Raw genomic sequence first — 54,650 nt, 5'->3', positions numbered from 1 at the left:
AGACGGTGCGGCTGGTCCGCGCCGAGCTCGAGGCGCATGCGCCCCGCACGACGCTGATCGGCTTCGCCGGCAGCCCCTTCACCGTTGCCTGCTACATGGTCGAGGGCCATGGCAGCCGGGACTTCGCCGCGGCGCGGGGCATGGCCTATGCCGATCCGGCCCTGTTCGGCCGGCTGATCCGCACCCTGGTCGAGGCCAGCACGGAGTATCTCTGCGCCCAGGCCGAGGCGGGGGCGGAGGTGCTGATGCTGTTCGACAGCTGGGCCGGGCTGCTGCCGCCTAGCCAATTCCGCCGCTGGGTGATCGAGCCGACCGCGGCGCTGGTCCGGGCCGTCCGCAAGCGGCTGCCCTCGATCCCGATCATCGGCTTCCCCCGCCTCGCCGGGGTGATGCTGGCGGAATATGCGCAGCGGACCGGGGTGCAGTGCCTCGGCATCGATACCTCGATGGATCTCCGCCTGGCCGCCGCGGCGGTGCCGCCGGGGATCGCGCTCCAGGGCAATCTGGACCCGCTCTCCCTCATCGCGGGCGGGATGGCGCTGGAGGCGGAGGCGCGCTCCATCCTCGCCGCCATGCGGGGGCGGCCCTTCATCTTCAATCTCGGCCATGGGATCGAGAAGGTGACGCCGCCCGAGCATGTCGCGGCCCTGGTGCGGCTGGTCCGGACCGGCTAACCCCCTGCTTGACCCGCTGCGAAGCGGCCAAATCTGCCGACCGGATGCGGTCGGTGCGGGGAGTTGCGATGCAGCGGGTGGCGGTGGTGCTGTTCAACCTCGGCGGGCCGGATGCGCCCGAGAGCGTGCGGCCCTTCCTGGAAAATCTCTTCACCGATCCCGCCATCCTGCGGGTGCCGGGCTTCGTGCGGCCCTGGCTCGGCCGCTTCATTGCCCGCCGGCGGACCCGGGCAGCGACCGAGAATTACGCCATCCTCGGCGGCCGATCCCCGCTGCTGGAACTGACCGAGGCGCAGGCGAGCGCGTTGGAGGCGCAGCTGAATACCGGGGGCGGGGCGGAATACCGCTGCTTCGTCGCCATGCGCTACTGGCACCCGATGAGCGATGCGGTCGCCCGCGCGGTGCGCGACTGGGCGCCGGACCGGGTGCTGCTGCTGCCGCTCTATCCGCAATACTCCACCACCACCACGGGCAGCAGCGTCGCGGCCTGGGAGGAGGCGGCGGCCCGTGCCGGGCTCTCGGTCCCGACCACGACGCTCTGCTGCTACCATTCCGACCCGGCCTTCGCCGCCGCGACCGCGGCGACGGTGCGCGCCGCCTATGATGGCGCCCGAGCGGACCTGCCGCCCGAGGTACCGCTGCGCATCCTGTTTTCCGCCCATGGCCTGCCCGAGACCATCGTGAAGCGCGGCGACCCCTATCAGTGGCAGGTGGAGCAGACCGTGGCCTCGGTGGTCGAGGCGCTGGGCATCGAGGGCCTCGACCACAGCATCTGCTACCAGTCGCGCGTCACCCCGCAGAAATGGATCGGCCCCAGCACCGAGGCGGAGCTGGAGCGGGCCGCGCATGACAAGGTCGCGGTGCTGGTCTGCCCCATCGCCTTCGTCTCCGAGCACTCCGAGACGCTGGTCGAGCTCGATGTGGAATACCGCGAGGAGGCGGAGCGGCTGGGCGTGCCCGGCTATGTCCGGGTGCCGGCGCAGAACAGCGATCCGGGCTTCATCGGGGCCCTGCACGACCTGGTGCGGCGGACCGAGGCGGCGGGCCGGCCGCTCTGCAGCTATGCCGGCGGCCGGCAATGCCCGAAGCCCTTCGGGGATTGCCCGCATGCCAGGGCCACGGCCCGTATCCGGGAAGTCGCCTGATGCGCCCGGCCGCGGTGCTGTTCGATTGCGACGGGGTGCTGGCCGATAGCGAGGGGCTGGTGAACCGGCTGGTCGCCGAGGCGCTGACCGCCCGCGGCTGGCGGATGACCGGCGAGGAGGCGCGGGAGATCTTCCTCGGCATGGCCCTGCCCGCGATGCTGCCGGTGATCGAGGCGCGTTGCGGTCCATTGCCGGCGGATTGGGGCGCGGCGCTGTCGCGCCACATCACCCAGGCGTTGACGGCGGAGGTGGAGCCGGTGCCGGGCGCCGTCGCGGCGGTGCGGGCGGTGGCGGCGGCCGGGCTGCCGATGGCCGTCTGTTCGAATTCGACCCGGGGCGAGCTGCGGGCCAAGCTCCAGCGCCTCGACCTCGCCCGGTATTTCGGCCAGCATGTCTATACCTTTGAGGATGTGGCGCGGCCGAAGCCGGCCCCCGACATGTATCAGGCGGCGGCCGAGGCCTGCGGCGTGGCGCCGGCGGATTGCGTCGTGGTGGAGGACAGCCTGCTCGGCGCCCGGGCGGGGATCGCCGCCGGCTGCCGGGTGTTGGGCCTGGCACGGGAGACGGATGCGGCCGTGCTGGCCGCGGTGGGGGCCCGGCCCTTCGCCGGCATGGCGGAGCTGCCGGGCCTGCTCGGGATCGGGGAGTAGGCCATGAAGGGACGCGCCATGAGGGGACGCCCATGGATCGCCGCCGCGGCGGCGCTGCTGCTGGCCGCGGCGGGCGAGCCGCCCGAGGCGGAGCGGATGGTGCCCGGCGGCCGAGCCGGCTGGGTGACGGATCCGAAGAGCGGCTGCTGGCTCTGGGCCGGCGGGATCGAGCCGGGCGCAACCGACGTGGTGGCCGACTGGAACGGGCGCTGCCCCGAGGGCCCGGCCGAGGGTCCGGGCCGTGCCATCGTCACCTGGCAGAGCCGCGGCGAGACCCGGCGCATGGACTATCAGGGCGACATCGTCCGTGGGAAGAATGAGGGCCGCGGCAAGCTGACCATCACCGAAGGCAGCCGGGTGGTGAGCGAGGAGGAAGGCCTGTTCCAGGATGACCGGCTGGTGGAGGGGCGGATGGCCCTGCCGCGGGCCGGCCTGGAATTCGAGGGCAAGCTGCGCGCCGGCCATCCCCAGGGGCCGGGGCGGCTGAGCGTCCAGGGCCGCGTCTTCCAGGGCGATTGGGTGAATGGCTGCCTGCAGCAGGGGAATGGCTGGGTCGCCTTCACCCGGCCGGTCGAAAGTTGCGCCGGGCGCGATACCTGAGATGGCGATCGAGGCGCTGGCGCCGCTCTATCCCTGGACCAAGGCGCTGCACCTGATCGCGGTCATCGCCTGGATGGCCGGCATTTTCTACCTGCCGCGGCTGTTCGTGTACCACAGCGCTGTGGCACCGGGCGGGGCGCAATCCACCCTGTTCCAGACGATGGAGCGGCGGCTGCTGCGCGGCATCATGAACCCGGCGATGATCGCCACCTGGATCCTCGGCCTGACCCTGGTGCTGACGCCGGGCGTGGTGGACTGGCGGGCCGGCTGGTGGCACCTGAAGCTGCTCTCGGTGCTCGGCATGACCGGCTTCCACATGCATCTGGCAGGCGCCCGGCGCGCCTTCGCCGCCGAGGCGCGACCGCATTCCGAGCGCTACTGGCGCTTCATGAATGAGGTCCCGACCCTGTTGATGGTGGTGATTGTCGTGATGGTGATCGTGAAGCCCTTCTAGACCGCTTGACCTGGTGCTGCCGCCGCGCCATCTCCATGGTTGACGGCCAGCGTTCCGGTCCCTAGGGTCGGCCCGCTTCCTCGGGGCATCCGGTGCGTCCTGCATCCGGCGGCCTCACTCCCTCCTCTCCTTCCTTCGGGACAACGCCGGCCATTGGCCCCGGCCCCGCCATGGGTCCGTGTTCGTGGCACAGGCGGAAGGGCCGGTTGCATCCTGCGGCACCGCCGCGCAACCCGGCCTCTCAGGGACCGTCCCGTCCCCTCGCATCCGGACGCACCGCGCCATGCATCTTTCCGAACTCAAGGCCAAGAGCCCCGCCGAGCTTCTCTCCTTCGCCGAGGAGCTGCAGGTCGAGAACGCCTCCTCCCTGCGCAAGCAGGACATGATGTTCGCCATCCTCAAGCAGCTCGCCGAGAACGACCAGGCGATCTTCGGGGAAGGCACGCTCGAGATCCTGCCGGACGGCTTCGGCTTCCTCCGCAGCCCGCAGGCCAATTTCCTCCCCGGGCCGGACGACATCTACATCTCCCCCGCCCAGGTGCGCCGCTTCGGCCTTCGCACCGGCGATACGGTGGAAGGCCAGATCCGCGCGCCGAAGGATGGCGAGCGCTACTTCGCGCTCCTCAAGGTCAACGCCATCAATTTCGAGCCGCCGGAGGCGCTGCGCCACCGGATCAACTTCGACAACCTGACGCCGCTCTATCCGAACCGCCGGCTCAAGATGGAGAATCCGGAGGCGGAGGCGGTCGGCAAGGGTCCCACCAAGGACTATACCCACCGCGTCATCGACCTCATCGCGCCGATCGGCATGGGCCAGCGCGCGCTGATCGTGGCGCCGCCGCGCACCGGCAAGACGGTGATGCTGCAGAACATCGCCAAGAGCATCACCGCCAACCACCCCGAGGTCTTCCTGATGGTGCTGCTCATCGACGAGCGGCCCGAGGAAGTCACCGACATGGCCCGCACCGTGCGCGGCGAGGTCGTGGCCTCCACCTTCGACGAGCCGGCGACGCGCCATGTCCAGGTGACGGAGATGGTGCTGGAGAAGGCGAAGCGCCTGGTCGAGCACAAGCGCGACGTGGTGATCCTGCTGGATTCCATCACCCGCCTCGGCCGTGCCTACAACTCCGTTGTCCCCTCCTCCGGCAAGGTGCTGACCGGCGGCGTGGATGCCAATGCGCTGCAGCGGCCGAAGCGCTTCTTCGGCGCCGCCCGCAACATCGAGGAAGGCGGGTCGCTCACCATCATCGCCACCGCGCTGATCGATACCGGCAGCCGGATGGACGAGGTGATCTTCGAGGAGTTCAAGGGCACGGGTAACTCGGAGCTCGTGCTCGACCGCAAGCTCTCCGACAAGCGCACCTTCCCGGCGATCGACATCACCAAGTCCGGCACCCGCAAGGAGGAGCTGCTGGTGGATCGCGCGACGCTGGCGAAGATGTGGGTCCTGCGCCGCATCCTGAACCCGATGGGCACCCAGGATTCGATGGAGTTCCTGCTGGACAAGCTGAAATACAGCAAGACCAACCAGGACTTCTTCGATGCGATGAACACCTGACGGTGTTCCCCGCATCAAGTCATTCTGCCACGCGCCTGTTCGGCGCGACGCGATGAACACCTGATGCAGCAAAGGGGGGCGAAAGCCCCCCTTCGCGTATCCGTCATCCAGAGAGACAGAATGACCCGCGAGGTCGAACCGCTCGCCACCATCCTCCGCGCCGCCAGCTTCGCCGCCCGCGTCCATGCCGCCCATCGCCGCAAGGGCGCCGCGGCCGAGCCCTATGTGAACCATGTGCTGGAGGTGGCGGAGATCCTCGCCGCCGCCGGCGCCCCGCCCACCGCCATCATCGCCGGCCTGCTGCACGACACGGTCGAGGACAGCGATGCCGACCCGGTCCCGACCACCCTCACCGATCTCGAAGCTGCCTTCGGCGCCGAGGTCGCGGGGATCGTGGCTGAGGTCTCGGACGACAAATCGCTGCCGAAGGAGGTCCGCAAGGGGATGCAGGTGCGGCATGCCGCCCGCGCCTCGGATGCGGCGAAGCAGGTGAAGCTGGCCGACAAGATCGCCAATCTGCGGACCATGCTCTCCAGCCCGCCGGCCGGCTGGGACCATGGGCGGCGGCTGGAATATGTCGGCTGGGCGGCGCGGGTAGCGGCGGGGGCGAAGGGGATCAATCCCGGCCTCGACGCGCTGTTCGATGCGACCTACCGCGAGGCGGTCCTGCATCTGGCGGCGGAAGCCTGACGAAGCTTGGGGAAACCCGGGACGCCGGCCGGCTGTGGGGGGATGGCCCGAGAGCGCGAAAAGGGGGGGGTCGCGGTCCCGGGATGCTCGGCCGGCGTCCCTGAAATCGGATATCGCATATCGCTTTACGGGATGGCAGTCGCGAGACGCTGAACCGGCGATAGGGGAAGTAACAAGGGCGTGTCACCAGCAAGAGAACCGTGCTGGTGGCAGGATGCACACAACCAGCAAGGACAGAGGTGCGGGAATGGCGGGACGGAGCATGGCGACGGGACGGCGGGTGTTGGTGGCGGGGCTGCTGACAGCGCCCTGGGTGGCGCGGGCGCAATCGGGCTTTCCCAACCGGCCCATCACCCTGATCGTCCCCTTCCCGCCTGGCGGCACCACCGACGTGACCCTGCGCGCCCTGGCCGAGGGCGCATCCCGCCGCCTGCCGCAGCAGGTGGTGGTGGACAACAAGCCGGGTGCGGCGAACACCCTCGGCGCCTCCATGGTCGCGCGGGCGCGGCCGGATGGCTATCTGCTGACGCAGCTCCCGGCCTCGGCGATCCGCGTCCAGCTCCTGCAGAAGCTGCCCTATGACACGCTGCGGGACTTCACCCCGGTGATGAGCGTGACGGGCTACAGCTATGTCGTCATCGCCAAGACGGGGCGCTTCCCGAATGGCTGGGCCGATGTCCTGGCCGAGGCGCGGCGGCGGCCGGGCCAGCTCTCCTTCGGCTCCACCGGCGTCAACGGCACGCCGCATGTCACGATGGCGGAGCTGGCGCAGCGGGAGGGGGTGGAGATGGTCCATGTGCCCTTCCGCGGCGATGCGGACGGCTCCCAGGCGCTGCTCGGCGGGCATATCGATGTCATGGCGGGCGGCTCCGGCCTCGGCGCCCTGGTCGATGGCGGGCAGGCGCAGTTCCTCCATGTCTGGACGGCGGAGCGGCTGCGCCGCTGGCCGCAGGCCCCGACGCTGAAGGAGCTGGGCTACGACATGGTGGTGACGACACCCTTCGGCCTGGTGGCGCCGGCCGGGCTGGACCCAGCCGTCACCCGCATCCTGCACGACGCCTTCGCCGCCGCGCAGCAGACCGAGGAATTCCGCGCCGTGCTCGATCGCTTCGACATGCCCGACGAATACCGCGACAGCGCCGCCTATGGAGCGATGCTGCGCGAGACGGTGGCGCGGGAGGAGGCGCTGATCCGCCGGCTGAACCTGACGGCCGGCTGATGCCCGCCCGGGATGTCGCGGCGCTGGAGCGCGCCTGCCTGACCGCCCTGCCGGCGCCGCGTCAGGCCTTCGACGGGCCCTTCGTGGTCAAGGCCTTCCTCGGCGGCACCGGCCGCGGCAATGCCGTGAGCTCGCTCGACCCGTCGGAAGACCCTGGCCTGCCGGCCCGCATCGCGCGGATCGAGGCGCTCTATACCCGGCTCGGCCTGCCGACGCGCTTCCGGCTGACGCCGCTCGACCCGCCGGGGCTGGAGGCGCTGCTGGCGGCACGGGACTATGCCGAGGGGGAGGAGAGCCTGGTTCTCAGCGGCGCCGTCCCGCCGGTGGAGGACCCGGCAGTGGAGGTGCTGGCGGGGCCGGAGCCGGACTGGATGGCGGTGGTGGCGACGGCCGAATACCAGGGCGCGGCGCGGCGGGCCGAGAAGCTGCGCATGCCGGAACTGCTGGCCGCCACCGGCGGTTGGCTGCTGCTGCGGGAGGATGGGGTGGCCGCCGCCTGCCTCTTCGCCGTGGTAGACGGGCCCTATTGCGGCTTCTTCGACCTGGCGGTGCGACCGGAATTCCGCCGCCGAGGCCTCGCTGAACGGCTGGTCCGTGCCACCGCGGCCTGGGCGGCGGGGCAGGGCGCCAGCATTCTCTGGGCGCAGGTGGCCTCGACCAATGCGGCGTCGCTCGCCCTGCAGGCGCGGGTCGGGCTGCGGGAGGCCTATCGCTACCGCTACCGGATCAGGCCGCCCAAAGCGTTTTCAAGTCCGGCGTGAACGCCGGACGACTCGGAAAACACGGCAAAACAAAAGGCTGGACCGGCTTCAGCCGGTCTAGCGCGCCTTGAGGCGCGGCTCGGACGCGGCCTTTTCGACCAGCACATCGAGCACGGCGCGAACCCGGCGCGGCAGGCTATGGGTGCCGGGCCAGGCGGCATGGACATCGCGCGGCTCCGTCCGCCAGCCGGGCAGGACCGGGACCAGCCGACCGGCGGCAAGGTCCTCGCCGACGCTCCAGGGCGCCAGCAGCGCGATGCCAAGGCCGAGCCGGGCGGCCTGGCTGGTGGTGTCGATATTGTCGCCGCTGAAACGCCCATGCGTCTCGACCGAGACGGTACGGCCATCCGGCCCGTCCAGGATCAGCGTGCCGTCGAGCCGTCCGACGGTCAGGCGGCAGAAATCATGCTGCGCCAGCTCCTCCGGCGTCTCCGGCGTGCCAGCCCGTTCCAGATAGGTGGGCGAGGCGAAGAGGGCGAAGTCGATCCGGCCGAGCTTGCGGACGATCAGGCTCTGCTCCCGGATCGGGCCGAAGCGGACGGCGAGGTCGATGCCTTCCTCGATCAGGTCAACCTGCTTCGAGGCGAGCCGGGCATCGAGCGTGACGTCCGGATGGGCGAGGAGGAAGTCCTTCAGCCAGGGCAGGAGGACCGCGTCGAAAAAGGCGGCGACGCAGGCGATGCGGACCGGGCCCGACAGGGCGGCCTGGGCGCCGCGCAGGCTGGCCTCCGCCTCCTCCAGCTCATCGAGGATGCGGACCGTCTCGGCATGGAAGGCTTGGCCGGCCTCGGTCGGGGTCAGGCCGCGCGGCGAGCGGAGCAGCAGCGGCACGCCGAGCCGGTGTTCCAGCTCGGCCACGATGCGGGAGACGCTGGGCTGGCTCATCGCCAGGTCACGGGCGGCGCGGGTGATGTTCCCGGTCTCCACCACGCGCCGGAAGACCGTGAGCTGCTGCAGCCTGTCCATGGGCCGGAAATTTTCCTGCCGGAAAACCTCCGGCTCCTTGCCTGGAGGTTGAGTTGTATTAGGGGATGAAGACGGTGCTGCCGGTAGTTTTCCGGGCTTCCAGCGCGCGATGGCCTTCCGCTGCATCCTTCAGCGGATAGGTCTGGTTCACCGCGATCTTCACCGCGCCCGAGCCCACCACCTCGAACAGGTCCTTCGCCGTGGCGACCAGGTCGTCGCGCTTAGCGGTATAGGTGTTGAGGGTGGGGCGGGTGACGTAGAGCGAGCCCTTGGCGGCCAGCACGCCGAGATCGGTGGTGACGGGGCCGGAGGCATTGCCGTAGCTGATCATTAGGCCGAAGGGGCGGAGGCAGTCGAGCGAGGTGGTGAAGGTGTCCTTGCCGACGCTGTCATAGACCACGGGCAGCATGGCGCCGTTGGTGATCTCCCGCACCCGGGCGGGGATGTTCTCGCTGGTCAGCAGGGCGTAGTCGGCGCCGAGCCCCTTGATGAGATCGGCCTTCTCCTGCGTCGAGACCACGCCGATGACGGTGGCGCCGAGATGCTTCGCCCATTGCACCAGGATGCTGCCGACGCCGCCCGCCGCAGCATGCACCAGGATGGTGTCGCTCCGCTTCACGGCATAGGTGCGCTTGACCAGGAACTGCGCGGTCATGCCCTGCAGCATCATCGCCGCGGCCTGGGTGAACTCGATCCCCTCGGGGATCTTCACCAGCCGATCGGCCGGGGCGCAGCGGGCCTCGGCATAGGCGCCGAGGGCGCCGGCATAGGCGACGCGGTCGCCGACCTTCAGATCGGTGACGCCATCGCCCACCGCCTCGACCAGGCCCGCGCCTTCCATGCCGATCGTGACCGGCATGCTGGGGGCCTTGTAGAGGCCGGTGCGGAAATAGACGTCGATATAGTTCAGCCCGACCGCCTTGTGCCGGACCAGCACCTCGCCCGGCTTCGGGTCCGGCTGCGGTACCTCCTCCCAGATCAGCTTCTCGGGACCGCCGTGCTCATGGACGCGGATGGCGTGGTTCATCGGGGGGTTCCTTGCCGGGCCGCCGGGGCGATGGATTCGGCGGGGAAGAGGGAAAGCGTTGCGGCTTCCTGACGCGAAACTCCACGCGCTTCAAGGGCCAGCAGGAAGCGCTTGGTGGCGAGGCCACCATCCCCGGAATAGCCGCCGATGCCACCGCCCGCCGCCACCACGCGGTGGCAGGGCACGAGGATGGGGATGGGGTTGGCGCCATTCGCCTGGCCTATGGCGCGGGGCGAGCGGCAGCCGATTTCCCGCGCAATGTCGATATAGGACCGGGTCTCCCCCGGCGGGATGCGGCAGAGCGCGGCCCAGACGCTGCGCCGGAAGGCGCTGCCCTCTGGCGCCAGGGACAGGTCGAAATGCCGGCGCTTGCCGTCGAAATAGTCGTGAAGTTGCTCCGCCGCCTCACGCAGCAGGGGCGTCGGCGCGGCCGCATCGCCGCCATGGGCGCGCCCCCAGTCGAGGGCGACGATGGCGTCATCCGCCTCGAAGACGGTGAGTTCGCCGAGCGGGGAGTGCAGGGTCAGGTAGGGCATGGCGACGGAGGATGGCACACCGCGCCCCGGATTCCGTCAAGCATTCGCGGGAGCGGACCCTGGCCCCGGGGGGGCCGCGCCGCTACATGACATGCACCCTTCCGGAGCCCCGCCGTGGCCGAATTCCGTGATCCGCCGCCCTATTTCCAGGCCCATGTCTTCGTCTGCTGCAACCGCCGGCCCGATGGGCATCCGCGCGGGTCCTGCGCCGCCCGCGGCAGCGAGAAGCTGCGGGACTATATGAAGGTACGGGCGAAGGAGCTTGGGCTGAAGGGGGTGCGGATCAACCAGGCTGGCTGCCTCGACCGCTGCGAGTTCGGCCCGACGCTGGTGATCTACCCCGAGGGTATCTGGTACCAACCGGAGACGCCGGCGGATGTGGACGAGATCCTGACTGCGCATCTGGCCGAAGGTGGACGGGTGCCGCGGCTGATGCTGACGGAGAAGGACGTGCCGCCACCCAAGCGGTGAAATTGCATGAACGGTGATACGATCTTCGCCCTGGCCTCCGGCGCCGGCCGGGCCGCAGTGGCGGTGATGCGGATCTCGGGCCCGGCGACGCGCGGCCTTCTGGAGGCTCTGGCGGAGCGGGTGCCGGAGCCGCGCCGGGCCTCGCTGCGGCGCCTGCGGCATCCTGGAACTGGTGAGGCGCTGGATCAGGCGCTGCTACTCTGGTTCCCGGGTCCGGCCAGCTACACCGGCGAGGACAGCGCCGAATTCCATCTGCATGGCGGGCCGGCGGTGGTGGCCGGCGTGGCGGAGGCGCTGGTGGCAGCCGGGGCGCGGCCCGCCGAGCCGGGCGAGTTCACCCGCCGGGCCTTCCTGCATGGCAAGCTCGACCTGACCGCGGCCGAGGGCATCGCCGACCTGATCGAGGCCGAGACCGCGGCGCAGCGGCGGCAGGCGCTGAGGCAGGCGGGAGGGGCGCTGGCGCGGCTCTATGGTAGCTGGGCGGCGCGGCTGACGGCGCTGCTGGCTCGGCAGGAGGCCTTCATCGAATTCGAGGATGAGGACCTGCCGGCCGGGTTGGATGACGAGGTTGCCGCGGCGGCGGCCGTGCTGCGGGCGGAGATCCTGGCGCATCTGGCCGATGGCGGCCGGGGCGAGCGGCTGCGGGAGGGGTTGCTGGTGGCGATCCTCGGCGCGCCGAATGCCGGCAAATCCTCGCTGCTGAATGCGCTGGTGGGGCGGGAGGCGGCGATCGTCTCCGCCCGCGCCGGTACGACGCGGGATGTGGTGGAGGCGCGGCTGGACCTGGCCGGGATTCCGGTGACGCTCGCGGATACCGCTGGGCTGCGCGAGGCGCTGGATGAGATCGAGGCGGAGGGCGTGCGCCGTGCCCGGCTTCGGGCCGGGGAGGCGGATCTGCGCCTGCTGGTCTTCGCCGCTGACGAGCCGCCGGATGCCGACACCCTGGCCCTGATGGGGCCTGGGGCGCTGGTGGTGGTGAATAAGGTCGATCTGCCGGTGGCGGCCGGGATGCCGGAGGGCCTGCACGTCTCGGCGCGGAGCGGGGCGGGGCTGGATGCCCTGCATTTGCGGCTGGAGGCCGAGGCGGTGTCCCGCGCCAGCACCATGGGCGAAGCGACCCTGACCCGGCCACGGCACCGGGCGGCGCTCCAGGATGCCGTCTCCTGGCTCGGGGAGCTGGAGGTGGCGCCGGTGCCGGAGCTGCGGGCCGAGGCCTTGCGGGCGGCTTTGCGGGCCATCGGGCGCATCACCGGCCATATCGGCGTTGAGGCCGTGCTGGATCTGGTCTTCGGCGAATTCTGCATCGGGAAATAGGCATGGACAGGGATTGGCAAGCCGAAGCGCGGCGGGCCGCAGCGGCACGGCAGCGCTTCCAGGACATGGCGGTGCGGTCCGTCCCGATGCCGAAGATGGTGGAGCAGGCGAAGCGCCTGGGCCTTCATGTCGATCGGGAGCTGGCGCAGCTGGATGAGGGGGAGTTGGCCTATGCCTTCGACCTCGCCATCTACACCGCGCCGCCAGGGCGCAGCCGGGCCATCGACCGCATCGCGCGACAGCATGCACGGCTGCGGGGCGAGGCGGTGCTGGTGCTGAACGCCCTGACCCGGTCCTGGCTCTCGGTCTTCCGCGTGCTCGGGCCGCATCCGGATGCGGGGCTGGTCCTTGAGGATGCATTGCTCGGTGGCGAGGTCTGGGTCCTGGACGAGGTCCTGGCCGAGCATGAGGCACCAGGAACGATACTTGGGGCGCGGCTCGGCCGGGTGCTGGGCTATGCGATCACCTCCGGCGTGGCCGTGGCACTGGATGAGATGACGCTGGCGGGGCTCAAGGGCACCATCACCCGGGGCGAGGTGGAGGCGGAGGCGGTCCTGGCCGATCCGCGCTTTGCCCAGACGCTGTGGCAGCGGGCAATGGGTTTCAGCCTGGCCGGCGGATCGATGCTATAGGGCGGGCATGTACGACGCGCATTACGATGTGGTGGTGATCGGCGGCGGCCATGCCGGCTGCGAGGCGGCAGCGGCAGCAGCGCGCTGTGGCGCCCAGACGCTGCTGCTGACGCATAGGCTGGAAACCCTCGGCGAGATGTCCTGCAACCCCGCCATCGGCGGGATCGGCAAGGGACATCTGGCGCGGGAGATCGATGCGCTCGACGGCATCATGGCCCGTGCGGCCGATGCGGCCGGCATCCATTTCAAGCTGCTCAACCGCAGCAAGGGGCCGGCCGTGCGCGGGCCGCGGGCACAGGCTGATCGGCGGCTGTATCGCCAAGCGGTGCAAACGCTGCTTCGGGCGCAGGACGGGCTGAGCCTGGAGGCGGATGCGGCGGAGGATCTGCTGCTGGATGCCGCCGGCTGGGTGGCCGGGGTGGTGACGGCAGGCGGGAGGCGGATCGGCGCCGGAGCGGTGGTGATCACCACTGGCACCTTCCTGCAGGGCGAGATCCACATTGGCGAAACGCGGCTGCCGGCGGGGCGGATGGGCGAGGCGCCGTCGATCGGCCTGGCGCAGACCCTGGCGCGGCTGAATCTGCCGTTCGGCCGCTTGAAAACGGGCACGCCGCCGCGGCTGGATGGCCGGACCATCGATTGGGCAGGGCTGGAGGCGCAGCCGGGGGATGATCCGCCGGAGCCGCTGTCCTGGATGACGGAGCGGATCGAGAACCGGCAGGTCGCCTGTGCCATCACCATGACGACGCCGGCGACGCATGCGCTGATCCGCGCCAATCTCGGCCGCAGCGCAGTCTATGGTGGGCGGATCAGCGGCACGGGGCCGCGCTACTGTCCCTCGATCGAGGACAAGGTGGTTCGCTTCGCCGAGCGGGAGCGGCACCAGATCTTCCTCGAGCCCGAGGGGCTGGACGACGACACCGTCTACCCGAACGGCATCTCGACCAGCCTGCCGGAGGAGGTCCAGGCGGCGATGATCGCCTCCATGCCTGGGCTGGAACGCGCGCGTATCCTGCGGCCGGGCTATGCCATCGAATACGATTTCATCGACCCGCGGGCGCTTCGGCCGAGCCTGGAGGTGCGGTCCGTCCCGGGCTTGTTCCTGGCCGGGCAGATCAACGGCACGACCGGGTATGAGGAAGCGGCGGCGCAGGGCCTGATGGCGGGGCTGAATGCTGCTCGCACGGCCGGCGGGGGCGAGGCGGATCGTGTGCTCACGCGAGCGGAAGCCTATACCGGCGTACTCATTGATGACCTAGTCCTGCAAGGCGTGACTGAGCCCTATCGGATGCTGACGGCGCGGTCGGAATACCGGCTGGCGCTGCGGGCGGACAATGCGGCGCTGCGGCTGACGGATCGGGGCCTCGCCTGGGGGTGCGTCGGGACCGGCCGGGCTGCTGCCCATGCTGTTTTCAAGGATGCAGTAGCGTCGGCGCTGGATCAGGCACGGCAGGATGGGCGGAGCCCTGCCCAATACGCGGCAGCCGGCATCGCCGTGAATCAGGATGGGCGGCGACGTTCCGTGCTTGAGGTGCTGGCCTTGCCGGCAGCACGGCCGGAAGCGCTGGACCGGGTCTTTCCCTGGCTAGCCGAGTTGCCGGCGCGAGTGCGGGCGGAGCTGGAAGCGCAGGCGCTCTACGCACCCTATCTCGAACGGCAGGATGCGGAGCGTCGCTTGCTGGAGCGCGAGGAAAGGCTGGCCATTCCCTCGGTGCTCGACTTCAGCGATGTCGCTGGTCTTTCTGCGGAGATGCGGCAGCGCCTCTCGGTGGCGCGGCCTGCGACGCTTGGTAGCGCCGGGCGTGTGGCAGGGGTCACGCCCGCGGCTCTGGCGGCGCTGGCGACCCATCTGCGTCGTGCCGAGATGCGTTCCACGTGAAACACCTGGTGCCGATCCCGGAGGTTCCACGTGAAACAGAGGCCAAGCTACGTGACTACCTCGCGCTGCTAATACGCTGGAATCAGCGAATCAACCTCGTCGCCAAAGCCGAGCCGGAACTGCTCTGGCAACGCCACATCCTGGATTCGGCCCAACTGGCACCGTTGCTGCCGAAGGGGGAGCCGATTGTCGATCTCGGCTCCGGTGCCGGCTTTCCTGGCTTGGTCCTGGCCGTGCTGACGGGGCGGGAGGTCCATCTCATCGAATCGGATCAGCGGAAATGCGCCTTCCTCCGCGAAGCAGCGCGGCTGCTTGGCCTCGACCGGGTTACCATCCACGCCTTGCGGATCGAGGCAGCGCCCTCGCTCGGCGCCGCCATCGTGACGGCGCGTGCCCTCGCACCCTTGGCTGATCTTCTGCCCCACGCGCATCGCCTGTTGCGTCCGGGCGGCATTGCGCTGTTTCCGAAGGGTCGAACCGCCGAGCAAGAATTGACGGCAGCCTCCCCGCACTGGACAATGCAGATCGAGCGCTTCACCAGCAGCACCGATCCCCATTCCACCATCTTCCGGCTGAGCGAGATTCATCCTGTCAGCGCCCAAGCCTGACCGCGCCAAGCCGCGCGTCATCGCCTTTGCCAACCAGAAGGGTGGCGTCGGCAAGACCACGACCGCCATCAACCTGGCCACTGCCATCGCTGCCGAAAGCCGGGTCCTGCTGTTCGACCTGGACCCGCAGGGCAATGCCTCCACCGGCCTCGGGGTGGAGCGCACGGCCCGCGGCGCCGGCACCTATGCGCTGATGGTCGAGGATCGGCCGCTCGCCGATGTCCTCCGCCCGACACCCGTGCCGAACCTCACCCTGGTCCCCGCCGATGGTGACCTAGCCGGGGCGGAGGTCGAGCTGGTCGGGCTCGATGACCGGGAGAAGCGGCTGCGCCATATCCTGGCCGGCGAGGGCATGCCGCCTTGCGACTATGTCTTCCTCGACTGTCCGCCTTCGCTCGGCCTGCTCACCCTGAACGCGCTCGCCGCGGCGGATGGCGTGCTGGTCCCGCTCCAGACCGAGTTCTTTGCGCTGGAAGGCGTCAGCCAGATCACCAAGACCATCGAGCGTGTGCGCCGCTTCATCAATCCCGGCCTTGCCTTGGAAGGCATCGTGCTGACCATGTACGACCGCCGCAACAACCTTTCGGAACTGGTGGCGCAGGATGTGCGGGGCTTCTTCAAGGATAAGGTGTTCGAGACCGTGATCCCGCGGAATATCCGCCTCAGCGAAGCGCCCTCCCATGGTCTGCCGGTTAGCCTCTATGACCCGCGCTCGCCAGGGGCCGTTGCCTATGCGGCGCTCGCCGCCGAATTCCGTCAGCGCGAAAAGGCTCGCCGGTCATGAAGGCACCGCGTCTCGGCCGCGGCCTCTCGGCCCTGCTCGGCGATGCACCGGCCGAGGGTCCGGCCTCCGGCGAAGCCCTCCGCACCCTACCGATCGAGGCGCTGGAGCCCGGCCCCTTCCAGCCGCGTGGTCCGATGGACCATAGCGCCCTGCAGGAACTGGCCGACAGCATCCGCGAACATGGCGTGCTCCAGCCGATCCTCGTGCGGGAGAAGCCCAATCATGCCGGCACCTTCCAGATCATCGGCGGTGAGCGCCGATGGCGGGCGGCGCAACTCATCCCCCTGCATGAGGTGCCGGTCGTCATCCGCGACCTCGGGGACCGCGAAGCCATGGCCGCCGGCTTGGTCGAGAACCTCCAGCGCCAGGATCTGAACGCGCTGGAGGAGGCGGAGGGCTATCGCCGCCTGCTCGACGAATTCGGCCTGACCCAGGACAAGCTCGGCCAGGCTGTCGGCAAGAGCCGCAGCCATGTCGCCAATACCCTTCGCCTGCTCGGCCTGCCGGATCGGGTGAGGGAGCTGCTGCGGGATGGCGCGCTCACGGCCGGCCATGCCCGGGCCCTGCTGACGGCGCCGGACCCGATCGGCCTCGCCCTGCAGATCGTGGATCGCGGCCTGAATGTGCGCCAGGCGGAGGCCATGGCCGCCGCCAAGCCGCGGGATCCAGCCGGCCGTCCGGCCCGGACGGAGCCGGAGGTGATGGCGCTCGAACGTCAGCTCTCGGAACGGCTGGGGCTGCGGGTCGCCATCCGCAATGGCGGCCGCGGCGGCCAGATCACCATCAGCTACCGCGATCTCGACCAACTCGATGGGGTGATCCGGCTGCTCCAGGGCAGCTGATCAGCGCCGGGCCGCCGCCTGCCGGGCGAGGCCCGAAACCGCGTTGCGCGCCACGATATCGGCTGGGATGCCGGTGGTCTTCGTCCGCCGCTCGGCCTCCAGCAGCGCCGTCCCAGCCGCCTCCAGCGCCTCGGCGCGCCATAGGCGCAGCGCACGTTCGAAGGTCGGCTTGTGGCGGAAGAAGACCGGTGGACGCAGAGCCTCGACCGCGGCTGAGGGCGCTGCGCCGCCGGCCACGGCCAGGGCAGCCAGATGCAGCCGCTGGACATGCCGCAGCGCCGCCCGGACCACCTGGACGGCATGGGCGCCCTCGGCGAAGGCGGTTGCCAACGCCGCATCTGCCGCGCCGACCTCGCCGGCCAGCGCCGCCATCAGGGCTTCCTCCAGGTCGAGCGCCGATCCCTCGGCCACGCAGGCGAGCGCTGCCTCCGGTGTCACCCGGCCGCCGGCGCCGACGAAGAGAGCCAGCTTCTCCAACTCCCGACGCAGCAGCATCCGGTCCTCGCCCAGCCGCTGCGCCAACCATTCCACCGCGGCCGGCTCCGCCGTCACGCCGAGTTCCTGCAGGATGCGGCCGATGGAGTTGGCCAGCTCCGCGCCACGCTCGCGGTAGCAGGCGATCACTGCTCCCTGGGGCGAGCCCTCCACCGCCTTGAACAGGGCGGAGGCCGTCCGCAGCTCGGGCGCCTCCATCACCACCACCCCAGGCCCAGGCCCCGCCAGGGCCGCCTTCGCGGCTGCCAGGGGCGCCGCACCGTCGCCGATATCGCGCACCCGCACCAGGCAGCGCCCGCCCGTCAGCGGTGAGCTCGCGGCCTCGGCCGCCAGGGTTCCGGCATTGCGCAAGGCATCCCGGCCGAGTTCCACCAGCCGCAGCGCATCGCCGGCGGCGACGCTGCGGACCAGCGCTTCCGCCCGTTCGCGGATCAGGCCGGGGTCATCGCCATGCAGCAGAACCAGGCGGCACTCGCCGGGATCGGCCAGGAAGGCGCCGATCCGTCGTGGCTCGAGCTTGGCCATCAGCCGGTGGCCCGGCTCTCCCGCCGCCGCCGCAGCGCCATCGCCACCTGCCGGCTGACCTCCTCCGACAGCTGCTCCATCAGCCGGTCCAGCGCCGCGTCGCGGGCGGAATCGGCGGAGAAGAATTGCAGGTCGGGGACGTTGAAAGAGTCGAGGGCACGGTAAGGGATGGCCGAGGCTGCAATGCGCTCCGGCGGGGTCGAGAGCGTCGCCAGATTCCAGCTGCCGTTGAGGGTGTAGCGCACCCGTGTGGGTGTGCCGTCGCGCCGGTAGCCAAGCACCTCGGCACCCAGATTGACCCCGACATCCAGAAGGTAGCGGGCCGGCGTCCCGGGCAGGCTGTCCTCCAGCTTCCGTTGCAGGCTGCGGCGCAGCAGCTGGCCCGTCCGGTCATAGGTCGGCCCGACCCGTACCGCAGCCAGCTCGGTCCGGACATCCTCGTCCCGACCATCCGCGGTGTCGATCGGCCCGTAGAGCGGCCGGAAGCCGCAACCCGCGAGGCCCAGCAACCCGCCGAGCAGCCCGCGCCTAGACCACGAAATTGACGACACGTCCCGGGACATGGATGCGCTTCCGGATGGGGCGACCGGCGATGGACCGCTGAACATTCTCCTCGGCCTCCGCCTGGGCAAAGATGGTAGCCTCATCGGCATCGGCTGGCACCTCGATCGTGCCGCGTAATTTGCCGAGGACCTGCACCGCGAGGGTCAGCGTCTCCGCCTTCAGCAGGGCCGGGTCCGCCTCTGGCCAAGGGAAATTGGCGACGAGCTCATCCTCGCCGGGCCGCAGCAGGGACCAGAGCTCCTCGGCCAAGTGCGGCATCATCGGGCTGGCCAGACGCGCCAGCGCCTCCAGCGCCTCGCGCCGCGCCGGGCCGCCGGCCTCGCCGGCCTCGGTGATGGCATTGGCGAATTCATGGATGCGGGCGACGGCGACGTTGAAGCCGAACTCCTCCAGCGCCTCGGTCACACCGGCGATGGTCCGGTGCGTCGCCTGGCGCAGCTTGCGCCCCTGCCCATCCTGTGGAGCACCCGGCGGCGGCAACTCCGGCAGCGCCGTCGCCACCAGCCGATAGAGCCGCTGGGTGAAGCGATAGGCGCCGGCGACGCCGCTCTCGGTCCATTCCATGTCCCGCTCGGGCGGGTTGTCGCTCAGGATGAACCAGCGTGCGGTATCGGCGCCGTAGCGGCCGATGATGGCGCCCGGATCGACCGTGTTGCGCTTCGACTTCGACATCGCCTCGACGCGGCCGATCGTCACCGGGCTGCGGTCCGTCTTCAGATGCGCCAGCCGCGCGCCGTCATTCGTGGCGGTGAACTCCACCTCCTCCGGGTAGAGCCAGCGCCCCTCGGCGCTGCGGTAGCTCTCATGCGTCACCATGCCCTGGGTGAAGAGGCCGGCGAAGGGCTCGGCCAGCGCCACATGCCCCGTCTCCCGCATGCCGCGGGTGAAGAAGCGGCTGTAGAGCAGGTGCAGGATCGCATGCTCGATGCCGCCGATATACTGGTCCACCGGCAGCCAGGCATCGACCGCGGCGCGGGTGGTGGGCTCGGCCGCCCGCGGCGAGCAGAAGCGGGCGAAATACCAACTGCTGTCGACGAAGGTGTCGAAGGTGTCGGTCTCGCGCCGGGCCGGCTTGCCGCAGGCCGGGCAATCGACATGCTTCCAGCTCGGATGGTGATCCAGCGGATTGCCGGGGCGGGAGAAGTCCACGTCATCCGGTAGCGTCACCGGCAGCTGCTCGGCCGGCACCGGCACCACGCCGCAGGCCTCGCAATGGATCACCGGGATGGGGCAGCCCCAGTAGCGCTGGCGGGAGACGCCCCAGTCGCGCAGGCGCCAGTTCACCACGCCGGTGCCGGCGCCGATCGCTTCCAGCCGGTCGATGGCGCCGCGCTTGGCCTCGGCCGTCGGCAACCCATCGAGGAAGCCGGAATTCACCGCCACGCCTTCATCGGTGAAGGGCAGGGCCACCTCGGCGCCGCTGGCGGGCCGCACCACCGGGGTGATGCCCAGGCCGTATTTCGTGGCGAAGTCGAAGTCACGCTCGTCATGGCCAGGGCAGCCGAAGATCGCGCCGGTGCCGTATTCCATCAGCACGAAATTGGCGATCCAGACCGGGAAGGTGACGCCCTCCAGGAAGGGATGCGCGACCCGGAAGCCGGTATCGAAGCCGCGCTTCTCCGCCTGCTCGATCGCCGCCTCGCTGGTGCCCATGCGGCGGCATTCGGCGATGAATTCCGCCGCCGTCGGATTGGCCGCCGCAGCGGCGGCCGCCAGCGGATGCTCGGCGGCCACCGCGAGGAAGCTCATGCCGAACAGCGTGTCGGGGCGGGTGGTGAAGACCTCGACCTCCGAGGTTTCGCCGACCGGCTCGGCCAGGCGGAAGCGCACCCGGGCGCCCTCGCTGCGGCCGATCCAATTGGCCTGCATCAGCTTCACCCGCTCCGGCCAGCGGTCGAGCGAGCCCAGCGCCTCCAACAGCTCCGGCGCAAATTTGGTGATGCTGAAGAACCACTGGCTGAGCTGCTTCTTCTCGACCAGCGCGCCGCTGCGCCAGCCGCGGCCGTCGATCACCTGCTCATTGGCCAGGACCGTGCCGTCCACTGGGTCCCAGTTGACCCAGGACTCCTTCCGCTCGACCAGCCCGGCCTTCCAGAAGTCGAGGAAGAGCGCCTGCTGTTTGCCGTAGTATTCGACATCGCAGGTGGCGAATTCGCGCGACCAGTCGAGCGAGAGGCCCATGCGCTTCAGCTCGGCGCGCATATTGGCGATGTTGTCGTAGGTCCATTGGCCGGGATGGATGCCGCGCTCCCGCGCTGCATTCTCGGCCGGCAGGCCGAAGGCATCCCAGCCCATGGGATGCATCACCTGATGCCCGCGCGCCCGCTTGTAGCGCGCGACCACATCGCCGAGCGTGTAGTTGCGCACGTGCCCCATATGGATCTTCCCGCTGGGATAGGGGAACATTTCCAAAACATAATATTTCGGCTTGCTGCCATCCGGCACATCCGGCACGGCGAAGCAGCCGCGGCGGTTCCACTCCTCCTGCCAGCGCGGCTCGGCGGCGGCGAAGTCGTAACGGGTTTCGGGACGGGTGGCGGTGGTGGCGTCGCTCATGGGAACCGGTGACCTGACTGGCAGATGGGAATAAGCCGAGCCCCGGCCTGAGGGAAGTCCTTGGGACAATGTGGTGCGCCTCGCGCCTCTGTTGCCGGACCGGCACGGCCGGCGCAGACTCCCGCCGTCTTCTCGCCCGGACCGTCGATGCGCTTTTTCCTGCTGCCGTTCCTGCTTCTCGGCCTGGTACGGCCATCGGCCGCCCAGACCGTGCCGGAGGCCTATCGCGCCGTCTTCTCGCTGGAGGCGCTGGGCACCGCGCCGCCCTCCGCCCTGCTGGCGGCCAGCTACACTCTCGCTTATCGCGGCCTGGTGCCGCATGCGGCCTTCGCCCTGGCGCGGGAGCCCTCCGGCCGGTCTGCCTGGGGCTATGCCGGCGGCGCGCCGACAGCGGAGGCGGCCGAGGCGATGGCGCTGGAGCGCTGCCGCCGCTCGCTCGGCCCGGTGCAGGCGGAATGCCGCATCTTGGCCCGCGATGCGCGGCTGGCGGATGGGCCCGCCGTGCCGCTGGCCGAGGGCCGGCTTGGCCCCTTCCGCTCGGCACCCCTGATGCTGCGCCGTGGGCCGGCCGCGGCGCAGGGCGTGGTGATCTGGGCGCATGGCTATGCCGGGCCGGCGCGGGATCTGCGCGGCAGCGCCGCCCCGGGCTTCACCGCCATCCTGAACGATGCCGGCTGGGATGTGCTGCGCTTCGACCGCCATCCGGGGGATGATGCGCTCTATACCAGCCTGCCGCGGCTGACCGAGGGGCTGGCTGCGGTGCGGGCCGCGGGCTACCGGCGGATCGTGCTTGCCGGCCAGTCGCGGGGCGGCTGGCAGGCCATCATGGCGGCCAGCGCCCGGCCCGAGCTGGTGGAGGCGGTGATCGCCACCGCCCCGGCGGCGCATGGCGAGGCGAGCCGGGCCAACAACCTCCTCGCCGGGATCGATGATTTCCGCCGGCTGCTGGCCGGGCTGCCGGCGCGCGGGCCGCGCCTGGCGGTGGCACTGTTCGAGGGCGATGATTTCGACCCGGACCCCGAGCGCCGGGCGGGGCTGGTCGAGGACGCTGCCGCGACGCGTCCGGCGCCGCTGCTCGTGCTCTGGCCGGCGGGGGCGGAGCCGGCGCCGATCCGCGGCCATGGCGGTGCGGCCGATCCGCGCTTCACCATGCTTTATGGCGCCTGCCTGCTGACCCTGGTGCAGGCGCCGGAAGCGGCGGCGCCACGCGGCCTGCGGCGGGCGCCCTGCGGCGGCGGCTGAGCAGCCAGAGAAACTCCTGGTCTCCAAAGGCCCTTCAGCCTTTGGCGGGGGAGTTTGAGGGGCAGCGCCCCCTCATTGCCCAACGCGGAAAAGCCTTGCGGCGCCGTCCGCTCGCGGTACATCCGGGGGCGTGCTCCACCTCATCAAGCTTTCGGTCGGCCCCAAGGATGTGGGGCAGCTTCGCGCCATCCAGGCCCGGCGGGCGGTGGCCGAGCCGCCGCTGCGCCACCAGACCCGCATGATGCCGAAGCGCGGGGCGGAGATCCTGGCCGGCGGCTCGATCTACTGGGTCGTCGCTGGCTTCGTGCAGGTGCGCCAGCGGATCATCGATATCCTCGAGGAGGAATGGGATGACGGCACCCGCTGCGCCGGCCTGGTCCTGGACCCCGAGCTGGTGCCGGTCGCGGCGCGACCGGTGAAGCCCTTCCAGGGCTGGCGCTACCTGATGCCGGAGGCGGCGCCGCCGGACGTCCAGGCCGGCGCCGAGGGCGAGGGGGCGGAGGCGATGCCGGAGCGCCTGCGGGCCGAGCTGCGCAACCTCGGCCTATTGTAGCGCCCAGCGCGCCAGGATCAGCGCCAGCAGGCCAAGGCCAAGCGAGGCCAGCAAGCCCCGCCGCAGCGCCACCCCGGCCAGCAGCCCGGCCGCCAGCCCGGCCAGCCGCGCCGGCAGCGGGATGGCGGCCACCGCGCCGCCCGGCGCCAGCACGGCCAGTGCCACGAAGGCCGAGAGCGTCGCCTGGGAGACGGCGGCGGCCCAGGCCACCAGCGGATGGTCCGGCCGCAGCGCGCCCGCTACCAGCAGCCCCAGCGCACGCAGCAGCAGCATCGCCAGCGCGGCCAGCAGCAGGGCGAGGTCAGCCTCGGCCACGGCGCAGCCCTGCCAGGAAGGCCAGTGTCCCACCCAGCAGCCCGGCCCCCAGCAGCCCCCAGGCCGACGGCAGCCAAAATGCCACCGGCGCCGCCAGCACCCCGGCCAGGATCGCCCGCCGCGGCGCCGGCAGCCGCAGCTCGGCGGCCAGCAGCAGGGCGAAGTAGAGCGGGTTGGCGAAGAGCAGCGCCGCCAGCACCGGGGGCGAGAGCAGCGGCGCCGCCGCATGGCCCAGCGCCGTCGCCAGCCCCGCCACGATCCAGGAGGCCAGGGCGAAGCCGAGGAACCAGGGCAGCCGCGCCGGTGCCGGCAGGCCCGGCAGCACCCGCATCGCCGCCGCCCAGGGGGTGATGGCGATGAAGGGCAGGGACAGCCAGCGCCGTGCCCCACCGCCCAGCCAGGGCGCCAGCGCCATGGCCATGGGCAGGAAGCGCGCATTGGCCACCGTCGCCCCCAGCACCGCCGGCGCCACTCCGCCCCCCTGCAGCAGCACCAGCTGCCCCGCCATGCCATAGACCAGCAGGGAGGCGCCCATCGCCCAGCCGAGGCCCCGCCCCGCCGCCGCCACCGCCGCGCCGAAGGCCAGGAAGGTGGCGCCCATGGCGATGGCCGGGGCGCCCAGGGCGGCGAGGGCACCCGGCCGGAGCGGGGCAAGAGGGGGAAGGCGCATGCGGACGGGCATCCTGCCACGGCAGGTGTCAGGCCGGTAAGGCGCCGAGGGCCCCGGATGGCCGCGGATTAAGCCAGGGCTCGGCCCGGCGGTAAGCCCGCATCGGCGATGATGCCGGCATCGTCGCGCGCGTCCCGTCGCGCGCGCCAGGGAAACCCCTATGCGCCACATCGTCGCCTTCGCCCTCGAGAAGCGGGCCCTGGTGATCCTGCTCTTCCTCGGCTTCCTGGGGCTCGGCTTCGCCGGCTTCGCCCAGCTGAACATCGAGGCCTATCCGGATCCGGTGCCGCCCACCGTCGTGGTCATCACCCAGAATGCCGGGCAGAGCGCTGAGGAGATCGAGCGCTACATCACCATCCCGATCGAGGTCGGGCTGTCGGGCATGCCGAACCTGTCCAAGGTGCGGTCCACCTCGCTGTTCGGCCTCTCGGTGGTCTCGGCGCAGTTCACCTTCGCCTACAACTACGAGCAGTCCCTGCAGCAGGTGCTGAACCGGCTGACGCAGATCAACCTGCCCTCCGGCGTGCAGCCCAGCATCAGCCCATGGAGCCCGATCGGCGAGATCCTGCGCTACCGCATCCTCGGCCCGCCGGGCTTCGCCCTGACCGATCTCCGGGTGCTGCAGGACTGGGTGCTGCAACGGCGCTTCAAGCGCGTGCCGGGCGTGGTGGATGTCACGGCCTATGGCGGGCCGACCAAGTCCTACAACGTCATCATCGACCTGCCGAAGCTGAACGCCTATGGCCTGGCGCTGCCCGCCGTGGTGCAGGCGATCGGCAATGGCGATGCGACGACCGGCGCCGGCATCATCGATATCGGCCCGCAATCCGCCGTGGTGCAGGGCGTCGGCCTGATCCGCAGCATGGATGATGTGCGGAATGTCGTCCTCGGCTCCTCCAATGGGATGCCCGTCCTGCTGTCCGACGTGGCGCGGGTCGAAGTCGGCAACCTGCCCCGCCTCGGCATCGCCGGGCAGGAGGCAGATGACGACGTCGTCATGGGCGTCGTCCTGATGCGCCGGGGCGAGCAGACCCTGCCGACCATCCGCGCGGTGGAGCATGAGGTGCGGACGATCAATGCCGGCGGCGTGTTGCCGCCCGGCGTCCATATCGTGCCGATCTATGACCGGAAGGAGCTGGTGGACGTCACCACCCACCATGTGGTCAAGAACATCATCATGGGCATCGCCCTGGTGGTGTTCATCCAGTGGCTCTTCCTCGGCGACCTGCGCGGCGCCATCGTGGTCGGCGCCACCATCCCCTTCGCCTTCTTCGTCGCCATTATCACCATGCTGCTGCGGGGCGAGAGCGCCAACCTCCTCTCGCTCGGCAGCCTGGATTTCGGCCTGCTGGTCGATGCGACGGTGATCCTGGTGGAGAATGTCTACCGCCACCTGCACCTGCACAAGGCGCAGCGGCGGACGGGGCGGCTGCCGCATCCCGTCGTCTCGCCGCGCGGCCTCTCGGGCGTGCCGCTGATCGTGCTGCGGGCGGGGGGCGAGGTCAGCACCGCGATCTTCTTCTCCGCCCTCATCATCGTCGCGGCCTTCATCCCGCTGTTTACCATGGGCGGGATCGAGGGGCGGATCTTCGGCCCGATGGCCAAGACCTATGCCTATGCGATCGGCGGCGCGCTGCTGGCGACCTTCACCGTCGCCCCGGCCCTGGCCGGCGCGCTGTTCCGCGACGAGACGGAGGAGAAGGTGATGCCCATCGTCCGCTGGCTGGCGCGGGCGCATGAATGGCTGCATGGGCTCGCCATGCGGCGGCGGCTGGCGACCATGCTGGTCTCCGTCCTGCTGCTCGGCGGTGCCGTGGTGCAATTCGGCCGGATGGGCGGCGAATTCCTGCCGACGCTGGAGGAGGGGAGCATCTGGATGCGGGCCACCATGCCCGCCACCATCTCGCTGGCCGAGGGCAATGCGGCGGTGAACCGCATGCGGACCATCCTGATGGAATTCCCCGAGGTGACCACCGTCACCTCCCAGCAGGGGCGGCCGGATGACGGCACGGACAGCGCCGGCTTTTTCAATGCCGAATTCTTCGTCCCCCTGAAGCCGATGGAGCAATGGACCACGGCGAAGACCAAGGACGCGCTGATCGCCGCCATCCAGGCCCGGCTGCAGCGGGACTTCCTCGGCGTCGATTTCAACTTCTCACAATATATCTCGGACAACGTGCAGGAGGCATCGTCGGGCGTGAAGGGTGCCAATGCGCTGAAGGTGATCGGGCCGGAGCTCGATGTGCTGGCGCGGCTGGCCGAGCAGCTGCGGCAGCAGATGGCGCAGGTGGAGGGCATTGCCGATCTCGCTGCCTTCCGCACCCTGGGCCAGCCCACCATCTCCATCCGCATCGACCGGGCCCGGGCGGCGCGCTACGGGCTGGCCGTCAGCGACATCAACCAGGTGGTCCAGGCCGCGGTCGGCGGGCAGGAGGCGGCGCGGCTCTATGAGGATGGCGGCGACCGCAATTTCCCGATCACCGTCCGGCTCGATACCCAGTACCGCGACAATCTGGATGTCATCGGCCGGCTGCCGATCAGCCCGCAATCCGGGGCGACGCTGCGCGACGTGGCCGATATCCGCCTGATCTCGGGCGCCAGCTACATCTACCGCGAGGATGCCAGCCGCTACGTGCCGGTGAAGTTCAGCGTCCGCGGCCGCGACCCGCAGAGCGCGGTGGAGGAGGCGCAGGAGCGTGTCGCCGCCCATGTCGCGCTGCCGCCCGGCTACCGGCTGGAATGGGTGGGCGAATTCCGCAACCTCCAGGATGCGGTGGCGCGGCTGAAGGTGGTGGTGCCGGTCGCGCTCGCGCTGATTGCGGTGCTGCTCTATGTCCAGTTCAGCAGCCTGCGCGACACGCTGCTGATCTTCGGCCTGTTGCCGCTGTCCTGCATCGGCGGCGTGGCGGCGCTGGATCTCATGGGGATGAATTTCAGCGTCCCGGCGGCGATCGGCTTCCTCGCCCTGTTCGGCATCACGGTGATGGAGGGCATCATCCTGCTCTCGCATTTCCACGGTCTGCGGGATGAGGGGATGCCCTGGCGCCAGGCGCTGGACCAGGCCGGGGTGGACCGGATGCGGCCGGTGATGATGACCTGCCTCGCCGCCATGGTCGGGCTGCTGCCGGCGGCGGTGGCGACCGGCATCGGGTCCGACCTGCAGAAGCCGCTGGCGGTGGTGGTGGTGGGCGGCACGACCCTGCTGCCGGTCTTCATCCTGGTGGTCTTCCCGGCGATGATCGATCTGCTGAGTCGTCCGGCCGGGCTGCGGTCCCGTCGCACCGCACCGCGCGGGGCGGTGACCGGCCCGCACTGACGACACGAAAAACCCCTCAGGCCATGGGGCCTGAGGGGCTGCCTTTGCCCACCGGGATGGAAGGTCAGCGGGAGGCGGACTGGCTCCGCAACTCCCGCGCCCGGGCGAGGACCTTGTCCTCGAGATCGGCATTGGTCGAGGGCGAGACGGGGCTGTCCACCCATTGCCCACGATCCAGCGTCTGGCGGAAGACCTGGACCCGCACGCCATCCGAGCGGAGCTGCCGGCCGAGCACATAGGCCTGGGCGCGGAAGCGTTCGCCGTTGGCGGAAGGCGGGCTGTACCATTCGGTGATGATGGTGCCGCCGAAGGGATCGGCCGAGGCCAGCGGCATGAAGGAGAGGGTATCGAGCGTGGCGCGCCAGAGATAGGCGTTCACGCTGAGACCGCTGCCGCCGCCCGTGGCCGCGGCTTCCCGCGCTTCCCGGTCCTTGTCGACGCCGAAGACCACGATGCCGGCGGTGGCGCCCTGGGGGCGGTTGCGCGCCCGGCCGTTCCGCCAGTCGCCATATTCGTCGTTCTGGACGAGGCGTTGGTTCTCCCCGCCGCAGGCCGAGAGGAGGGGGAGGACGACGCCGAGGGCGAGGAGGGCATGCTTCATGGCTGGCGCACAGTAGGCATACCGCTTGGGCAATCAAGCCCTAAATACTGGACAAAACAAAGGGGTGGCAGGTTGCCCTGCCACCCCCTGTTGCTGCTGGTCCCGAAGGATCAGAAGGCGAGACGGGTGCCGAGGATGAACACCTTCGCCACGTTGCGGTCCTGGATGCCCGGGTTGGACGGATCCAGGTCGCGGCCACGCTCGGCCACCGTGTAGCTGCTGTACTCGGCGACGAGGTCGAGGCCCGGTGCGAGACGGTAGTTGCCGCCGACGCCCCAGCCGATACGACGCATCAGGGCGGCATTGGTCCCGTTGCCGGTGCCCGGAGTCCCGGGGTTCGCCACGAGGCCCGTGCTGCTGCCGCCATTGGCCGCGGCTGCGCTGAAGCTGCTGCGGCTGCCGCCTTCGACAGTCTGGATCACGTAGTTGCCGCCGATGGTGAACGGACCCACCGTGTAGCTGGCGCCGGTGAAGAACTGATCCATCGGGCGGTCACCGCGGAGGGTGTTGCCCCAGAAGAAGTTCGAGTCACCGTGTTCGTACTGCGCGCCAACCGTCAGGCCGTAGGCCGTAGCCTGGGCACCCACCTGGAAGACGTTCAGGTTGTTGTATAGCCGCGCCTGCGTGCCCTGCACGGTCAGTTCGCGCGCCGCGCCGGCGCCGACATAACCGCCGGTGACCGCGAGGCCGACGCCGGCTAGGCTGCCGCGCCAACGCAGCGCCGCCTGATACTCGTTCCGACGAACCGACATGTTCGGGCCGGCCGCGGCAATGCCGAAGTTGGAGGCGCCGGTGAAGGCATAGGCGCTATCGCACCAGCCGCTGGACTGGTTGGAGGAGCAGCCCGTGTCTTCGCCTTCGTTGTAGTTGAAGGCGAAGGAGGCGCCGAAGTCGAAGCCGAAGAACTGCGGGGACAGGTAGATGATCTTGGTGTTGTCGCCCAGCGAACCCGGCGCCGTCGTCGTGCGGACATTGGCCTGACGAGACACGAAGGACTCGCGGTCGCCATAGATGCCGCCGGTGCCGAAGTTGGTGACCACGCCCGAGTTCATCAGGCCGCCGACCGGACCGTCCTCATCGCCGAAGCGGATCTGGCCGAAGGTCGGGGAGGCGATGAAGGCGTAGTACTCGTCGATGCTCGCAGTCGTCTTGCCGGTGCTGGCACGCTGCTGGACGATGTTGCGGCCTTCCTGCTGGTTGAAGGCGATCTCGATCACCGCACCATAGGACAGGCCGTTCGCCGTCTTGCCGTTCACGAAGACATGGACTTCGGCATCGGTGCTGAAGTCATTCTTCGACAGGCGGGCGATGTTGCCGGCGCTTTCGGCCGATCCAGTGGCCTGCTGCTGCAGGTTGGAGGTGGCGCCGCTGACATTCGTCGCCAGCGTGGACGGCTGCGTCGAGTTGCGGCCGCTCTGCTGCGTGTTGCCGTAGTAAGCCCGGAAAAAGCCACCGATGCGGACGGTCGGAGCTTCCTGCGCCACGGCGACCGCCGGGGCCAGAAGCGCCGCGCCGACCACCGCGGTCGTGCCCAGCAGTATCTTGCGCATTCTAAACCTCCTCACTCGCCGGGCGGTCCCGGCTGTTCCCTTGACCCACCTGCCCCCCCGCAGCTTGGCTGCCAGGCAGGTGCCATCTCCAGTCCTGGCCATAGGCCAGCGGTCCGGACATGGCCGGGTCCGCACCGGACTATGATCCAGCGCAATAAACAGGGGCAACGGGACAGGTGGCGTCAGCGCGACTTCACTGAGACACTGTGGCGCCGACGACACACGGCGCTGTTACGGACCGCCGAGCGCCCCGATCGCCGCCAGCCCGGCGGCCCACCGCGGCAGCCGCGCCGCGGTGCCGGGCCCGATGCCGCCCAGCGCCACCGCCGGCCGGCCGGCCCGCGCCGCCAGCGCCGCCCAGCGCAGCGGGCCGAGTGCCGGCGCGCCGGGATGGCTTCGTGTCGGGAAGGCCGGGGAGAGCAGCACCGCATCCGCCCGCAGCCGCCGGGCCCGCGCCAGCCCGGCCCGGCCATGCGCCGCGGCGGTCAGCAGCAGGCGCCGCCGCCGGCGGCCGATCAGAAAGGGCAGCAGCCCGGCCGTGCCGCGGCGGTCCGGCAGGTGCAGCCCCGCGCCATGCCGCAGCGCCAGCCGCCCATCGCCCGCGACCAGCAGCACCAGCCGCCGCCGCCGGGCGATCGCCGCCAGCCCCGCCAGCACCGGGGGCGCCAGCCCCCGCGCCAGCACCGCCGCACCCGGCCGCAGCCGCGCCGCCGCCGCCCGCGGGTCGGGCAGCCGCACCGGGTCGCTCAGCAGCAACAGCCGCGGCCCGCGCCATGGCTTGAGCCGCCGGGCCACCCTCTCTAGCTTCGGCATCGCATGACCGACATCGCCGCCAACCTCGCCGCCATCCGCGCCAGGATCGCCGAGGCCACCGCCCGCGCCAACCGGCCGGCCGGCTCCGTCACCCTGGTCGCCGTCTCCAAGACCAACCCGGCCGAGGCGGTCGTGGCGGCGCTGGCCGCCGGCCAGATGGTGTTCGGGGAGAACCGGGTGCAGGAGGCGGCGGGAAAATTCCCCCCGCTCCGGGCGGACTGGCCGGGCCTCCGCCTGCACATCATCGGCGGGCTGCAGACCAACAAGGCACGGGACGCGGTGCGAATCGCCGATGTCATCGAAAGCCTGGACCGGCCGAAGCTCGCCGCCGCCCTGGCCGAGGCGATGGCGAAGGAAGGCCGGCGGCCCGACCTGCTGGTGCAGGTGAATACAGGGGATGAGCCACAGAAGGCCGGCATCGCCCGGGCCGAGGCCGCGGATTTCCTCCGCGCCTGCCGGGAAGACTGGGGCCTGCCGGTGCAGGGCCTGATGTGCATCCCGCCGGCCGGAGAGGATCCCCGCCCGCATTTCGGCTTCCTGGCGGAGCTGGCCGCCCGCCACGCCCTGCCGGTGCTGAGCATGGGCATGAGCGCGGATTTCGAGGCGGCGATCGCCTGCGGCGCCACCCATGTCCGGGTCGGCAGCGCGATCTTCGGCAGCCGGGCCTAGCCCTCCAGCACCTCGATCGCGGTGAGTCCGGCCGCCAGCGCCGTCCGCAGCTCGCGCTCCGGCAGGGCGATGCAGCCCTCGGTCGGCGCCAGGTCCGGCCGGGCGAGATGCAGGAAGATCGCGCTGCCCCGGCCGCGCTGCACCGGATCATCGTTCCAGCCCAGCACGCCGATGATGTCGTAGAGCGAATCCGCCCGCCACAACTCCTCATGCCGGGCGGGATGCGGCAGGGTCACCGGGCGGTTGTAGTCCGGATGGGTGGGATCGTCGCACCAGCCATCGCTCGGCGCGATCGGCTCCACCGCCACCCGGCAGCGCGGCGGCGCCACCCGATCCGCCCGGTAGAGCACGCGGCGCAGCGGCAGCAGCCCGACCGGCGTCGCGCCATCGCCCTCCTGCTTGTCGCGCCGGATGCCGCCGCGGCCGAGGGCGCAGCGCCAGGTCTCGCCCGCCAGGCGCAGCAGCCCGTCCGGCCCGACCCGGGCGAGGCTCGGCGCGGCGCTCATGCCAGCAGGTGCCCGAATCGGCGAGCCTTGGTTTCCAGATAGCCGTCATTGACGCCGTTCGGGGCGAAGGCATGCGCCTCCCGCCCCTCGATGCCGATGCCGCAGGCGGCGAGGGAGGCCAGCTTCTCCGGATTGTTGGTCAGCAGCCGCACCCGCTCGATCCCGATCTGGCGCAGCATGGTGGCGGCGACCATGAAATTGCGTTCATCGGCGCCCCAACCCAAGGCCCGGTTGGCGTCCAGCGTGTCGAGCCCGCCATCCTGCAGCCGATAGGCGCGGAGCTTGTTGACCAGGCCGATGCCGCGCCCTTCCTGCGCCAGGTAGATCAGCACGCCGTCCCCGGCCTCGCCCATGCGGCGGATGGCGCCGCGCAGCTGCGGCCCGCAATCGCAGCGGAGCGAGCCGAGCAGGTCGCCGGTGAAGCATTCCGAATGCAGCCGGGCCAGCGGCGCGCCGCCCCGGGCCGCCACCTCCTCCGGCTTGCCGATCAGGATGGCCAGATGCTCGATCCCGCCATCGGCGGCGCGGAAGGCGAGGATGCGGGCATCCGGGGCGCCCTCCAGCGGCACCGCGGCTTCCGCCACGCGGCGGAGCGTGGTCGCCGCCTCGGCCGGATAGGCCAGGACATCGGCCGACTCGACCGAGAGGAGATCGGGCCGCGGCAACCCCTCCCGCGCCGGCGCCGCGATCACCGCCGGCAGCAACCGGCCGAGCTTGGCGAGCGCCAGGGCGGCAGCCGCCAGCGGCGGGGCCGGGACCCGTTCGGCGCGCGTGCCCTCCGGCAGGCGGTCGGCGGTCGGGTCGGCCAGGCTGCGGAGCAGGGCGGGGTCGAGCAGGCCGGGCGGCAGCCGCAGCGCCACCGCATCCTCCTGCACGGGGCGGAGGATCGGCAGCGGCGCGACGGCCGCGGCGCGGACCGGGGCGAGCAGCAGCACCGGCGTCCCCCGCACCAGGCTGGCCAGCTCGGCGAGTCCCGGCGCGCCTACGGTTTCCGCCGCGGCGAGCACCAGGGCCTGATCGCCCCCGCGCAGCAGCACCGGCGTGCCACGGCGCAGCTCGGCGGCGGCGCGGTGGACCGCGCGCAGGGCGAGGGCGGCTGCATCCGGCACCGCGGCGTCGGGCCCGATATGCGGGTCGGAAGCAATGGAAAGGGGCATGATCGTCAGTCTAGGTCCATCATGGCCGTATGGCGCACCCGGAATGTGGCACCGAAACGGCCAATCCCAGGAGATGCCGCAGAATATTGATATGACGTCGGTTCCATGATGGCTTTCGCGTGGCATGGCTTGACAAACTCGCCATAGCTTCGCCATCGACTGCGCCTAATCCTGTGACGACAGGGCTTTGCTGTTAGGGAGATCGCATGGCTGGTCCGCGCCCACTGCTGATCGTCGATGACGACGCCGCCCTTCGGGCGACGCTGGCGGAGCAGCTTTCGCTCGACGGCGAATTCGAACCCGTGGAGGCAGCGACGGCCGAGGAGGCCGAGCAGCTGTTGACCGGTGCCACCAACCGCTTCGACGCGGTGCTGCTGGATATCGGCCTGCCGGATGGCGACGGGCGCGAACTTTGCACCCGGCTGCGCCGCCAGGGGTTGAAGATTCCCGTCATCATGCTGACCGGCCAGGATGCCGAGCAGGATGTGGTGCGCGGCCTCGATGCCGGTGCCAACGACTACATCGCCAAGCCCTTCCGGCTGAATGAGCTGCTGGCGCGGCTGCGTGCCCAGCTGCGCGTCTTTGACAATTCGGAAGATGCGGTCTTCCTGGTGGGGCCCTATGTCTTCCGCCCCAGCGCCAAGCTGCTGCTGGAACAGGCGCGCAACCGCAAGATCCGCCTGACCGAGAAGGAAAGCGCGATCCTGAAATACCTCTACCGGGCGGGCGGCAAGCCGGTCGGCCGGCAGATCCTGCTGAACGAGGTCTGGGGCTACAACAGCGCGGTCACGACCCATACGCTGGAGACGCATATCTACCGGCTGCGGCAGAAGATCGAGCCGGACCCGACCAATGCGCGGTTGCTGCTGACCGAAGGCGGCGGCTACCGGCTTGACCCGGCGGCGGGGACCGCCGCCGGGTAGCGCCTGATTATTCGAAGCGCGCCGCCTCATCGAAGGAAAGGCGCGGGGAGCGTGGGAAGAGCCCGCTCTCATCGCCATGGCCGAGATTGACCAGGAAGTTCGACTTCCAGCTCGTGCCGGCGAAGAAGGCCTCATCCACCTTGGCATTGTCGAAGCCGCTCATCGGCCCCGCATCGAGGCCGATGGCCCGTGCCGCCAGGATGAGATAGGCGCCCTGCAGGGTGCCGTTGCGGAAGGCCGTGACATCCGCCAGCGCCGCATTCCCGGCGAACCAGGACCGCGCATCGGCATGCGGGAAGAGCTTCGGCAGCTCCTCGTAGAATTCCGTGTCATGGGCGACGATGACGGTGACCGGGGCGGTCAGGGTCTTCTCGTAATTTCCCTCCGACAGGGCCGGCTTCAGCTTCGCCTTGCCTTCCGCGGTGCGGATGAAGACGAAGCGGGCGGGGGAGGAATTGGCGCTGGTCGGGCCCCATTTCAGCAGGCCGTAGAGCTCGGCCAGCTTGGTGTCGGGCACCGGCCGGTCCTGCCACTTGTAATGGGTGCGCGCGCTGCGGAAGAGCTGGTCGAGCGCGGCGGCATCGAGGATCTGGTCAGGCATCGGAAGCTCCGTTCGGATTCGCTATGCCGACCGGTATCGCGCCGCTGCCCGGCGCCGCCAATGGCGCCAGGGTGATTGCCGCCATCACCAGGCGTGATGGCGGCGAGTGGGGCTCAGGCCTCGACCTGCTCCACCGCGACAACCTCCGGCACATAGTGGCGCAGCATGTTCTCGACGCCATGCTTCAGCGTGGCGCGGGAGGAGGGGCAGCCGGAGCAGGCGCCCTGGAGGTGCAGGCGGACGATGCCGTCGCGGAAGCCGCGGAAGACGATGTCGCCGCCATCGCCGGCGACGGCCGGGCGGACGCGGGTATCCAGCAGCTCCTTGATCTGGTCCACGATCTCGGCATCGGCGGCGTCATATTCCTCCGCCTCCGCATCGCCGGCATCCTCGATCACCGGCAGGCCGGCGACGAAATGGTCCATGATCGCGCCCAGCACCTGCGGGCGGAGCGAATACCACTCGGCCTCCTCGGTCTGGGTCACGGTGATGAAGTCGCCACCGAGGAAGACCCGCGCCACGCCACCGAGGGCGAAAAGGCGGGCGGCCAGCGGGCTGCGCGCCGCCGCCTCGGCACTGGCGAAGTCGGCGGTGCCACGGCTGCCCATCACCTCCCGCCCGGGGAGGAATTTCAGCGTGGCGGGGTTCGGGGTGCCTTCGGTCTCGATGAACATGCTGGGTCCTGCCGTGGCGGCTCTCGGGGAGTATCCAGACCAAATTGGTCGGCTTTGCCCCGGGTTGCAACCCGGGGCCGGGCCCTCAGCCCACCAATTGCCCTGCCAGCCGCCACATCAGGCCCGATGGCTACTCCGCGGCGACGGCGGGGGAGCCGCCATGCTTCGCCCCGCGCACGGGCTTCGGCTCATGCTTCAGCTCGGCCATGGTCTGCTCGACATGGCGGGAGAAGACGAAATCCGCCTTCCGCTGGCGCGAGAGATCGATCTCGGGGGCCATCTCGCCCTCGGTCTTCGGCCCGCGCATCTGCCGCGCCATCGCCTTCACCGGATGCTTGATCGAGTCGATCACCGCCGAGGCCTCGAAACCGGAATGCACCATGCAGTCGGCGCATTTCTCGTAATTGCCGACCCCGTACTTGTCCCAGTCCGTGGTCTCCATCAGCTCCTTGAAGGACTTCGCATAGCCCTCGCCCAGCAGGTAGCAGGGCCGCTGCCAGCCGAAGATGTTCCGCGTCGGGTTGCCCCAGGGTGTGCAGTTATAGGTCTGGTTCCCGGCCAGGAAATCGAGGAAGAGCGGCGAATTGCCCATCTTCCACCCCTTTCCCTTGCCGCGCGCGAAGATGCCGCGGAACAGCTCCTTCGTCTTCCGGCGGTTGAGGAAGTGCTGCTGGTCCGGCGCCCGCTCATAGGCATAGCCCGGCGAAACCATGATCGCATCGACGCCCATGGCGGTAACGTCGTCGAAGAAGCGGGCCATCCGCTCCGGCTCGGCATTGTTGAACAGCGTCGCGTTGATGGCGACGCGGAAGCCGCGTGCCTTGGCATCCTTCAGCGCGGCGACGGCCCGGTCATAGACGCCCTTCTGGCTGACCGCCCAGTCATGCTGGTCCTTGTCGCCGTCCAGATGGATGTCCCAGGTGAAATTCGGATGCGGCTTGTACTGCTCGATCCGCTTCTCGAGCAGGAGGGCATTGGTGCACAGGATGACGACCTTGCCGCGGGCCAGGATGCCCTCAACGATCTGCGGCATCTCCTTGTGCAGCAGCGGCTCCCCGCCCGCGATGGCGACGACCGGCACGCCCGTCTCGTCGACCGCGTCCAGGCATTCCTGCACCGAGAGGCGCTTGTTCAGGATCGGGTCCGGGTAGTCGATCTTGCCGCAGCCCGAGCAGGCCAGGTTGCACTTGAACAGCGGCTCCAGCATCAGCACGAGCGGATAGCGCTTGCGCCCCAGCATGTGCTGCTTGAGCACATAGGCGCCGACCTTCATCTGCTGCCGCAGCGGGATACCCATACTCAGCCCTCGCTAGCTCGCCGCGCTCGCCTCTGGCTCGACCAGGGCGGCGGGGAGCTTGAAAGATACGTCTTCGACGATCCCGGGCAGGGCGGAGACCTCGACGGGGCCGAGCCGGCCCAGCGCCGCGATCACCTCCTGCACCAGGCTTTCCGGGGCCGAGGCCCCGGCGGTGATGCCGATCGTTTCCGCCCCCCGCAGCCAGTCCGGCCGCAACGCCGCGGCATCCGGGATGAGGTAGCAGGGCACCCCCTGCTCCGACCCGATCTCCCGCAGGCGATTGGAATTGGAACTGTTGGCCGCGCCTACAACCAGCAAAAGATCCACCCGCTGCGCCAGCTCCCGCACCGCGGTCTGGCGGTTCTGGGTGGCGTAGCAGATGTCCCGCGTATCAGGACCGACGAGGTCCGTGAAGCGGGCTTTCAACGCCTCGATGATCCCGCGGGTGTCGTCGACCGAGAGCGTGGTCTGGGTGACGAAGGCCACCGGCCGGTCCGGCGGGATGGGCAGGGCGGCCACCGCCGCCACGCTCGCGACCAGATGAACCTCGCCGGGAATCTGGCCGAGCGTGCCCTCCACCTCCGGATGGCCGGCATGGCCGATCAGGATCAGCGCCCGCCCCTGGGCGACGTAGCGCCGGCCTTCGGTGTGCACCTTGGAGACCAGCGGGCAGGTCGCATCCAGAACCGGCAGGCCGCGCGCCACCGCCTCGGCCTCGACCGTGCGGGAGACGCCATGGGCGCTGAAGATCGTCACCGCGCCGGGCGGAACCTCCTCCAGATCCTCGACGAAGCGGGCGCCCTTGGCTTCCAGGGTTTCGACCACGCGGCGGTTATGGACGATCTCGTGCCGGACATAGACAGGGGTCCGGTATTTCTCCAGCGCTCGTTCGACGATATCGACCGCCCGCACGACGCCGGCGCAGAACCCCCTTGGCTGCGCCAGAATGATCCGCATCAGCACGCCCCCTGCCTGGTCCCCGCCGGCGGTCTCCCCCCTGTCCGGCGGCGATCCGTTCCGCCTCGCGGCATCTTGCGCCGCTGCTGTTTTGCTGCACTTTGCCGCCAGGTTGCAACCGGGGAGTGGTTGCCCCCGACCGGAGGATGCCTTGCCCCCCTGCCCCAGCCCGGCCCGGCGCGCCCTGTCCGGCGCCGTGATCCTGTTCGCCCTGGCCCTGTTTTCCGGGGCCCTGCTCTCCGGCCCCGCCGCGGCCCATGCGGTGGTCGTGAATTCCGACCCGGTGGCGGGCGCCAGCCTGGCGGCGGCGCCGGCCCGGGTGACGATCCGCTTCAACAGCCGGCTCGACCATGCCCGCAGCCGGCTGCTGCTGATCGGCGAGGACAACAGCCAGACCGCCCTGCCGATCCGCGAGGATGGCGACCCCATCGTGCTGGAGGCGCCGCTGGCCGGCCCGGTCGCGCCCGGCGCCTGGCGGCTGCGCTGGCAGGTGCTGGCGGTGGACGGGCACATCACCCGCGGCGACATCCCCTTCACCATCCGGGGCCGTTGAGTGGAGCAGTTCCTCGATCTCTACGGCTTCGCCAGCGTCATCCTGCACGCGGCGGAGCTGGTGGCGCGGACCGTGCTGCTGGGCTCGGTCGTGTTCTGGACCCTGCTGGCGGTGCCGGAAGGCCGGCTGATGCCGCCGGGCGACACCGACCGGCTGCACGCCATCGCCCGGCGGACGGCGATCATCGCCGGGATCGCCTCTCTGATCTCGACGCTCGCGCTCGGCCTGCTGGGCTTCGCGGCGCTGGAGGCGACGCTCGATATCAGTGCCGGGGCGCTGCTCGGGGCGGATTTCGTCATCTTCACCGGGCTCGACCTGCTGGCCATGCTGGCCCTCCTGGCGCTCGCCCTGCCGCGCGGAGTCCCGGGGCCGGGCCGCCGCTGGGGTCTGGCGGGCGCCGCCCTGCTGGTGCTGCTGGCCGTCACCTTCGGCAGCCATGCCATCGCCCGGGTCGAGGGCCGGTCCATGCTGCTGGCCGCGACGGCGCTGCACCAGGCGGGCGCCGCCTTCTGGCTGGGCGGGCTGCCCTGCCTGGTGGCTGCGCTGCGGCTGACCCCGGCCTCGGCCCGGATCGTCGGGCAGCGCTATTCGCGCCTGGCGGCCGGCGGCGTCGGGCTGATCCTGCTCGGCAGTGCCGGCTTCTGGTTCGGCTTCATCGGCTCGGTCGAGGCGGTCTATGGCACCGCCTACGGCTCCATGGCGGCGTCCAAGCTGGTCATGATGGTGCTGCTGCTGGTGCTGGGGGCGATGAATTACCGCCTGCTGCACCGCATCGCGCCGAGCCCCGAGGGGGTGCTGCGGCTGCGCCGCTTCATCGAGGCGGAGATGGCGATCGGCATCGCCGTGCTGGCCGTCGCCGCCTCCCTCACCTCGGTCCCGCCGGCCATGGACCTGCCCGATGACCGCGTCACCTGGGCCGAGATCACCGAGCGCTTCACCCCGGAATGGCCGCGCCTCACCAGCCCGGACCATGCCGACCTGGCGATCCCTGCCCTCCAGGCCCAGCTCGATGCCGAATGGCAGCAGCGCCAGGCGGCACAGCGGCCGCAGGCCTTCACCCCGGGCGAGGGGCTGCTGCCGCCGCGCAACGCCACCGACATCGCCTGGAGCGAGTACAACCACCACTGGGCCGGCGTCATGGTGCTGCTGGTCGGGCTGGCGGCGCTGCTAGATGCCACGGGGCGGGTGCCGCTCGCCCGGCACTGGCCGCTGGTCTTCCTCGGCCTCGCCGCCTTCCTGCTGGTCCGCTCCGACCCCGAGGCCTGGCCGCTCGGCGATATCGGCCTGTTGGACAGCCTCCGCGACCCGGAGGTGGTGCAGCACAAGATCGCCGCCCTGCTGGTGGTGGTCTTCGCCCTCTCGGAATGGTCGGTGCGGCTCGGCCTGCTGCGGGGGCGGGTGCGCTTCGTCTTCCCGGTGGCGATGCTGGCCGGCGGCGTGCTGCTGCTGGCGCATACCCATGCGATCTCCAACATCAAGGAGGCGCAGCTGATCGAGCTGTCGCACCTGCCGCTGGCGATCCTGTCGGTGGTCGCCGGCTGCGCCCGCTGGACCGAGCTGCGCGGCCCGCCGGAGCTGGCGCGCATCGGCCGCCCGCTCTGGCCCGCCTGCCTGATCGGGATCGGCATCCTGCTGCTGCTCTACCGGGAAGCCTGACCCTTGACCGCCCTGATTGCCCGGCGCTGCGCCGCCCTGGCGCAGGCCGCCATCCTGCGTCCGCGACTGGTGGTTCTGCTCGCGCTGCTGGCCGCGCTGCTCTCGGGCCTCGCGGTCACGCAGCGCTTCGCCATGAATACCGATGTCGATGCGCTCTTCCCCGCCGGCCTGCCCTGGCGGGAGACGGAGCAGCGCCTCGCCACCGCCTTCCCGCAGCGGGAGAGGCTGATCGCCGTGGTGGTGGACGGGCCGACCGCCGATGCCGCCGACCGCGCCGCCGCCGGCCTGGCCGAGGCGCTGGAGCGGCGGCGCGACCTCTTCCTCACGGTCCGGCGGCCGGATGCCCTGCCCTTCTTCCGCCGCAACGGCCTGCTCTTCCTCGAGGAAGCCGAGCTCCGCGACACGACGGAGCGGATCATCGCCGCCCAGCCCCTGCTCGGGACGCTCGCCGCCGATCCCAGCCTGCGCGGCCTCGCCACCGCGCTCGGCCTGGTGCTGGAGGGGGTGGCGCGGGGCGAGGCGGAGCTCTCCGCCATCGCCGCGCCGCTCGCTGCCCTGGCGCCGGCCGCGGAGGCGGCGCTCGATGGGCGGATTGCGCCGCCCGATTGGGGCCAGCTCTTCACCGGCCGGGCGCCGGCGCCGCAGGAGCTGCGCCGCTTTGTGCTGGTGCAGCCGCGGCTCGACTTCTCCGCCCTCAGCCCCGGCGCCACCGGGGCCGAGGCGATCCGCGAGGCGGCGGTCGGGCTCGGCCTGCCGGCGGTGCGGTTCCGGATGACCGGCGACATCGCCATGGCGGATGAGGAATTCGCCTCGGTCGCCGAGGGGGCGGTGCGGAATACCCTGCTGTCGCTGGCGCTGGTGGCGCTGCTGCTCTGGCTGGCGCTGCGGTCCTGGCGGCTGATCCTGCCGGTGCTGGCGACCCTGCTGCTGGGGCTGCTGATGACGGCGGCCTTCGGCGCGCTGGCGATCGGGCCCTTCAACCCGCTTTCCATCGCCTTCGCCGTGCTCTTCATCGGCCTCGGCGTCGATTTCGGCATCCAGTTCGCGGTGCGCTTCCGCGAGCAGCGGCACGGGCTGGCGGCGCTGGAGCCGGCCATCATCGCCGCCGCATCGACAGCGGGGCCGGGGATCGTGCTGGCGGCGCTGGCCATCGCCGGCGGCTTCCTCGCCTTCCTGCCGACCGATTATCGCGGCGTCTCGGAACTCGGCGCCATCGCCGGCTTCGGCATGCTGGTCGCGGCCTCCCTCTCGCTCTCGCTGCTGCCGGCCCTGCTGCGCCTGGCGCATCCGCCCGGCGAGGCGGCGGAACCCGGCTGGGCCGGGCTGGCCGGGTTGGAAGGCGGCTTGGCGCGGCAGGCGCGGCGGGTTTCGGCCGGGCTGCTGCTGCTGGCGCTCCTGGCTGCCGCAGCCCTGCCGGTGCTGGTCTTCGACTTCAACCCGCTGAACCTGCGCGACCCGCAATCCGAGGCGGTGGCGACCTTCCGCGACCTGATGGGCAGCGCCGAGACCACGCCCAACACGCTGAACGTTCTGGCGCCCAGCCTGGAGGCTGCCGGGCCGGTGGCGGCGCGGCTGGAGGCGCTGCCGGAGGTGGCACGGGTGATGACCCTGGCGAGCTTCGTGCCGGAGGGGCAGGCGGCGAAGCTGGCCCTGGTCCAGGACGCGGCCGACCTGATGGGCCCGACCCTTTCCCCGCCGGAGGTGGCGCCGCCGCCCGATGACGCCGCTGTGGCCGCCGCCCTGCGCGACCTGGCCAGGGCGCTGACGCGCGAGGCGGATCGCGCCACCGGCCCGCCCGCGATCGATGCCCGGCGGCTGGCAACGGCGCTGGCCACCCTCGCCGAGGGGCCGCCCGCGGGTCGCGCCCTGCTCGACCAGTCGCTGCTGCCCGGGCTGCGCGCCACCCTCGCCCAGTTGAACGACGCCTTGCAGGCGGCGCCGGTGACGCTGCAGACCCTGCCGCCGGAGCTGGCGCGGGACTGGGTGGCGCCGGATGGCCGCGCCCGGATCGAGGCCTGGCCGCGCGACCTTTCGGACGACAATGCCGCACTGCGCCGCTTCGCCCATGCGGTGCAGTCGGTGGCGCCGGATGCGGGCGGCATGGCGATCTCCATCCAGGAATCTTCGGCCACCATCCGCCATGCCTTCCTGCTGGCCGGCGCGATCGGGCTGGTCTGGACCGTGCTGCTGCTGCTGGCAGCGCTGCGGAGCCCCCGGCTGGCGCTGCTGGCCCTGGCGCCGCTGCTGCTGGCGGGGCTGGTGACGCTGGCGATCTGCGCCGTGGTCGGCCCCCCACTCAACCTCGCCAATATCATCGCCCTGCCGCTGCTGTTCGGCATCGGCGTCGCCTTCGACATCTATTTCGTCGTGGCCTGGCAGGGCGGCGAGAGGGTGCTGCTGGCGCGGCCGGTGACGCGGGCGGTAATGTTCAGCGCGCTGACCACGGCCAGCGCCTTCGGCACCCTCGCCCTGTCGTCCCATCCGGGCACGGCCAGCATGGGGGTGCTGCTGGCGATCAGCCTGGCAGCGGTGCTGGCGGCGGTGCTGCTGGCCCTGCCGGCCCTGCTGCACGCCTTCGCCGGGGACTGATCGCGATCAAGGACGGTCCCGGCGGGGGCGGCCATGCTGGCGGGATGCTGGAGTCCTGTCTTCACGCCCTGGATGCGCTCGGCCCCGAGGGATTGCCGGCGCTGACGGGGACGCTGTTCCTCGCCGGCCTGGCCGGCGGCGCCAGCCATTGCGCCGGCATGTGCGGCCCCTTCGTGCTGGCCCAGATGGCGCGCGGCGAGGGGTTGGGCGGCGGCCGCCTCGCCCGGCTCTCGGGTGCGCTGCTGCTGCCCTATCATGGCGGGCGCGCCATCGGCTATGCGGCGCTGGGTGCGGCGGCGGGCGGGTTTTCGGCCGCGCTGGCGCAGCTGCCCGGCCTGCATGTGGTGCCGCCGCTGCTGCTCGGCCTCGCCGCCTTCGGGATGCTGGCCCAGGCGGTGCCGGCGCTGGCGATGCATCTGCCGCGGCCGGGGCTGATGCCGCCGCGGCTCGGCCGGCTGCTGGAAGGGCCGGGAGCCTGGCGTTGCCTGCTGCTCGGCCTGCTGCTCTCGGCCCTGCCCTGCGGCTTGCTCTATGGCGCGCTGACCGCGGCGGCGGCGAGCGGCAGCGCGCTGGCCGGGGCGCTGGCGATGCTGGCCTTCGTGCTCGGGACCATGCCGGCGCTGGTGGCGCTGGCGCTGCTCGGCGGCTTCTTCCACCGCCGCGCGGCGCCCTGGCTGCGCCGCTGGGCGCCGCTGCTGCACGGCTTCAACGCCCTGGTCCTGCTGGCCCTGGCGATCCGGCTTCTCTAGCGAACGACCAGATCCCGATAGGCATGCCAGGTCGCATGCCCGACCAGCGGCAGCACCACGACGAGGCCGAGGAAGAAGGGCACCAGCGCCAGCCCGGTGAACAGCACGATCAGCCCGGCCCAGAGCGCCATGGCCTGCCGGTTCTCCAGCACCGCCTCGATGCTGATCGTCACCGCCTCGAGCCAGGAGACATCGCGGTCCACCAGCATCGGCAGCGAGACGGCGCCAATGGCGAAGGTGACCGCGGCGAGGACGAAGCCGAAGCCTGTGCCGATGATCAGGAAGGGCAGCAGCATCTCCGATTGCAGCATCGCCAGCGGCAGGCGCGCGAGGGAGGGCAGGGCGACGCCGCCGAAGAACAGCGCGAAGAGCAGACCCGCGACCCGCACCCAGAACAGATGGATCAGCAGCAGCACCAGCCCCATCATGGCGATCTGCCCGCCAGGGCGGCGGAAGGGCTGCACCGCATCGGCCAGCGTCGTCGGCTGGCCGAGCTCCGCCCGGCGCGAGATCTCATAGAGCGGCACGGCGAGCAGCGGCGCCAGGATGAAGAAGCCGGCGGTGGCCGGCAGGATCGCCCATTGCGCGCCGGATTCGAACAGCAGCAGCGACAACGCCCAGCCGAACAGCGTGAGCGCGCCGCCGATGCCGAGGCTGATGGCGCGGTTCGACATCATGTCGCGCCAGCCGAGGGTGAGCCAGACCCAAGGCCGGTCGGCCGTGACGCGGCGGACGCGCCGCGCCTGCGACAGGGATAGGGCTTCGCTCGGCATACGTGACGATCCTCCGGGGAGCATGCGGCAGGCTAGCCGTCCTGGCCATCGCCCCGCCTTGATCCGGATCAAGGACTCCGAACCCCTCACGGCGCAGTGTGCGCCGATGCTCCTCGGCGCCGCTTGCGCCAGGGCAGGGAGATGTTTCGCATGGCCGCACTTGCTGCCCCCATGGCGCTGACGCCAGCCGAGCCGGATGTGGAAGCGCCGATCCGCGCCTTCGCCATCGCTACGGTCTTCTGGGGCATCGCGGGCTTCCTCGCCGGCGTCGTGATCGCCGCGCAGCTCGCCTTTCCGCTGCTCAATCTCGACCTCGAATGGACCACCTTCGGGCGGCTCCGGCCGCTGCACACCAGCGCGGTGATCTTCGCCTTCGGCGGCAACGCGCTGATCGGCACCAGCCTCTACATCGTCCAGCGCACCTGCCGCGCCCGGCTGTTCGGCGGCGAGGAGATGGGCTGGTTCCTCTTCTGGGGCTACCAGTTCTTCATCGTCACCGCCGCGGTCGGCTACCTGTTCGGCGTCACCCAGGGCAAGGAATATGCCGAGCCCGAGTGGTATGTGGATCTCTGGCTGACCGTCGTCTGGGTCGCCTATCTGGTCGGCTTCGGCGGCACGCTGCTGAAGCGGCGCGAGCCCCATATCTATGTGGCGAACTGGTTCCTGCTCGCCTTCATCATCACCGTGGCGATGCTGCACATCGTCAACAACCTGGCGCTGCCGGTCGGCGGTGGCATCGGCAAGTCCTATGGCGTCGCCTCGGGCGTGCAGGATGCGATGATCCAGTGGTGGTACGGCCACAACGCGGTGGGCTTCTTCCTGACCGCCGGCTTCCTCGGCATGATGTACTACTTCATCCCGAAGCAGGCGGACCGGCCGGTCTATTCCTACCGGCTGTCCATCGTGCATTTCTGGTCGCTGATCTTCCTCTATATCTGGGCCGGCCCGCACCACCTGCACTACACCGCGCTGCCGGACTGGGCGCAGACGCTGGGCATGGTGTTCTCGATCATGCTCTGGATGCCCTCCTGGGGCGGCATGATCAACGGGCTGATGACCCTGTCGGGCGCCTGGGACAAGCTGCGCACCGATCCCGCGCTGCGCTTCTCGGTCACCGCCGTCGGCTTCTACGCCATGGCCACCTTCGAGGGGCCGGTGATGTCGATCCGCGCGGTGAACAGCCTCTCGCACTACACCGACTGGACCATCGGCCATGTGCATAGCGGTGCCCTTGGCTGGAACGGCTTCATCATCTTCGGCGCGCTCTACTGGCTGATCCCGGTGCTGTGGAACAAGCAGCTCTACTCCGAGCGCCTGGTCTCCTGGCACTTCTGGGTCGCGACCCTCGGCATCGTCCTCTACATCACCGCGATGTGGGTCAGCGGCATCATGCAGGGCCTGATGTGGCGCTCCTATGACGAGCTCGGCTTCCTGCAATACGCCTTCGTCGAGACCGTCGCCGCGATGCACCCCTACTACGTCATCCGGATGCTGGGCGGCCTGCTCTACCTGAGCGGTGCGCTGATCATGGCCTACAACATCTACCGCACGATCACGGCCGAGGAGGAAGCGGCGCCCGCCGCCCTGCCCGCCGCCGTGCCGATGGCTGCCGAGTAAGGAGAGGCACGCCCATGAACCGCTTCACCCACGCCCTGATCGAGAAGAACCTCGTCATCCTCGGCGTGCTCACCCTGCTGACGGTCGCCATCGGCGGCCTGGTGCAGATCGTCCCGCTCTTCCTCGTGGAGACCACGATCGAGCGGGTGCAGGGCATCCGCCCCTACACCCCGCTCGAGCTGATGGGCCGCAACATCTATGTGCGCGAGGGCTGCTACCTCTGTCACAGCCAGATGGTGCGCCCCTTCCGCGACGAGGCGGAGCGCTACGGCCATTACAGCCTCGCGGCCGAGAGCATGTATGACCATCCCTTCCAGTGGGGCAGCAAGCGCACCGGGCCGGACCTCGCCCGCGTCGGCGGCCGCTACTCGGATGACTGGCAGGCGGCGCATCTGCGCAGCCCGCGGGATCTGGTGCCGGCTTCTGTCATGCCGCCCTACGCCTTCCTCGACCGGCCCTTGGATGCCGAGGAGATCAAGGCGCATCTCCGCGCCCAGCGCGCCGTCGGCGTCCCCTACACGGAGGAGATGATCAACGAGGCCGCCAACGACCTCGCCGCCCAGGCGACGCCCGAGGCCGATGCCTCCGGCTTCAGCCGCCGCTACCCGAACGCCCGCCAGGCGGCCTTCGATGCCAACCCCAAGGTGGTGACGGAGATGGATGCGCTGGTCGCCTATCTGCAGATGCTCGGCACCCTCGTCCGCTTCTCGGACGTGACGCCCGAGCAGCTCCGCCAGCCGTAAGGGGGATCGCGCGATGGATATCCAGCGCCTGCACGAGATCCTCTCCACCGTCTGGGTGGTGTGGTTCGTCCTCCTCTTCACCGGGATCCTCGCCTGGGTTCTGCGCCCGGGCAGCCGCGACGTGGCCCGGCGCCACGCCGAGATCCCGCTCCGCGACCAGCAGACCTGAAGGCCACGACCATGGCACGCAAGCCAGAGACGGATGCCGCGACCGGTGTCGCCACCACCGGCCATGAATGGGACGGCATCCGCGAGCTCGATACCCCGATGCCCTCCTGGTGGCTCTATACCTTCTACGCCACCATCGCCTTCGCGCTGGCCTGGGTGGTGCTGTATCCGGCACTGCCCTTCGTCCGCGGCGTGCTGGGCGCGGATACCCGCAGGCAGCTCGCCGAGACCATGGCGACCGAGCGCGCCAAGGCCGAGCCGATACTGGCCCGGCTGCGCGCCGCGACGCCGGAGGCCATCGCCGCCGATCCGGAACTCCGCACCCATGCGCTGGCCGGCGGCCGCATCGCCTTCGCCACCAGCTGCGCCGGCTGCCACGGCGCCGGCGGCCAGGGCGCGCCGGGCGGCTTCCCGAGCCTTGCCGATGACGACTGGATCTATGGCGGCAGCTTCGACGATATCCGCACCACCATCAGCCATGGCGTCCGCAATGGCGAGGATGCGGAAGCCCGCGGCACCGCCATGCCGGCCTTCGCCCAGGCCGGGCTGACCATGGCGCAGATCGGCGATGTGGCGGAGCATGTGCTCTCGCTCTCCGGCACCGGCCCGGCCAATGCGGCGGGTGCCACGCTCTTCGCCGAGAACTGCGCCGCCTGCCATGGCGATCGCGGCGAGGGCAACCGCCAGGTCGGCGCGCCGCGGCTGGATGACCGCATCTGGCTCTATGGCGGCGACAAGGCTTCCGTCACCCGGACCATCGCCTATTCCCGCGCCGGCGTGATGCCGGCCTGGCAGGGGCGGCTCGACCCGGCGGTGATCAACATGCTGACCGTCTATGTCCACGCTCTGGGCGGTGGGGAGCAGTAGGGGACCCGTCATGCCCGATATCGGACCCGCCCCCGCCTCGCTCTATGCCGCGCATCGGAAGATCTATCCGCGCGCGGTGCAGGGCCGGGTGCGCCGCGTGAAATGGGCGGTGCTGACCGTGCTGCTCGGGCTCTACTACCTCGTGCCCTGGCTGCGCTGGGATCGCGGGCCCGGCGCGCCGGACCAGGCGGTGCTGGTCGACATGGCCCATGCCCGCCTGTTCTTCTTCTGGATAGAGCTCTGGCCGCAGGAGGTCTATTTCCTGACCGGCCTGCTCATCCTGGGCGCCATCGGCCTCTTTGCCGCAACCTCGCTGTTCGGCCGGGTCTGGTGCGGCTTCACCTGCCCGCAGACGGTCTGGACCGACCTGTTCATGTGGGTGGAGCGGCGGATCGAGGGCGATCGCAACGCGCGGATGAAGCGCGATGCCGGCCCGCCCTCGCGCGACCGGACGCTGCGGCGGATTGCCAAGCATGCCGCCTGGCTCGGCATTGCCGCGGCCACCGGCGGCGCCTGGATCATGTATTTCCAGGATGCGCCGACGCTGCTGCTGCATCCCGGCCGGATCTCGCTGCAGACCTGGTTCTTCTTCGCCCTCTTCACCACCACGACCTATGTGCTGGCCGGCTTCGCGCGGGAACAGGTCTGCACCTATATGTGCCCCTGGCCGCGCTTCCAGGGCGCCATGCTCGATCAGGACAGCCTGGTCGTCACCTATCGCGACTGGCGCGGCGAGCCGCGCGGCAAGCCGCGCGATGCCGGCACCGGCGATTGCGCCGATTGCAGCGCCTGCGTCCAGGTCTGCCCGACCGGCGTCGACATCCGTGAAGGCCAGCAGCTCGGCTGCATCGGCTGCGGCCTCTGCATCGATGCCTGCGACGACATCATGCGGAAGCTCCATCGGCCGGAAGGGCTGATCGGCTTCGAGACGCTGGCCAACCTCGCCGCCAGCGAAGCCGCGGCGGCGGAGCTGGAACCGGGCCCGGCCCGCCACGCCGCCGGCATGGCGGCGCGCCGCCCGCTGCGCCTGCTGCGGCCGCGCACGCTGATGTATGGCGGCGTGCTGGCCGTGGTGGCCGCCGTGATGCTCGGCGCGCTGCTGCTGCGCGAGAGCCTCAGCCTGACGGTGCTGCCGGAGCGCGCGCCGCCCTTCGTCCGCCTCTCCGATGGCGGCGTCCGCAACGCCTATGTGCTGAAGCTCGCCGACAAGAGCCGCGAGGGCGGCCGCTACCTCCTCGCGCTCGAAGGCCCGCCCGGCCTCCGGCTGCTGGTGCAGGATGCGCCGACCGATGCCGCCGGCCGCCCCCTGCTGCCGGTGCGCGGCGATGGCGTCGCCAGCTTCCGCGCCCTGGTCACCGCCCCGCCGGCGCTCCGCCTGACGGAGCACCAGCCCATCCGCTTCCGCCTGCTCGACGCCGCCGGACGGCCCCTGGCCGAGGCCGGCAGCGTGTTCCTGGGACCGCAACAATGACCACGCGCACCTACGACCCCGCCCGCGGCCGCTGGATCCCCTGGGTCTTCACCGGGATGATGCTCCTGGTGGTCGGCGTGAACGGCGTGCTGATCACAGCCGCCGTCCAGAGCTTCACCGGCACCACCACCGGCCGGTCCTATGACCGCGGCCGCGCTTACAACCATATCCTCGAGGAAGCGGCGCGCCAGGCCGCGCTCGGCTGGACCCCGCGCGTCACGCTGGCCGAGGGCCGGCTGGAGGTCGCGGTCACCGACCATGACGGCCTGCCGGTCGAGGGTCGGCTGGAGGGCCTCCTGCGCCGCCCGATCGAGGGCACCAGCCTGCCGATCGAGCCCGAGCGCAGCGGGCCCGGCCGCTGGTCCGCGCCCGTGGCGCTGCCGGCGCCCGGCCAGTGGGAGGCACGGCTGACCCTGACCGATGCCGCCGGCCGGCATCTCGACATCCGCCAGCGGGTGATCGCGCCATGAGCGTCATCTCCCGCATCGCCATCCCGGCGACCGCCTGCGCCCATTGCGGCGCCTCCGTCACCCCGCCCGCCCGCTATTGCTGCGAGGGCTGCGAGGCGGCGCATGGGCTGGTCGAGGGCATGGGGCTCGATGCCTTCTACCGCAAGCGCAGCGCCCCGGATGGCGCGCTGCGGCCCGATCCGGCACCGCCCGTGCCGCTGGCCGCTGCGGCGGTGGCGGAGGGGACGGGGCTCTGGCGGCTGGACCTCATGGTCTCCGGCCTGCGCTGCGGCGCCTGCGTCTGGCTGGTGGAGCAGGCCCTGGCCGCCGAACCCGACATGCTCTCGGCCCGGGCTGCGCTGACCACAAGGCGGCTGACGCTGCGCTGGCGTGGAAAGCGGGAACGGGCGGAGGAGATCGCCGCCCTGCTCGGCCGGCTCGGCTTCCGCGCCGTGCCCTTCACTCCCGCTTGCCTGCGCGCCGCCGATGATGCGGAGACGCGCGGCCTGGTCCGGGCGCTCGGCATCGCCGCCTTCGGCGCGATGAATGTGATGCTCGTCTCGGTCGCCGTCTGGGTCGGCGAGGATATGGGCGCCGAGACCCGGGCGCTGATGCATTGGCTGGCGGCGCTGATCGGCCTGCCGACCATCGCGCTCGCGGGGCTGCCCTTCTACCGCTCGGCGCTGGCGGCGCTCCGCGCGCGGCGGACCAATATGGATGTGGCGGTCAGCCTCGGCGTGCTGGCGACCGCCGCGATGTCGCTCTCGGAGGCTTGGCGCAACGGGCCCTTCACCTGGTTCGACGGCGCGACCACGCTGCTCGCCCTGCTGCTGGCCGGGCGGCTGCTGGACCGCACCGCGCGCGGCCGCGCCGGACGGGCGGTGGCGGAGCTGCTGGCGCTGCAGGACGGCACGGTCCGCCGCCTCGGCCCTGATGGGGCGGAGGAGGAGGTCGCGGTCGGCGCCATCCGCGCCGGGGACCGCATCCTGCTCGCGGCCGGGGAGCGGCTGCGGCTGGATGCCGTGCTGGAGGACGCGCCCGGCCTGTTCGACCTGGCGGCGACCACCGGCGAAAGCCTGCCGCGCCCGGTCGCACCCGGCTCGGCGCTGGCCGCCGGTGCGGTCAACATGGGCGGCCCGGCGGTGCTGCGGGTGACCGCGGCGGCGGCGGATGGCTCGCTGGCCGCGACGGCCCGGCTGCTGGATCAGGCGGCCGAGGCGCGCGGGCGTTTCGTGACGCTGGCCGACAAGGCCGCCCGTCTCTATGTGCCGACCGTGCTGGTGGTGGCGACCGGCACCTTCCTCGGCTGGTGGCTTGGCGCCGGGCAGGGCTGGCAGGCGGCGCTGGTGCCGGCCGTCGCGGCGCTGATCGTCACCTGCCCCTGCGGCCTCGCCATCGCGGTGCCGGCGGTGCAGGTGGTGACGGTGGGCGCGCTGTTCCGCCGCGGCGTGCTGGTCACCTCCCCGACCGCGCTGGAGCGGCTGGCGGCGGTGGATTGCGTGGTGCTGGACAAGACCGGGACGCTGACCACGGGCACGCCCCGCCTGCTGCCGGGCATCTGGAGCCCGGCGGAGCTGCGCGCCGCCGCTGGCCTCGCCCGCGGCAGCCGGCACCCGCTGGCCCGGGCGCTCGCCGCCGCCTGCCCGGATGCGCCGCTGCGCGCCGATGCCGAGGAGCATCCCGGCCAGGGCATGACGGCCGGCACCGCCCGGCTCGGCAGCGCCCGCTTCTGCGGCGTGCGCGAGGCGGGCGACACTCCCGTGCTGTGGTTCACCGAGGGGGGCTCCGCGCCCGTCGCCTTTCGCTTCGCCGATGCGCTGCGCGCGGACGCGGCGGCAGCGATCCAGGCGCTGCGCGAGCTCGGCCTGCCGGTCGAGATCCTGTCGGGCGATGCGCCCGGCGCGGTTGCCGCGGTGGCAGCCGAGCTCGGCATCGAATCCTGGCAGGGCGGCGCCATCCCGGAGGCGAAGCTCTCCCGCATCGCCGATCTGCGCGAGGCGGGGCACCGGCCGCTGATGGTGGGCGATGGCATCAACGATGCCGGGGCGCTGGCCCTGGCCTATGCCGCCGTCGCGGCGCCGGGGGCGCAGGACCTGGCCCAAGGCGCGGCCGATCTCGTGCTGCGGACCGAGGCGCTGCTGGCCCTGCCGGGCGCCATCCATGCCGCAAGGCGGGCGCAGGCCCTGGCGCGGCAGAACATCGCCTTCAGCCTCGCCTACAACCTGGTGGCGGTGCCGGCCGCGGTGGCCGGGCTGGTGACGCCGCTCGGCGCTGCGGCGGTGATGGCCAGCTCCTCCATCGCCGTCATCCTCAACGCGCTGCGCGCGGAAAGGCCTGCCCCATGGATGCGCTGATCCTGCTTGTTCCCGTCGCCCTGGCGCTCGGCCTGCTCGGCCTGGGCGGCTTCCTCTGGGCGCTGCGCGCCGGCCAGTACGAAGACCTGGACGGTGCCGCGACCCGCATTCTCTTCGACGACCAGACCGCAGAAAGGACTAACCGGTCATGATCTCCAGCCGCATCTTCTTCCTGATCTTCTCCGGCCTCATCGCCCTGGTCGGCCTGCTGGCCGCCGCGGCGGCGCATGACTACATGCAGGTCTTCGGCCTTGGCCTGTTCGGCTTCGGGCTTCTCTTCGCGCTGGGCTGCGTCAAGCGGCACTTCGATGAGCAGGACGCCCGGGGCCACTGAGCGGCGCGGCGGCGCCGTCGCTGCCGGCCAGCGCCTCCAGTCCCGGCAGGTCGGCCAGGCGGAGGCGGCCGCGCTGCGGCTCCTTCACCAGACCGCCGCGGCGGAGCGCGGCGAAGACCCGGCTGACGCTTTCGATCGTCAGCCCGAGATAGTCGCCGATATCGGCCCGCGTCATCGGCAGCGAGAGGTCGAGCCCGGTGCCGCCATTGCGCCGGTCGGCCTCGCGCAGCATCAGCAGGAAGGCGGCGACGCGGCCCTCGGCGCTTTTCTGCGCCATGGCGTTCAGCTGGTCCTGCGCGGCGGCCAGATCCTCGGCGCAGAGTTCCAGCAGCCGGTGGGACAGGCCGGCGCAATGCCGGCTCATGCTCTCGAGCCGCCCCCGGTCCACCCGGCAGACGGTCGCGTCGGAGACCAGTTCCGCATCGCAGGGATAGCGGTCGCGGGCGGTATAACCGATCAGGTCGCCAGGGAAGCGGAAGCCGATGATCTGCTGCCGGCCATCCGGCAGGGCGCGCAGCAGCTTGGCGGCGCCGTCCTTCAGGGTGAAGACCGCATTGGCGCGGTCGCCCTCGCGGAAGACGGCGCTGCGGGCCGGGAGGCGGAGGGAGGAGGCGGCATTGAACAGCGCCGCCTGATCGGCTTCCTCCAGCCCATGGCAGAGGCCGCGGCTGGCGCCGGCGCAAGCCCCGCAGGCGGCGGTGACCGCCGCCCGGGGCATCATCAGGCCCGAGGCATCCATGGAACAGACTCCTGAAATTAGCCCAGAAGATGGGGCAGCGGATGCGATACGATCAAGCACGCATTCGTGATTGTCGGGCTCAATAGCGAAGAATCCACAGGCGCTCCCGACCCTGTGCATCGCGGAAAAGGGCGGTTGGCTGCGGGTTTCCGCCGGGGCCACCGGCGGCGTTCCACTTTTGCCCCCCAATTTCATCCACAGCGCGCGCAGCCGGCTGTGGGGGAAGCTGTGGATGGAGTGTACCGATGATCGGCACGCCGCAGGTCGTTGCCGCAGCGGCTGACTGCACCGGATCGGGCCGGCCTTCCAGCCGGCTGAGGATTTCGTGCCCAATTCGCATTTTTCCGGATGCGGAAGCATTCCATATGAAATAAAATCGTTGCGAGTTCCTTACAAGCGCGAGGGAGGGTCCATGAACACCGCGCTGCTGCATCCCATCCCCGCACCCGACAGCTTGAGCCGCCCCGAAGCCGCCCCGCCTGGCGGTGGCCGGCCCGACCTCGCCCTGGCCGAGACCCTGCTACGGGAGGGCGCGGTGCCCGCCGCCCAGTCCCTGCTGCGCGGCCTGCCCCGTGTCGCCGCCAGCCGGGCAGAGGGAGTTTCCCTCACCTATGCCGCGGCCTGCCTCGACCCGGAATTCCGCCAGCATATCGCCCAGGCCGATACGGCGCGGGACCGGCGGCAATGGCCCGAGGCCGAATATGGCTATTGGCGCGCCCTCAGCCTCTACCCGCTGCATGCCGGCTACCGGGTGCAATATGGCCATGCCCTGAAGGAACAGGGCAAGCTGCCGGATGCCGAGGTCGCCTATCGCTCGGCGCTGGCCCTGGACCCGGAGGCGGCCGCCGATCTGCGCCGGCATATCGCCCATGTCGCCGGGCTGCTCGGCCATGCCGAGGCGCCCGATCCATCGCCCCGCCCGCCCGCCCCGCACCCGCTGGAGGAGGCGCCCTGGAGCGAAGATGTGGAACTGGCCCATGCCCTGCTGCTGCACCGCCCGCCGCAACTGGTCGAGGAGGTGCTGCCCCTGCTCCGCACCGCACCAACCCGGCGTGCCCTGCTGCTGGCGGTGATGGGGCGGGAGGAGATGGCGCGTGCCAATCGCGACCTGATGCTGCTGCTGGCCGAACAGGACGCCCGCTGATGCCGCCCGAGGCCAGCCCCCAGGTCACTATCGTCATCAACACCTGCAATCGCGTGGCGCATCTGCGCAGCGCCCTGCAGGGATTGCGCGGGCTGCGCGGCGCCCGCTTCGAAGTGGTGGTGGTGAACGGCCCCTCCACCGACGGCACCGCCGCGCTGCTGGCCGAATGGGGCGCGGGGATCAAGCTGCGGCATTGCCCGGAGCAGAACCTCTCGCTCTCCCGCAATATCGGCATCGCCGCCGCCGCCGGCGAGGTTGTCGCCTTCATCGACGACGATGCGGTGCCGCATCCCGATTGGCTGGCCCACCTCCTCGCGGCCTATGCGGATCCGGCCGTGGGGGCAGTCGGCGGCTATACGGTCGACAATACCGGCACGCGCTGGCAGGCCCGCAAGACGGTCTGCGACCGCTTCGGCAATGCGCACCCTGTCTCCGACTTCTTCGATGAGCGGCCGCTGAACCGGCCCGGCACGCCGTTCTATCCCAGCCTGCTCGGCACCAATTCCAGCTTCCGCATGGCGGCGCTGCGGCAGGTGGGCGGGTTCGATACCGCCTATGCCTATCTGCTGGACGAGACCGATCTCTGCCTGCGGCTGGTCGATGCCGGCTGGCAGGTGCGCTACGAGCCGACCGCGCTGGTCTTCCACCAATTCGCGCCGAGCGGCATCCGCAATGCCGGCCGCATCGCCCGCACGCTCTACCCCTCCGCGGTCAGCAAGGCCTATTTCGTCGCCCGTCACGGCGCGGCGCAGAATCCCGGCCGCGTCGCCGGGGAGCTGGAGCGCTACCGGACCGAGCTCCTCGACTGCAATGCCTGGTTCGAGCGGCATGGCGAGATCGGGCCGGAGCACCGGCGCTCGCTCGACCAGGATCTCGCGCTCGGCCTGCAGGATGGGCAGGCCCTGGCCCGCACCAAGGGCCACCGCGCCCGGGCCGACCTGCCGGAAGATGCGGCGCCGGAGCCCTTCCTGCCCTTCGCCCCGGCGCCAGGGCTGCGCATCTGCATGGTCAGCCAGGGCTGGCCCCCGGCCACCGATGCCGGCATCGCCCGCTGGACCGCGATGGTCGCGCGGGAACTGCTGCGGCGCGGCCATGTGGTGCATGTCATCACCCGCGCCGAGGCCGAGGAAAGCGTCGTCCAGCAGGACGGGCTCTGGCTGCATGCGTTGCTGCCCGAGGAGGCGGGCGCCGAGGCGCTGATGGCCGATCTCGGCCTGCCGCCGAACATCGCCGCCTGGAACAACCGCGTCCGGCGGGAGGTGGAGGCGCTGAAGAATTTCGGCCTCGACGTCCTGTCCTTCCCGATCTGGGATCTGGAGGCGATGGCCTGCCTGCACGACCCCGATCTCGGCGTGGCGATGAGCCTGCATACCAGCTACGCCCTGGCCCGGCCCTTCAAGCCGGACTGGCTGGCGCGGCCGCTCTACGAGCATTTCATGGTGCGGCGGATGATCGCGGCGGAGGCGCGGGCGCTGGCTACGGCGCCGCTGCTGCTGGCCAATTCGTGCGCGGTGGTCGCCGATCTGGAAGCCGCCTATGGCCTGACCCTGCCCGAGGCGCGGGTGGTGCTGGCGCCGCACGGCACCGAGGACCTGCTGGCCGGCCGAGCGCCGCCGCCGCCCCGGCCGGGCTGCCGCATCCTCTTCGTCG

General features: G+C 70.9%; 55 protein-coding genes (2 of these 55 cut by a window edge). 36 read left to right on the top strand and 19 right to left on the bottom strand.

Features of this window, described 5'->3' with window-relative positions; all coding sequences use genetic code 11:
• The 9 genes from hemE to JMJ55_RS31675 form a co-directional block, all read left to right on the top strand.
• Nucleotides 1–674: the 3' portion of a uroporphyrinogen decarboxylase gene (gene hemE / locus JMJ55_RS19720; RefSeq protein WP_202827311.1), read on the top strand. 385 nt of this gene lie to the left of the window's left edge; 674 of the gene's 1,059 nt are visible here — the last part of the coding sequence; the start codon falls outside the window, past its left edge; the stop codon is at nucleotides 672–674.
• Nucleotides 675–742: 68 nt separating this feature from the next.
• A complete protein-coding gene (gene hemH, locus JMJ55_RS19715) occupies nucleotides 743–1,819 on the top strand; it encodes a ferrochelatase (protein ID WP_236033857.1) in 1,077 nt (358 codons plus the stop codon).
• The gene (locus tag JMJ55_RS19710; protein ID WP_202827310.1) at nucleotides 1,819–2,469 is read left to right on the top strand and encodes an HAD family hydrolase; all 651 of its coding nucleotides are present in this window, start codon (nucleotides 1,819–1,821) and stop codon (nucleotides 2,467–2,469) included. The genes hemH and JMJ55_RS19710 overlap by 1 nt, the downstream gene beginning before the upstream one ends.
• A gap of 18 nt (nucleotides 2,470–2,487) precedes the next feature.
• On the top strand, nucleotides 2,488–3,069 hold the full coding sequence (locus JMJ55_RS19705; RefSeq protein WP_202827309.1) for an MORN repeat-containing protein: 582 nt from the start codon (nucleotides 2,488–2,490) through the stop codon (nucleotides 3,067–3,069).
• A gap of 1 nt (nucleotide 3,070) precedes the next feature.
• Entirely contained in the window at nucleotides 3,071–3,523 is a 453-nt protein-coding gene (gene hemJ / locus JMJ55_RS19700; protein ID WP_202827308.1) for a protoporphyrinogen oxidase HemJ, read from the top strand.
• Between the two features lie 283 nt (nucleotides 3,524–3,806).
• Nucleotides 3,807–5,081 carry a transcription termination factor Rho gene (gene rho, locus JMJ55_RS19695; protein WP_202827307.1) on the top strand — a complete coding sequence of 425 codons (1,275 nt, stop codon included), beginning with the start codon at nucleotides 3,807–3,809 and terminating at the stop codon, nucleotides 5,079–5,081.
• A 120-nt stretch (nucleotides 5,082–5,201) separates the two neighbouring features.
• Entirely contained in the window at nucleotides 5,202–5,771 is a 570-nt protein-coding gene (locus JMJ55_RS19690) for an HD domain-containing protein (protein WP_202827306.1), read from the top strand.
• Between the two features lie 247 nt (nucleotides 5,772–6,018).
• Nucleotides 6,019–6,990 carry a Bug family tripartite tricarboxylate transporter substrate binding protein gene (locus tag JMJ55_RS19685; protein ID WP_202827305.1) on the top strand — a complete coding sequence of 324 codons (972 nt, stop codon included), beginning with the start codon at nucleotides 6,019–6,021 and terminating at the stop codon, nucleotides 6,988–6,990.
• Nucleotides 6,990–7,751, top strand: a complete 762-nt coding sequence (locus tag JMJ55_RS31675; protein WP_202827304.1) for a GNAT family N-acetyltransferase — start codon at nucleotides 6,990–6,992, stop codon at nucleotides 7,749–7,751. The genes JMJ55_RS19685 and JMJ55_RS31675 overlap by 1 nt, the downstream gene beginning before the upstream one ends.
• A 57-nt stretch (nucleotides 7,752–7,808) precedes the next feature.
• Here JMJ55_RS31675 and JMJ55_RS19675 read toward each other — a convergent pair whose 3' ends face one another.
• The 3 genes from JMJ55_RS19675 to JMJ55_RS19665 are packed head-to-tail and all read right to left on the bottom strand — an operon-like array spanning nucleotide 7,809 to nucleotide 10,280.
• A complete protein-coding gene (locus JMJ55_RS19675) occupies nucleotides 7,809–8,717 on the bottom strand; it encodes a LysR family transcriptional regulator (RefSeq protein ID WP_202827303.1) in 909 nt (302 codons plus the stop codon).
• Between the two features lie 58 nt (nucleotides 8,718–8,775).
• Nucleotides 8,776–9,744, bottom strand: a complete 969-nt coding sequence (locus JMJ55_RS19670) for a quinone oxidoreductase family protein (protein ID WP_202827302.1) — start codon at nucleotides 9,742–9,744, stop codon at nucleotides 8,776–8,778.
• Nucleotides 9,741–10,280, bottom strand: a complete 540-nt coding sequence (locus JMJ55_RS19665; protein WP_202827301.1) for a methylated-DNA--[protein]-cysteine S-methyltransferase — start codon at nucleotides 10,278–10,280, stop codon at nucleotides 9,741–9,743. Before JMJ55_RS19665 ends, JMJ55_RS19670 begins: the two co-directional genes overlap by 4 nt.
• Nucleotides 10,281–10,394: 114 nt before the next feature.
• Here JMJ55_RS19665 and JMJ55_RS19660 point away from each other — a divergent pair, with 114 nt between their 5' ends.
• Genes JMJ55_RS19660 through JMJ55_RS19630 form a run of 7 tightly spaced genes read left to right on the top strand, consistent with a single transcriptional unit; the run spans nucleotide 10,395 to nucleotide 16,810 of the window.
• Nucleotides 10,395–10,751, top strand: coding sequence for a (2Fe-2S) ferredoxin domain-containing protein (locus JMJ55_RS19660; RefSeq protein ID WP_202827300.1), 357 nt, complete (start codon nucleotides 10,395–10,397; stop codon nucleotides 10,749–10,751).
• A gap of 6 nt (nucleotides 10,752–10,757) precedes the next feature.
• Entirely contained in the window at nucleotides 10,758–12,065 is a 1,308-nt protein-coding gene (gene mnmE, locus JMJ55_RS19655; protein ID WP_202827299.1) for a tRNA uridine-5-carboxymethylaminomethyl(34) synthesis GTPase MnmE, read from the top strand.
• Between the two features lie 2 nt (nucleotides 12,066–12,067).
• Nucleotides 12,068–12,697, top strand: coding sequence for a hypothetical protein (locus JMJ55_RS19650; RefSeq protein WP_202827298.1), 630 nt, complete (start codon nucleotides 12,068–12,070; stop codon nucleotides 12,695–12,697).
• Between the two features lie 7 nt (nucleotides 12,698–12,704).
• The gene (mnmG, locus tag JMJ55_RS19645; RefSeq protein ID WP_202827297.1) at nucleotides 12,705–14,576 is read left to right on the top strand and encodes a tRNA uridine-5-carboxymethylaminomethyl(34) synthesis enzyme MnmG; all 1,872 of its coding nucleotides are present in this window, start codon (nucleotides 12,705–12,707) and stop codon (nucleotides 14,574–14,576) included.
• An 8-nt stretch (nucleotides 14,577–14,584) separates the two neighbouring features.
• Entirely contained in the window at nucleotides 14,585–15,184 is a 600-nt protein-coding gene (gene rsmG / locus JMJ55_RS19640; RefSeq protein WP_328702704.1) for a 16S rRNA (guanine(527)-N(7))-methyltransferase RsmG, read from the top strand.
• On the top strand, nucleotides 15,165–15,968 hold the full coding sequence (locus JMJ55_RS19635) for a ParA family protein (protein ID WP_202827427.1): 804 nt from the start codon (nucleotides 15,165–15,167) through the stop codon (nucleotides 15,966–15,968). Before rsmG ends, JMJ55_RS19635 begins: the two co-directional genes overlap by 20 nt.
• Nucleotides 15,965–16,810: a ParB/RepB/Spo0J family partition protein gene (locus JMJ55_RS19630; RefSeq protein WP_202827296.1), complete on the top strand. Its 846-nt coding sequence runs from the start codon at nucleotides 15,965–15,967 to the stop codon at nucleotides 16,808–16,810. Before JMJ55_RS19635 ends, JMJ55_RS19630 begins: the two co-directional genes overlap by 4 nt.
• Here JMJ55_RS19630 and holA read toward each other — a convergent pair whose 3' ends face one another.
• Genes holA through leuS form a run of 3 tightly spaced genes read right to left on the bottom strand, consistent with a single transcriptional unit; the run spans nucleotide 16,811 to nucleotide 20,950 of the window.
• A complete protein-coding gene (gene holA, locus JMJ55_RS19625) occupies nucleotides 16,811–17,830 on the bottom strand; it encodes a DNA polymerase III subunit delta (protein ID WP_202827295.1) in 1,020 nt (339 codons plus the stop codon).
• Nucleotides 17,830–18,339: an LPS assembly lipoprotein LptE gene (lptE, locus tag JMJ55_RS19620; protein ID WP_202827294.1), complete on the bottom strand. Its 510-nt coding sequence runs from the start codon at nucleotides 18,337–18,339 to the stop codon at nucleotides 17,830–17,832. The genes holA and lptE overlap by 1 nt, the downstream gene beginning before the upstream one ends.
• Before the next feature lie 19 nt (nucleotides 18,340–18,358).
• Entirely contained in the window at nucleotides 18,359–20,950 is a 2,592-nt protein-coding gene (gene leuS / locus JMJ55_RS19615) for a leucine--tRNA ligase (RefSeq protein WP_202827293.1), read from the bottom strand.
• 147 nt (nucleotides 20,951–21,097) lie between these two features.
• Here leuS and JMJ55_RS19610 point away from each other — a divergent pair, with 147 nt between their 5' ends.
• Nucleotides 21,098–22,192 carry an alpha/beta hydrolase gene (locus tag JMJ55_RS19610; protein WP_202827292.1) on the top strand — a complete coding sequence of 365 codons (1,095 nt, stop codon included), beginning with the start codon at nucleotides 21,098–21,100 and terminating at the stop codon, nucleotides 22,190–22,192.
• Between the two features lie 130 nt (nucleotides 22,193–22,322).
• A complete protein-coding gene (locus JMJ55_RS19605; protein WP_202827291.1) occupies nucleotides 22,323–22,745 on the top strand; it encodes a DUF1489 family protein in 423 nt (140 codons plus the stop codon).
• Here the strand turns inward: JMJ55_RS19605 and JMJ55_RS19600 are convergent.
• Together JMJ55_RS19600 and JMJ55_RS19595 are read right to left on the bottom strand one after the other, a co-directional pair.
• Complete coding sequence (locus JMJ55_RS19600; RefSeq protein ID WP_202827290.1) at nucleotides 22,737–23,060, bottom strand: AzlD domain-containing protein; 324 nt, start codon at nucleotides 23,058–23,060, stop codon at nucleotides 22,737–22,739. The genes JMJ55_RS19605 and JMJ55_RS19600 overlap by 9 nt on opposite strands.
• A complete protein-coding gene (locus tag JMJ55_RS19595) occupies nucleotides 23,047–23,730 on the bottom strand; it encodes an AzlC family ABC transporter permease (RefSeq protein ID WP_202827289.1) in 684 nt (227 codons plus the stop codon). Before JMJ55_RS19595 ends, JMJ55_RS19600 begins: the two co-directional genes overlap by 14 nt.
• Before the next feature lie 160 nt (nucleotides 23,731–23,890).
• Here JMJ55_RS19595 and JMJ55_RS19590 point away from each other — a divergent pair, with 160 nt between their 5' ends.
• Nucleotides 23,891–27,046, top strand: a complete 3,156-nt coding sequence (locus JMJ55_RS19590) for an efflux RND transporter permease subunit (RefSeq protein ID WP_202827288.1) — start codon at nucleotides 23,891–23,893, stop codon at nucleotides 27,044–27,046.
• Between the two features lie 64 nt (nucleotides 27,047–27,110).
• Here JMJ55_RS19590 and JMJ55_RS19585 read toward each other — a convergent pair whose 3' ends face one another.
• The 3 genes from JMJ55_RS19585 to JMJ55_RS19575 all read right to left on the bottom strand — a co-directional run bounded on the left by JMJ55_RS19585 (nucleotide 27,111) and on the right by JMJ55_RS19575 (nucleotide 29,992).
• Nucleotides 27,111–27,647, bottom strand: a complete 537-nt coding sequence (locus JMJ55_RS19585) for a DUF3576 domain-containing protein (protein ID WP_202827287.1) — start codon at nucleotides 27,645–27,647, stop codon at nucleotides 27,111–27,113.
• A 110-nt stretch (nucleotides 27,648–27,757) separates the two neighbouring features.
• A complete protein-coding gene (locus JMJ55_RS19580) occupies nucleotides 27,758–29,197 on the bottom strand; it encodes a porin (protein WP_202827286.1) in 1,440 nt (479 codons plus the stop codon).
• Between the two features lie 231 nt (nucleotides 29,198–29,428).
• A complete protein-coding gene (locus tag JMJ55_RS19575; protein ID WP_328702703.1) occupies nucleotides 29,429–29,992 on the bottom strand; it encodes a thiamine phosphate synthase in 564 nt (187 codons plus the stop codon).
• A 21-nt stretch (nucleotides 29,993–30,013) separates the two neighbouring features.
• Between JMJ55_RS19575 and JMJ55_RS19570 the strand changes: the two genes are divergently transcribed.
• On the top strand, nucleotides 30,014–30,679 hold the full coding sequence (locus JMJ55_RS19570) for a YggS family pyridoxal phosphate-dependent enzyme (protein WP_202827284.1): 666 nt from the start codon (nucleotides 30,014–30,016) through the stop codon (nucleotides 30,677–30,679).
• On the opposite strand, the gene JMJ55_RS19565 is transcribed toward JMJ55_RS19570, so the two are convergent.
• Complete coding sequence (locus tag JMJ55_RS19565) at nucleotides 30,676–31,185, bottom strand: L,D-transpeptidase family protein (RefSeq protein WP_202827283.1); 510 nt, start codon at nucleotides 31,183–31,185, stop codon at nucleotides 30,676–30,678. The two genes, JMJ55_RS19570 and JMJ55_RS19565, sit on opposite strands and share 4 nt — an antisense overlap.
• The gene (locus JMJ55_RS19560; RefSeq protein WP_202827282.1) at nucleotides 31,182–32,342 is read right to left on the bottom strand and encodes a GTP cyclohydrolase II; all 1,161 of its coding nucleotides are present in this window, start codon (nucleotides 32,340–32,342) and stop codon (nucleotides 31,182–31,184) included. Before JMJ55_RS19560 ends, JMJ55_RS19565 begins: the two co-directional genes overlap by 4 nt.
• Before the next feature lie 206 nt (nucleotides 32,343–32,548).
• On the opposite strand from JMJ55_RS19560, the gene JMJ55_RS19555 reads away from it, so the two are divergent.
• The gene (locus JMJ55_RS19555; RefSeq protein ID WP_202827281.1) at nucleotides 32,549–33,265 is read left to right on the top strand and encodes a response regulator transcription factor; all 717 of its coding nucleotides are present in this window, start codon (nucleotides 32,549–32,551) and stop codon (nucleotides 33,263–33,265) included.
• A 7-nt stretch (nucleotides 33,266–33,272) separates the two neighbouring features.
• On the opposite strand, the gene JMJ55_RS19550 is transcribed toward JMJ55_RS19555, so the two are convergent.
• The 4 genes from JMJ55_RS19550 to ispH all read right to left on the bottom strand — a co-directional run bounded on the left by JMJ55_RS19550 (nucleotide 33,273) and on the right by ispH (nucleotide 36,794).
• Nucleotides 33,273–33,866 (bottom strand): malonic semialdehyde reductase, encoded by a 594-nt coding sequence (locus JMJ55_RS19550; protein ID WP_202827280.1) that lies wholly within the window; start codon nucleotides 33,864–33,866, stop codon nucleotides 33,273–33,275.
• A gap of 113 nt (nucleotides 33,867–33,979) precedes the next feature.
• Entirely contained in the window at nucleotides 33,980–34,540 is a 561-nt protein-coding gene (locus JMJ55_RS19545) for a NifU family protein (RefSeq protein WP_202827279.1), read from the bottom strand.
• A 130-nt stretch (nucleotides 34,541–34,670) separates the two neighbouring features.
• The gene (hpnH, locus tag JMJ55_RS19540; protein WP_202827278.1) at nucleotides 34,671–35,837 is read right to left on the bottom strand and encodes an adenosyl-hopene transferase HpnH; all 1,167 of its coding nucleotides are present in this window, start codon (nucleotides 35,835–35,837) and stop codon (nucleotides 34,671–34,673) included.
• Between the two features lie 12 nt (nucleotides 35,838–35,849).
• Nucleotides 35,850–36,794 carry a 4-hydroxy-3-methylbut-2-enyl diphosphate reductase gene (gene ispH / locus JMJ55_RS19535; protein WP_202827277.1) on the bottom strand — a complete coding sequence of 315 codons (945 nt, stop codon included), beginning with the start codon at nucleotides 36,792–36,794 and terminating at the stop codon, nucleotides 35,850–35,852.
• 151 nt (nucleotides 36,795–36,945) lie between these two features.
• Here ispH and JMJ55_RS19530 point away from each other — a divergent pair, with 151 nt between their 5' ends.
• The 4 genes from JMJ55_RS19530 to JMJ55_RS19515 are packed head-to-tail and all read left to right on the top strand — an operon-like array spanning nucleotide 36,946 to nucleotide 42,341.
• Nucleotides 36,946–37,347, top strand: coding sequence for a copper resistance CopC family protein (locus JMJ55_RS19530; RefSeq protein WP_202827276.1), 402 nt, complete (start codon nucleotides 36,946–36,948; stop codon nucleotides 37,345–37,347).
• The gene (locus JMJ55_RS19525; RefSeq protein WP_202827275.1) at nucleotides 37,348–39,003 is read left to right on the top strand and encodes a copper resistance D family protein; all 1,656 of its coding nucleotides are present in this window, start codon (nucleotides 37,348–37,350) and stop codon (nucleotides 39,001–39,003) included. It abuts the gene before it with no gap.
• 3 nt (nucleotides 39,004–39,006) lie between these two features.
• Complete coding sequence (locus JMJ55_RS19520; RefSeq protein ID WP_202827274.1) at nucleotides 39,007–41,592, top strand: MMPL family transporter; 2,586 nt, start codon at nucleotides 39,007–39,009, stop codon at nucleotides 41,590–41,592.
• Nucleotides 41,593–41,636: 44 nt separating this feature from the next.
• Nucleotides 41,637–42,341: an urease accessory protein UreH domain-containing protein gene (locus JMJ55_RS19515; RefSeq protein WP_202827273.1), complete on the top strand. Its 705-nt coding sequence runs from the start codon at nucleotides 41,637–41,639 to the stop codon at nucleotides 42,339–42,341.
• Here JMJ55_RS19515 and JMJ55_RS19510 read toward each other — a convergent pair.
• On the bottom strand, nucleotides 42,338–43,114 hold the full coding sequence (locus JMJ55_RS19510) for a DUF2189 domain-containing protein (RefSeq protein WP_202827272.1): 777 nt from the start codon (nucleotides 43,112–43,114) through the stop codon (nucleotides 42,338–42,340). The two genes, JMJ55_RS19515 and JMJ55_RS19510, sit on opposite strands and share 4 nt — an antisense overlap.
• A 150-nt stretch (nucleotides 43,115–43,264) precedes the next feature.
• On the opposite strand from JMJ55_RS19510, the gene ccoN reads away from it, so the two are divergent.
• From ccoN to JMJ55_RS19465, 9 genes are read left to right on the top strand one after another with little or no spacing between them, the layout of a single operon-like run.
• Nucleotides 43,265–44,731, top strand: a complete 1,467-nt coding sequence (gene ccoN, locus JMJ55_RS19505; protein ID WP_202827271.1) for a cytochrome-c oxidase, cbb3-type subunit I — start codon at nucleotides 43,265–43,267, stop codon at nucleotides 44,729–44,731.
• 14 nt (nucleotides 44,732–44,745) lie between these two features.
• The gene (gene ccoO / locus JMJ55_RS19500; protein ID WP_202827270.1) at nucleotides 44,746–45,474 is read left to right on the top strand and encodes a cytochrome-c oxidase, cbb3-type subunit II; all 729 of its coding nucleotides are present in this window, start codon (nucleotides 44,746–44,748) and stop codon (nucleotides 45,472–45,474) included.
• A 13-nt stretch (nucleotides 45,475–45,487) separates the two neighbouring features.
• Nucleotides 45,488–45,643, top strand: coding sequence for a cbb3-type cytochrome oxidase subunit 3 (locus JMJ55_RS19495; RefSeq protein ID WP_202827269.1), 156 nt, complete (start codon nucleotides 45,488–45,490; stop codon nucleotides 45,641–45,643).
• 11 nt (nucleotides 45,644–45,654) lie between these two features.
• Nucleotides 45,655–46,509, top strand: a complete 855-nt coding sequence (gene ccoP / locus JMJ55_RS19490) for a cytochrome-c oxidase, cbb3-type subunit III (protein ID WP_202827268.1) — start codon at nucleotides 45,655–45,657, stop codon at nucleotides 46,507–46,509.
• A gap of 10 nt (nucleotides 46,510–46,519) precedes the next feature.
• Nucleotides 46,520–47,980: a cytochrome c oxidase accessory protein CcoG gene (ccoG, locus tag JMJ55_RS19485; protein ID WP_236033856.1), complete on the top strand. Its 1,461-nt coding sequence runs from the start codon at nucleotides 46,520–46,522 to the stop codon at nucleotides 47,978–47,980.
• Nucleotides 47,977–48,450 carry a FixH family protein gene (locus JMJ55_RS19480; RefSeq protein WP_202827266.1) on the top strand — a complete coding sequence of 158 codons (474 nt, stop codon included), beginning with the start codon at nucleotides 47,977–47,979 and terminating at the stop codon, nucleotides 48,448–48,450. Before ccoG ends, JMJ55_RS19480 begins: the two co-directional genes overlap by 4 nt.
• Nucleotides 48,447–50,783: a heavy metal translocating P-type ATPase gene (locus tag JMJ55_RS19475; RefSeq protein WP_202827265.1), complete on the top strand. Its 2,337-nt coding sequence runs from the start codon at nucleotides 48,447–48,449 to the stop codon at nucleotides 50,781–50,783. Before JMJ55_RS19480 ends, JMJ55_RS19475 begins: the two co-directional genes overlap by 4 nt.
• A complete protein-coding gene (gene ccoS / locus JMJ55_RS19470; protein ID WP_202827264.1) occupies nucleotides 50,771–50,935 on the top strand; it encodes a cbb3-type cytochrome oxidase assembly protein CcoS in 165 nt (54 codons plus the stop codon). The genes JMJ55_RS19475 and ccoS overlap by 13 nt, the downstream gene beginning before the upstream one ends.
• Nucleotides 50,932–51,117, top strand: coding sequence for a hypothetical protein (locus tag JMJ55_RS19465; RefSeq protein WP_202827263.1), 186 nt, complete (start codon nucleotides 50,932–50,934; stop codon nucleotides 51,115–51,117). The genes ccoS and JMJ55_RS19465 overlap by 4 nt, the downstream gene beginning before the upstream one ends.
• On the opposite strand, the gene JMJ55_RS19460 is transcribed toward JMJ55_RS19465, so the two are convergent.
• Complete coding sequence (locus JMJ55_RS19460) at nucleotides 51,077–51,856, bottom strand: Crp/Fnr family transcriptional regulator (RefSeq protein WP_202827262.1); 780 nt, start codon at nucleotides 51,854–51,856, stop codon at nucleotides 51,077–51,079. The genes JMJ55_RS19465 and JMJ55_RS19460 overlap by 41 nt on opposite strands.
• A gap of 412 nt (nucleotides 51,857–52,268) precedes the next feature.
• Here JMJ55_RS19460 and JMJ55_RS19455 point away from each other — a divergent pair, with 412 nt between their 5' ends.
• Nucleotides 52,269–53,000, top strand: coding sequence for a hypothetical protein (locus tag JMJ55_RS19455; RefSeq protein WP_202827261.1), 732 nt, complete (start codon nucleotides 52,269–52,271; stop codon nucleotides 52,998–53,000).
• Nucleotides 53,000–54,650: the 5' portion of a glycosyltransferase gene (locus tag JMJ55_RS19450; protein WP_202827260.1), read on the top strand. 557 nt of this gene lie beyond the right edge of the window; 1,651 of the gene's 2,208 nt are visible here — the first part of the coding sequence; its start codon is at nucleotides 53,000–53,002; the stop codon falls past the right edge of the window. The genes JMJ55_RS19455 and JMJ55_RS19450 overlap by 1 nt, the downstream gene beginning before the upstream one ends.

The sequence above is a fragment of the Belnapia mucosa genome, assembly GCF_016775475.1.
In the GTDB taxonomy this organism is placed as follows: Bacteria; Pseudomonadota; Alphaproteobacteria; order Acetobacterales; family Acetobacteraceae; genus Belnapia; species Belnapia mucosa.
Note: the sequence above shows the minus strand (reverse complement) of the source record. Positions and strands in the feature narration are given on the sequence as shown.

Bases quoted from the DNA above. Each gene is read 5' to 3' on its own strand.
- JMJ55_RS19480 (WP_202827266.1), top strand. From the start codon at position 47,977: ATGACCACGCGCACCTACGACCCCGCCCGCGGCCGCTGGATCCCCTGG.
- JMJ55_RS19555 (WP_202827281.1), top strand. From the start codon at position 32,549: ATGGCTGGTCCGCGCCCACTGCTGATCGTCGATGACGACGCCGCCCTT.
- mnmE (WP_202827299.1), top strand. From the start codon at position 10,758: ATGAACGGTGATACGATCTTCGCCCTGGCCTCCGGCGCCGGCCGGGCC.
- JMJ55_RS19475 (WP_202827265.1), top strand. From the start codon at position 48,447: ATGAGCGTCATCTCCCGCATCGCCATCCCGGCGACCGCCTGCGCCCAT.
- ccoP (WP_202827268.1), top strand. From the start codon at position 45,655: ATGGCACGCAAGCCAGAGACGGATGCCGCGACCGGTGTCGCCACCACC.
- JMJ55_RS19560 (WP_202827282.1), bottom strand. From the start codon at position 32,342: ATGCCCCTTTCCATTGCTTCCGACCCGCATATCGGGCCCGACGCCGCG.
- hpnH (WP_202827278.1), bottom strand. From the start codon at position 35,837: ATGGGTATCCCGCTGCGGCAGCAGATGAAGGTCGGCGCCTATGTGCTC.
- JMJ55_RS19570 (WP_202827284.1), top strand. From the start codon at position 30,014: ATGACCGACATCGCCGCCAACCTCGCCGCCATCCGCGCCAGGATCGCC.
- JMJ55_RS19565 (WP_202827283.1), bottom strand. From the start codon at position 31,185: ATGAGCGCCGCGCCGAGCCTCGCCCGGGTCGGGCCGGACGGGCTGCTG.
- ccoN (WP_202827271.1), top strand. From the start codon at position 43,265: ATGGCCGCACTTGCTGCCCCCATGGCGCTGACGCCAGCCGAGCCGGAT.
- mnmG (WP_202827297.1), top strand. From the start codon at position 12,705: ATGTACGACGCGCATTACGATGTGGTGGTGATCGGCGGCGGCCATGCC.
- JMJ55_RS19610 (WP_202827292.1), top strand. From the start codon at position 21,098: ATGCGCTTTTTCCTGCTGCCGTTCCTGCTTCTCGGCCTGGTACGGCCA.
- JMJ55_RS19590 (WP_202827288.1), top strand. From the start codon at position 23,891: ATGCGCCACATCGTCGCCTTCGCCCTCGAGAAGCGGGCCCTGGTGATC.
- ispH (WP_202827277.1), bottom strand. From the start codon at position 36,794: ATGCGGATCATTCTGGCGCAGCCAAGGGGGTTCTGCGCCGGCGTCGTG.
- JMJ55_RS19580 (WP_202827286.1), bottom strand. From the start codon at position 29,197: ATGCGCAAGATACTGCTGGGCACGACCGCGGTGGTCGGCGCGGCGCTT.
- JMJ55_RS19460 (WP_202827262.1), bottom strand. From the start codon at position 51,856: ATGGATGCCTCGGGCCTGATGATGCCCCGGGCGGCGGTCACCGCCGCC.
- JMJ55_RS19705 (WP_202827309.1), top strand. From the start codon at position 2,488: ATGAGGGGACGCCCATGGATCGCCGCCGCGGCGGCGCTGCTGCTGGCC.
- JMJ55_RS19690 (WP_202827306.1), top strand. From the start codon at position 5,202: ATGACCCGCGAGGTCGAACCGCTCGCCACCATCCTCCGCGCCGCCAGC.
- JMJ55_RS19670 (WP_202827302.1), bottom strand. From the start codon at position 9,744: ATGAACCACGCCATCCGCGTCCATGAGCACGGCGGTCCCGAGAAGCTG.
- JMJ55_RS31675 (WP_202827304.1), top strand. From the start codon at position 6,990: ATGCCCGCCCGGGATGTCGCGGCGCTGGAGCGCGCCTGCCTGACCGCC.
- JMJ55_RS19685 (WP_202827305.1), top strand. From the start codon at position 6,019: ATGGCGGGACGGAGCATGGCGACGGGACGGCGGGTGTTGGTGGCGGGG.
- JMJ55_RS19465 (WP_202827263.1), top strand. From the start codon at position 50,932: ATGATCTCCAGCCGCATCTTCTTCCTGATCTTCTCCGGCCTCATCGCC.
- JMJ55_RS19675 (WP_202827303.1), bottom strand. From the start codon at position 8,717: ATGGACAGGCTGCAGCAGCTCACGGTCTTCCGGCGCGTGGTGGAGACC.
- hemH (WP_236033857.1), top strand. From the start codon at position 743: ATGCAGCGGGTGGCGGTGGTGCTGTTCAACCTCGGCGGGCCGGATGCG.
- hemJ (WP_202827308.1), top strand. From the start codon at position 3,071: ATGGCGATCGAGGCGCTGGCGCCGCTCTATCCCTGGACCAAGGCGCTG.
- JMJ55_RS19650 (WP_202827298.1), top strand. From the start codon at position 12,068: ATGGACAGGGATTGGCAAGCCGAAGCGCGGCGGGCCGCAGCGGCACGG.
- rho (WP_202827307.1), top strand. From the start codon at position 3,807: ATGCATCTTTCCGAACTCAAGGCCAAGAGCCCCGCCGAGCTTCTCTCC.
- ccoO (WP_202827270.1), top strand. From the start codon at position 44,746: ATGAACCGCTTCACCCACGCCCTGATCGAGAAGAACCTCGTCATCCTC.
- JMJ55_RS19455 (WP_202827261.1), top strand. From the start codon at position 52,269: ATGAACACCGCGCTGCTGCATCCCATCCCCGCACCCGACAGCTTGAGC.
- JMJ55_RS19550 (WP_202827280.1), bottom strand. From the start codon at position 33,866: ATGCCTGACCAGATCCTCGATGCCGCCGCGCTCGACCAGCTCTTCCGC.
- JMJ55_RS19630 (WP_202827296.1), top strand. From the start codon at position 15,965: ATGAAGGCACCGCGTCTCGGCCGCGGCCTCTCGGCCCTGCTCGGCGAT.
- leuS (WP_202827293.1), bottom strand. From the start codon at position 20,950: ATGAGCGACGCCACCACCGCCACCCGTCCCGAAACCCGTTACGACTTC.
- JMJ55_RS19515 (WP_202827273.1), top strand. From the start codon at position 41,637: ATGCTGGAGTCCTGTCTTCACGCCCTGGATGCGCTCGGCCCCGAGGGA.
- JMJ55_RS19710 (WP_202827310.1), top strand. From the start codon at position 1,819: ATGCGCCCGGCCGCGGTGCTGTTCGATTGCGACGGGGTGCTGGCCGAT.
- JMJ55_RS19545 (WP_202827279.1), bottom strand. From the start codon at position 34,540: ATGTTCATCGAGACCGAAGGCACCCCGAACCCCGCCACGCTGAAATTC.
- ccoS (WP_202827264.1), top strand. From the start codon at position 50,771: ATGGATGCGCTGATCCTGCTTGTTCCCGTCGCCCTGGCGCTCGGCCTG.
- JMJ55_RS19665 (WP_202827301.1), bottom strand. From the start codon at position 10,280: ATGCCCTACCTGACCCTGCACTCCCCGCTCGGCGAACTCACCGTCTTC.
- JMJ55_RS19510 (WP_202827272.1), bottom strand. From the start codon at position 43,114: ATGCCGAGCGAAGCCCTATCCCTGTCGCAGGCGCGGCGCGTCCGCCGC.
- holA (WP_202827295.1), bottom strand. From the start codon at position 17,830: ATGGCCAAGCTCGAGCCACGACGGATCGGCGCCTTCCTGGCCGATCCC.
- JMJ55_RS19585 (WP_202827287.1), bottom strand. From the start codon at position 27,647: ATGAAGCATGCCCTCCTCGCCCTCGGCGTCGTCCTCCCCCTCCTCTCG.
- JMJ55_RS19595 (WP_202827289.1), bottom strand. From the start codon at position 23,730: ATGCGCCTTCCCCCTCTTGCCCCGCTCCGGCCGGGTGCCCTCGCCGCC.
- JMJ55_RS19495 (WP_202827269.1), top strand. From the start codon at position 45,488: ATGGATATCCAGCGCCTGCACGAGATCCTCTCCACCGTCTGGGTGGTG.
- ccoG (WP_236033856.1), top strand. From the start codon at position 46,520: ATGCCCGATATCGGACCCGCCCCCGCCTCGCTCTATGCCGCGCATCGG.